At 67.6% G+C, this 54,905-nt stretch carries 54 protein-coding genes and 4 pseudogenes (2 of these 58 running past the window's edge); 35 read left to right on the forward strand and 23 right to left on the reverse strand.

From position 1 onward, the window contains the following. The 4 genes in view from kdpB to LY44_RS18300 are tightly spaced (at most 18 nt apart) and all read right to left on the reverse strand, a layout consistent with a single transcriptional unit that may run on beyond the window. Positions 1–1,048, reverse strand: partial view of a potassium-transporting ATPase subunit KdpB gene (kdpB, locus tag LY44_RS12560; protein ID WP_055212797.1) — the 5' portion only. 1,001 nt of this gene lie to the left of the window's left edge; only the first 1,048 of its 2,049 coding nucleotides appear in the window; it begins with the start codon at positions 1,046–1,048; the stop codon falls past the left edge of the window. Between the two features lie 9 nt (positions 1,049–1,057). Further along, positions 1,058–2,767 (reverse strand): potassium-transporting ATPase subunit KdpA, encoded by a 1,710-nt coding sequence (kdpA, locus tag LY44_RS12565; protein WP_055212798.1) that lies wholly within the window; start codon positions 2,765–2,767, stop codon positions 1,058–1,060. An 18-nt stretch (positions 2,768–2,785) separates the two neighbouring features. Beyond that, on the reverse strand, positions 2,786–2,872 hold the full coding sequence (locus tag LY44_RS18570) for a potassium-transporting ATPase subunit F (protein ID WP_074552628.1): 87 nt from the start codon (positions 2,870–2,872) through the stop codon (positions 2,786–2,788). Positions 2,873–2,874: 2 nt separating this feature from the next. Next, the gene (locus LY44_RS18300) at positions 2,875–3,012 is read right to left on the reverse strand and encodes a hypothetical protein (protein WP_223230769.1); all 138 of its coding nucleotides are present in this window, start codon (positions 3,010–3,012) and stop codon (positions 2,875–2,877) included. Positions 3,013–3,113: 101 nt separating this feature from the next. Between LY44_RS18300 and LY44_RS12575 the strand changes: the two genes are divergently transcribed. The 8 genes and pseudogenes from LY44_RS12575 to LY44_RS18310 form a co-directional block, all read left to right on the forward strand. Beyond that, positions 3,114–3,479 carry a YigZ family protein gene (locus LY44_RS12575; protein WP_055212799.1) on the forward strand — a complete coding sequence of 122 codons (366 nt, stop codon included), beginning with the start codon at positions 3,114–3,116 and terminating at the stop codon, positions 3,477–3,479. Positions 3,480–3,649: 170 nt separating this feature from the next. Next, positions 3,650–4,684 (forward strand): aldo/keto reductase, encoded by a 1,035-nt coding sequence (locus LY44_RS12580; protein ID WP_055212800.1) that lies wholly within the window; start codon positions 3,650–3,652, stop codon positions 4,682–4,684. A 241-nt stretch (positions 4,685–4,925) separates the two neighbouring features. Further along, a pseudogene (locus LY44_RS12585) lies at positions 4,926–5,750 on the forward strand (hypothetical protein); the annotation flags it as partial. A gap of 173 nt (positions 5,751–5,923) precedes the next feature. Next, a complete protein-coding gene (gene epsC, locus LY44_RS12590; RefSeq protein WP_055212802.1) occupies positions 5,924–6,886 on the forward strand; it encodes a serine O-acetyltransferase EpsC in 963 nt (320 codons plus the stop codon). 148 nt (positions 6,887–7,034) lie between these two features. After that, positions 7,035–7,148 (forward strand): annotated as a pseudogene (locus tag LY44_RS18455) (hypothetical protein); the annotation flags it as partial. Positions 7,149–7,306: 158 nt separating this feature from the next. Continuing rightward, positions 7,307–8,686, forward strand: coding sequence for an aminotransferase family protein (locus LY44_RS12595; protein ID WP_055212803.1), 1,380 nt, complete (start codon positions 7,307–7,309; stop codon positions 8,684–8,686). A 51-nt stretch (positions 8,687–8,737) separates the two neighbouring features. Continuing rightward, entirely contained in the window at positions 8,738–10,192 is a 1,455-nt protein-coding gene (gene tauR / locus LY44_RS12600; RefSeq protein ID WP_055212804.1) for a MocR-like taurine utilization transcriptional activator TauR, read from the forward strand. 84 nt (positions 10,193–10,276) lie between these two features. Further along, positions 10,277–10,482: pseudogene (locus tag LY44_RS18310) on the forward strand (thiamine pyrophosphate-binding protein); the annotation flags it as partial. Here the strand turns inward: LY44_RS18310 and LY44_RS18610 are convergent. From LY44_RS18610 to LY44_RS12620, 3 genes and pseudogenes are all read right to left on the reverse strand, one after another. After that, positions 10,454–10,777, reverse strand: a pseudogene (locus tag LY44_RS18610) (PLP-dependent transferase); the annotation flags it as partial. The pseudogenes LY44_RS18310 and LY44_RS18610 overlap by 29 nt on opposite strands. Before the next feature lie 15 nt (positions 10,778–10,792). Beyond that, positions 10,793–11,446 carry a hypothetical protein gene (locus tag LY44_RS12615; protein ID WP_146707239.1) on the reverse strand — a complete coding sequence of 218 codons (654 nt, stop codon included), beginning with the start codon at positions 11,444–11,446 and terminating at the stop codon, positions 10,793–10,795. A gap of 193 nt (positions 11,447–11,639) precedes the next feature. Further along, positions 11,640–12,119, reverse strand: coding sequence for an RBBP9/YdeN family alpha/beta hydrolase (locus tag LY44_RS12620; RefSeq protein ID WP_223230666.1), 480 nt, complete (start codon positions 12,117–12,119; stop codon positions 11,640–11,642). Between the two features lie 426 nt (positions 12,120–12,545). Here LY44_RS12620 and LY44_RS12625 point away from each other — a divergent pair, with 426 nt between their 5' ends. The 3 genes from LY44_RS12625 (at position 12,546) to LY44_RS12635 (ending at position 13,369) form a co-directional block, all read left to right on the forward strand. Continuing rightward, on the forward strand, positions 12,546–12,788 hold the full coding sequence (locus LY44_RS12625) for a hypothetical protein (protein WP_146707240.1): 243 nt from the start codon (positions 12,546–12,548) through the stop codon (positions 12,786–12,788). Continuing rightward, a complete protein-coding gene (locus LY44_RS12630) occupies positions 12,785–12,973 on the forward strand; it encodes a hypothetical protein (protein WP_055212808.1) in 189 nt (62 codons plus the stop codon). The genes LY44_RS12625 and LY44_RS12630 overlap by 4 nt, the downstream gene beginning before the upstream one ends. 72 nt (positions 12,974–13,045) lie before the next feature. Continuing rightward, positions 13,046–13,369 (forward strand): hypothetical protein, encoded by a 324-nt coding sequence (locus LY44_RS12635; protein WP_055212809.1) that lies wholly within the window; start codon positions 13,046–13,048, stop codon positions 13,367–13,369. A gap of 229 nt (positions 13,370–13,598) precedes the next feature. Here LY44_RS12635 and LY44_RS12640 read toward each other — a convergent pair whose 3' ends face one another. Together LY44_RS12640 and LY44_RS12645 are read right to left on the reverse strand one after the other, a co-directional pair. Beyond that, positions 13,599–14,315: a type 1 glutamine amidotransferase gene (locus LY44_RS12640; protein ID WP_055212810.1), complete on the reverse strand. Its 717-nt coding sequence runs from the start codon at positions 14,313–14,315 to the stop codon at positions 13,599–13,601. A gap of 16 nt (positions 14,316–14,331) precedes the next feature. Then, the gene (locus LY44_RS12645) at positions 14,332–15,039 is read right to left on the reverse strand and encodes an ABC transporter ATP-binding protein (protein ID WP_055212811.1); all 708 of its coding nucleotides are present in this window, start codon (positions 15,037–15,039) and stop codon (positions 14,332–14,334) included. A 108-nt stretch (positions 15,040–15,147) separates the two neighbouring features. Between LY44_RS12645 and modA the strand changes: the two genes are divergently transcribed. The 4 genes from modA (at position 15,148) to LY44_RS12665 (ending at position 18,427) form a co-directional block, all read left to right on the forward strand. Then, complete coding sequence (gene modA, locus LY44_RS12650) at positions 15,148–15,855, forward strand: molybdate ABC transporter substrate-binding protein (RefSeq protein WP_055212812.1); 708 nt, start codon at positions 15,148–15,150, stop codon at positions 15,853–15,855. A 3-nt stretch (positions 15,856–15,858) separates the two neighbouring features. Continuing rightward, the gene (modB, locus tag LY44_RS12655) at positions 15,859–16,542 is read left to right on the forward strand and encodes a molybdate ABC transporter permease subunit (protein ID WP_055212813.1); all 684 of its coding nucleotides are present in this window, start codon (positions 15,859–15,861) and stop codon (positions 16,540–16,542) included. A 107-nt stretch (positions 16,543–16,649) separates the two neighbouring features. Beyond that, positions 16,650–17,570: a glycosyltransferase gene (locus tag LY44_RS12660; protein WP_055212814.1), complete on the forward strand. Its 921-nt coding sequence runs from the start codon at positions 16,650–16,652 to the stop codon at positions 17,568–17,570. After that, entirely contained in the window at positions 17,567–18,427 is an 861-nt protein-coding gene (locus tag LY44_RS12665; protein WP_055212815.1) for a sulfotransferase, read from the forward strand. The genes LY44_RS12660 and LY44_RS12665 overlap by 4 nt, the downstream gene beginning before the upstream one ends. On the opposite strand, the gene LY44_RS12670 is transcribed toward LY44_RS12665, so the two are convergent. The 3 genes from LY44_RS12670 to LY44_RS12680 form a co-directional block, all read right to left on the reverse strand. Further along, complete coding sequence (locus tag LY44_RS12670) at positions 18,403–19,209, reverse strand: sulfotransferase family protein (protein ID WP_055212816.1); 807 nt, start codon at positions 19,207–19,209, stop codon at positions 18,403–18,405. The genes LY44_RS12665 and LY44_RS12670 overlap by 25 nt on opposite strands. Before the next feature lie 226 nt (positions 19,210–19,435). Then, on the reverse strand, positions 19,436–20,680 hold the full coding sequence (locus LY44_RS12675; protein ID WP_055212817.1) for an acetate/propionate family kinase: 1,245 nt from the start codon (positions 20,678–20,680) through the stop codon (positions 19,436–19,438). A gap of 112 nt (positions 20,681–20,792) precedes the next feature. Next, the gene (locus LY44_RS12680) at positions 20,793–21,704 is read right to left on the reverse strand and encodes a hypothetical protein (protein WP_055212818.1); all 912 of its coding nucleotides are present in this window, start codon (positions 21,702–21,704) and stop codon (positions 20,793–20,795) included. A gap of 631 nt (positions 21,705–22,335) precedes the next feature. On the opposite strand from LY44_RS12680, the gene LY44_RS12685 reads away from it, so the two are divergent. The 16 genes from LY44_RS12685 (at position 22,336) to LY44_RS12760 (ending at position 37,058) form a co-directional block, all read left to right on the forward strand. Beyond that, positions 22,336–22,926: a DJ-1/PfpI family protein gene (locus LY44_RS12685; RefSeq protein WP_055212819.1), complete on the forward strand. Its 591-nt coding sequence runs from the start codon at positions 22,336–22,338 to the stop codon at positions 22,924–22,926. A 57-nt stretch (positions 22,927–22,983) separates the two neighbouring features. Beyond that, positions 22,984–25,506, forward strand: coding sequence for a glycyl radical protein (locus tag LY44_RS12690; RefSeq protein WP_055212820.1), 2,523 nt, complete (start codon positions 22,984–22,986; stop codon positions 25,504–25,506). Between the two features lie 112 nt (positions 25,507–25,618). Continuing rightward, entirely contained in the window at positions 25,619–26,758 is a 1,140-nt protein-coding gene (locus LY44_RS12695; protein ID WP_055212821.1) for a 1-propanol dehydrogenase PduQ, read from the forward strand. An 89-nt stretch (positions 26,759–26,847) separates the two neighbouring features. Then, positions 26,848–27,132, forward strand: coding sequence for a propanediol utilization microcompartment protein PduA (pduA, locus tag LY44_RS12700; RefSeq protein WP_055212822.1), 285 nt, complete (start codon positions 26,848–26,850; stop codon positions 27,130–27,132). 28 nt (positions 27,133–27,160) lie between these two features. Then, a complete protein-coding gene (gene pduB, locus LY44_RS12705; protein WP_055212823.1) occupies positions 27,161–27,985 on the forward strand; it encodes a propanediol utilization microcompartment protein PduB in 825 nt (274 codons plus the stop codon). Between the two features lie 18 nt (positions 27,986–28,003). Next, complete coding sequence (locus tag LY44_RS18575; protein ID WP_055212824.1) at positions 28,004–28,543, forward strand: BMC domain-containing protein; 540 nt, start codon at positions 28,004–28,006, stop codon at positions 28,541–28,543. A gap of 18 nt (positions 28,544–28,561) precedes the next feature. After that, positions 28,562–29,209, forward strand: a complete 648-nt coding sequence (locus LY44_RS12715; protein WP_055212825.1) for a phosphate propanoyltransferase — start codon at positions 28,562–28,564, stop codon at positions 29,207–29,209. A 9-nt stretch (positions 29,210–29,218) separates the two neighbouring features. After that, a complete protein-coding gene (gene eutJ, locus LY44_RS12720; protein WP_055212826.1) occupies positions 29,219–30,055 on the forward strand; it encodes an ethanolamine utilization protein EutJ in 837 nt (278 codons plus the stop codon). Then, the gene (locus LY44_RS12725; RefSeq protein ID WP_055212827.1) at positions 30,055–30,756 is read left to right on the forward strand and encodes a hypothetical protein; all 702 of its coding nucleotides are present in this window, start codon (positions 30,055–30,057) and stop codon (positions 30,754–30,756) included. Before eutJ ends, LY44_RS12725 begins: the two co-directional genes overlap by 1 nt. A gap of 8 nt (positions 30,757–30,764) precedes the next feature. Next, positions 30,765–31,046: a EutN/CcmL family microcompartment protein gene (locus LY44_RS12730; RefSeq protein WP_055212828.1), complete on the forward strand. Its 282-nt coding sequence runs from the start codon at positions 30,765–30,767 to the stop codon at positions 31,044–31,046. Between the two features lie 3 nt (positions 31,047–31,049). Next, positions 31,050–31,523: a GlcG/HbpS family heme-binding protein gene (locus tag LY44_RS12735; RefSeq protein ID WP_055212829.1), complete on the forward strand. Its 474-nt coding sequence runs from the start codon at positions 31,050–31,052 to the stop codon at positions 31,521–31,523. Next, positions 31,520–33,121 (forward strand): aldehyde dehydrogenase family protein, encoded by a 1,602-nt coding sequence (locus LY44_RS12740; protein ID WP_055212830.1) that lies wholly within the window; start codon positions 31,520–31,522, stop codon positions 33,119–33,121. The genes LY44_RS12735 and LY44_RS12740 overlap by 4 nt, the downstream gene beginning before the upstream one ends. A gap of 22 nt (positions 33,122–33,143) precedes the next feature. Continuing rightward, a complete protein-coding gene (locus LY44_RS12745; protein WP_055212831.1) occupies positions 33,144–33,443 on the forward strand; it encodes a BMC domain-containing protein in 300 nt (99 codons plus the stop codon). Between the two features lie 26 nt (positions 33,444–33,469). Then, positions 33,470–34,387, forward strand: coding sequence for a glycyl-radical enzyme activating protein (locus LY44_RS12750; protein WP_055212832.1), 918 nt, complete (start codon positions 33,470–33,472; stop codon positions 34,385–34,387). Positions 34,388–34,656: 269 nt separating this feature from the next. Beyond that, a complete protein-coding gene (locus tag LY44_RS12755; protein ID WP_111396026.1) occupies positions 34,657–35,997 on the forward strand; it encodes a sensor histidine kinase in 1,341 nt (446 codons plus the stop codon). 8 nt (positions 35,998–36,005) lie between these two features. Beyond that, entirely contained in the window at positions 36,006–37,058 is a 1,053-nt protein-coding gene (locus tag LY44_RS12760; RefSeq protein WP_055212833.1) for a response regulator, read from the forward strand. 78 nt (positions 37,059–37,136) lie between these two features. Here the strand turns inward: LY44_RS12760 and LY44_RS12765 are convergent, their stop codons facing one another. From LY44_RS12765 to LY44_RS12775, 3 genes are all read right to left on the reverse strand, one after another. After that, positions 37,137–37,595: an HNH endonuclease gene (locus LY44_RS12765; protein WP_223230665.1), complete on the reverse strand. Its 459-nt coding sequence runs from the start codon at positions 37,593–37,595 to the stop codon at positions 37,137–37,139. 510 nt (positions 37,596–38,105) lie between these two features. Continuing rightward, positions 38,106–38,768 (reverse strand): alpha/beta hydrolase, encoded by a 663-nt coding sequence (locus LY44_RS12770; protein WP_055212834.1) that lies wholly within the window; start codon positions 38,766–38,768, stop codon positions 38,106–38,108. After that, the gene (locus LY44_RS12775; RefSeq protein ID WP_055212893.1) at positions 38,765–39,397 is read right to left on the reverse strand and encodes a DNA-3-methyladenine glycosylase family protein; all 633 of its coding nucleotides are present in this window, start codon (positions 39,395–39,397) and stop codon (positions 38,765–38,767) included. Before LY44_RS12775 ends, LY44_RS12770 begins: the two co-directional genes overlap by 4 nt. Before the next feature lie 81 nt (positions 39,398–39,478). Between LY44_RS12775 and LY44_RS12780 the strand changes: the two genes are divergently transcribed. Beyond that, positions 39,479–40,708, forward strand: a complete 1,230-nt coding sequence (locus LY44_RS12780) for an MFS transporter (RefSeq protein WP_055212835.1) — start codon at positions 39,479–39,481, stop codon at positions 40,706–40,708. Between the two features lie 5 nt (positions 40,709–40,713). Here LY44_RS12780 and LY44_RS12785 read toward each other — a convergent pair whose 3' ends face one another. Beyond that, positions 40,714–41,160, reverse strand: a complete 447-nt coding sequence (locus LY44_RS12785; protein ID WP_055212836.1) for a MerR family transcriptional regulator — start codon at positions 41,158–41,160, stop codon at positions 40,714–40,716. A 90-nt stretch (positions 41,161–41,250) separates the two neighbouring features. Between LY44_RS12785 and LY44_RS12790 the strand changes: the two genes are divergently transcribed. Further along, the gene (locus LY44_RS12790) at positions 41,251–43,500 is read left to right on the forward strand and encodes a heavy metal translocating P-type ATPase (protein WP_055212837.1); all 2,250 of its coding nucleotides are present in this window, start codon (positions 41,251–41,253) and stop codon (positions 43,498–43,500) included. An 85-nt stretch (positions 43,501–43,585) separates the two neighbouring features. Then, complete coding sequence (locus tag LY44_RS12795) at positions 43,586–44,335, forward strand: NYN domain-containing protein (RefSeq protein WP_055212838.1); 750 nt, start codon at positions 43,586–43,588, stop codon at positions 44,333–44,335. A 6-nt stretch (positions 44,336–44,341) separates the two neighbouring features. On the opposite strand, the gene LY44_RS12800 is transcribed toward LY44_RS12795, so the two are convergent. The 6 genes from LY44_RS12800 to LY44_RS12825 all read right to left on the reverse strand — a co-directional run bounded on the left by LY44_RS12800 (position 44,342) and on the right by LY44_RS12825 (position 52,536). Beyond that, positions 44,342–46,837, reverse strand: coding sequence for a putative bifunctional diguanylate cyclase/phosphodiesterase (locus tag LY44_RS12800; protein ID WP_055212839.1), 2,496 nt, complete (start codon positions 46,835–46,837; stop codon positions 44,342–44,344). 125 nt (positions 46,838–46,962) lie between these two features. Continuing rightward, complete coding sequence (locus LY44_RS12805) at positions 46,963–48,636, reverse strand: amidohydrolase (RefSeq protein ID WP_223230664.1); 1,674 nt, start codon at positions 48,634–48,636, stop codon at positions 46,963–46,965. A 72-nt stretch (positions 48,637–48,708) separates the two neighbouring features. Then, on the reverse strand, positions 48,709–49,734 hold the full coding sequence (locus LY44_RS12810) for an extracellular solute-binding protein (RefSeq protein ID WP_055212841.1): 1,026 nt from the start codon (positions 49,732–49,734) through the stop codon (positions 48,709–48,711). Positions 49,735–49,765: 31 nt separating this feature from the next. Further along, positions 49,766–50,572 carry an ABC transporter permease gene (locus LY44_RS12815; protein WP_055212842.1) on the reverse strand — a complete coding sequence of 269 codons (807 nt, stop codon included), beginning with the start codon at positions 50,570–50,572 and terminating at the stop codon, positions 49,766–49,768. Continuing rightward, the gene (locus tag LY44_RS12820) at positions 50,565–51,473 is read right to left on the reverse strand and encodes an ABC transporter permease (protein WP_055212843.1); all 909 of its coding nucleotides are present in this window, start codon (positions 51,471–51,473) and stop codon (positions 50,565–50,567) included. Before LY44_RS12820 ends, LY44_RS12815 begins: the two co-directional genes overlap by 8 nt. A 1-nt stretch (position 51,474) precedes the next feature. Beyond that, the gene (locus LY44_RS12825; protein ID WP_055212844.1) at positions 51,475–52,536 is read right to left on the reverse strand and encodes an ABC transporter ATP-binding protein; all 1,062 of its coding nucleotides are present in this window, start codon (positions 52,534–52,536) and stop codon (positions 51,475–51,477) included. Between the two features lie 313 nt (positions 52,537–52,849). On the opposite strand from LY44_RS12825, the gene LY44_RS12830 reads away from it, so the two are divergent. Continuing rightward, the gene (locus tag LY44_RS12830; protein WP_055212845.1) at positions 52,850–54,241 is read left to right on the forward strand and encodes an aspartate aminotransferase family protein; all 1,392 of its coding nucleotides are present in this window, start codon (positions 52,850–52,852) and stop codon (positions 54,239–54,241) included. A gap of 24 nt (positions 54,242–54,265) precedes the next feature. Here LY44_RS12830 and LY44_RS12835 read toward each other — a convergent pair whose 3' ends face one another. Beyond that, a protein-coding gene (locus LY44_RS12835; RefSeq protein WP_055212894.1) for a GntR family transcriptional regulator crosses the window boundary here: on the reverse strand, positions 54,266–54,905 show its 3' portion. Its footprint extends 23 nt past the window's final position; 640 of the gene's 663 nt are visible here — the last part of the coding sequence; its start codon lies beyond the right edge, outside the window — the gene reads right to left on this strand; the stop codon is at positions 54,266–54,268.

Consider the following 54,905-nt stretch of genomic DNA (forward strand, 5'->3'; position numbering starts at 1 on the left):
CCTCGGGCGTCTCGTCGCCACGGCTGGCCAGCAGCGCCGCCTCGGCCAGTGTCCGTTCGGTCACCCCCGGCATCGGCACGAATTCCGAGGCCATCCGGTTGCCAAAGGTGATCGTGCCGGTCTTGTCGAGCAAAAGCGTGTCGACATCGCCCGCCGCCTCGACCGCGCGGCCCGAGGTGGCGATGACGTTGAAGCGGATCAGCCGATCCATCCCGGCGATGCCGATGGCCGACAAAAGCCCGCCGATCGTGGTGGGGATCAGCGTCACCAGAAGCGCCACCAGCACCACCACCGAAACGGCCGTGCCCGAATAGCCCGCCAGCCCCCAAAGCGTCACCACCGCGATGAGGAAAATCAAGGTCATGCCCGACAGCAGCACCGAGAGCGCCAGCTCGTTCGGCGTGCGTTGCCGCTTTGCCCCCTCGACCAGCGCAATCATCCGGTCGATGAAGGTCTCGCCCGGGGCGGCGGTGATGCGGATGCGGATTTCATCCGAAAGCACCGTCGTGCCCCCGGTGACGGCGGAGCGGTCGCCGCCCGCCTCGCGGATCACCGGGGCGCTTTCGCCGGTGATCGCCGCCTCGTTGATCGCGGCCACCCCGGCGACGATCTCGCCATCGAGCGGGATGATCTCGCCCGCGGCGACAAGGACGACATCGCCCGGTTCCAGATCGAGCGCCGAGACGTTTTCCCAGATCGGCTCGGCACTGTCGGGCAGCACCAACCGCCTTGCGCGGACATCGCAGCGCGACTGGCGCAGACTGGCGGCCTGCGCCTTGCCGCGGCCCTCGGCGATGGCCTCGGCGAAGGTTGCAAACAGCACGGTGAACCAGAGCCAGGCCGCGATCTGGCCGGAAAACCACGGCTGCCCGGTGCCCTGTCCCAGCTCGCGCAGCCACAGGCCGGTGACCAGAACGGCGCCGATTTCGGTGACGAAGATCACCGGGTTGCGCATCAGTTTGCGCGGATCGAGCTTGCGGACCGCCTCGATCAGGGCCTCGGCCAGCAACGCGCGGTCAAAGGCGGCGGGTTTGGAGGATTGCGACATGTCAGCCTCTCAGAAGGTCACGAGATCGCGCATCAGCACTTGCTCGACGATCGGGCCAAGCGCGAGCGCGGGGAAGAATTGCAGCCCGCCGAGGATCACGATCACCCCCACCAGCAGCCCGACAAACAGGGCCGAGGTGGTGGGGAACGTCCCCGGCGAGGCGGCGATGCGCGGTTTCGACGCCAGCGCCCCGGCCATCGCCAAGACCGGCAGCACATAGGCGAAGCGGCCCAGCATCATGGCGATGCCAAGGGTGGTGTTGAACCAGGGCGTGTTGGCATTGAGCCCGGCGAAAGCCGAACCGTTGTTGCCCGCCGCCGAGGAATAGGCGTAAAGCAGCTCGCTCAGCCCGTGCGGCCCGGCATTGTTCAGGCTGGCCAGCGCCGAGGGCAGCAGCGCCGAGGCCGAGGTGAAGCCCAGGATCACCAGCGGCAGGATCAGCACCGCCAGCACTGCCAGCCGGATTTCCCGCGCCTCGATCTTCTTGCCCAGAAACTCGGGGCTGCGCCCGACCATCAGACCGGCGACAAAGACCGAGAGCACGCAAAACACCACCATGCCGTAAAGCCCGGATCCGACACCGCCCGGCAGCACCTCGCCCAGCTGCATCAGCAGCATCGGCACCAGACCACCCAGCGGCGTCAGGCTGTCATGCATCGTGTTCACCGCACCGCAGGAGAGCCCCGTGGTCACCGCGACGAAGAGGGCCGACATCGCCTGGCCGAAGCGGAGCTCCTTGCCCTCCATGTTGCCCGCCAGCGGATCAAGCCCCAGCGCGGTCAGATGCGGGGTGCCCGAGGTTTCGGCCCAATAGACGGTGGCCGTCGCCGCGACCAGCAACAGCCCCATCGCCGAGAGGATCGCCCAGCCCTGCCGTTCCGATCCGGTCATCCGGCCGAAGGTGATCGGCAGCGCCGCCGAGATCGCCAGCATCGCCCAGATCACCAGCCCGTTCGAGAGCCCCGAGGGGTTTTCCAGCGGATGCGCCGAATTGGCGTTGAAAAAGCCGCCGCCATTGGTGCCAAGCTGCTTGATCGCCTCCTGGCTGGCGACCGGCCCCAGCGCGATCGTCTGTTGCGCCCCTTCGAGCGTCACCGCCCCGACCGAGCCGGTCAGCGTCTGCGGCACACCGAGCACCACCAGCGCCAGCGCCACAAGGATCGCCAGCGGCAAAAGCACGTAAAGCGTCGCCCGGGTCATGTCGACCCAGAAATTGCCCAGCTGATCGGTGCCCGCCCGCGCGAAAGCCCGCGTCACCGCCATGGCCAGCGCGATCCCGGTGGCGGCCGAGAGGAAATTCTGCACCGCAAGCCCGGCCATCTGGCTGAAGGGGCTCATCGTGGTTTCGCCCGCATAGGCCTGCCAGTTGGTGTTGGTCAGGAAGCTGACGGCGGTGTTGAAGGCCAGATCGGCGGGCAGGCCGGGCAGCTGGCCCGGGTTGAAGGGCATCAGCCCCTGCGCCCGCAAGATCAGGTAGAGCGCGGCAAACCCCGCCGCGCTGAAGGCGAGCATCGCAAAGGCATAGTTCAGCCAACCCTGGTCGCGGTCGGGGGCGACGCCTGCGAGGCGGTAGAACCCGCGCTCGACCGGGTGCAAGAGCGGGTGCAGGAAGGTGCGCTCGCCGCTGAACAGGCGCGCCATGTAGCGGCCGAGCGGCACCGCCGTCGCCAGCGTGCACAGCAATACGGCCGCGATCTGCAGCCATCCGATAACTGTCATGGGGATCTCCTGGCCCGGTCAGAATTTCTCGGGCGCGATCAGGGTGAGGATCAGATAGGCGCCCACGGCAAGCGCCACGGCCAGGCCGATGATGGCTTCGGCCATGATCAGGTCCGCGCCAGCAGCACGGCGTAAAGCGCGAACAGCGCGATCAGCCCGAGGCCGAGGCCGGCAAAAAGGATATCGGACATCGAGGGTCTCCTTGGTGCATCGAAAAGATGCCCCAGGATCGCGCCGGAGCGCATCAGGGATCGATAGCGAAAGCACCCGCGCGGCATAAGGAAGGTGCAAGGAAACCGGGGGGCTGCGCCTTGCCGCCGCGGCCTGCGCGCCCTAAGCCTGTTTCATGCGCATCCTCGACAACATCATCAGCGACCGCGGCTCGAAATATGCGGTGTCGGGCGGGCCCTGCGCGACCGAGGCGGAGGCGAAAGCCTTTGTCAAGGCGCTCTGCCGCGACAAGAAATTCGCCAGGGCGACGCACAACAGCTGGGCGCTGCTGAGCGCGGGGGGCGCGCTGAAGACCGACGATGGCGAGGCGGGGGCGGGTCTGGTGATCCTGCGCATGCTGGAGCGCGCGGGCCTGCGCGATCACATCATCGTCGTGACGCGCTGGTTTGGCGGCAAGCCTCTGGGCGGCGACCGCTTCCGCCATGTGCAGGAGGCGGTGCGGATCTATCTTGAGGCGGGGCAAGGCGGTCCGTGTCGATGACCGGCGGGCTGTCCGCCTTCGCGTGATCGCGCCGCCCGCGATCGGCGCGAATGCGAGGATCGTGCAAGATTTCGCGAGGATCGGCGTCGCGCCCCGCGGCCTTGCGGGCCTATCTTGGCGGCTACCGGGCGGCCTGTTGCCCCCGGTCTTCCCGATCGAAAGGACAGATCATGCGCTATCGCCCCCTTGGCCCGAGCGGCCTTCTGGTGTCCGAACTCTGCCTTGGCACGATGACCTTTGGCGGCTCGGAGGGGATCTGGGGCCAGATCGGCCAGCTGCGCCAGCCCGAGGCCGATGCGCTGGTGCAGACCGCTTTTGACGCCGGGATCAATTTCATCGACACGGCGAATGTCTATGCGGGCGGCGAGAGCGAGCGGATCCTGGGCCAGTCGATCCGCAACCTCGGCCTTGCCCGCGACGATCTGGTGATCGCGACCAAGGTGATGGGGCCGATGGGTGCGGGGCCGAACGGCTGCGGCGCCTCGCGGGCGCATATCCTGGCGCAGGCCAAGGCCAGCCTTGCCCGGCTGCAGATGGAGCATATCGATCTTTACCAGATCCACGGCTTCGACCCGGTGACGCCGATCGCGGAAACGCTTGAAGCGCTCGATACGCTGGTGCGGCAGGGGCATGTGCGTTACATCGGCCTTTCGAACTGGGCGGCCTGGCAGATCGTCAAGGCGGTGGGCATCACCGAGGCGCGGCAGCTGGCGCCGATCCTGTCGCTGCAGGCCTATTACACGCTCGTCGGCCGGGATCTGGAACGCGAGATCGTGCCGATGCTGCAAAGCGAAGGCCTCGGGTTGCTGGTCTGGAGCCCGCTGGCGGGCGGGTTCCTCTCGGGCAAATACAGCGCTGGCACGGCCGCCGAGGGGCGGCGGGCGGCATTCGATTTCCCGCCCGTCGATCTGGCGCGGGGCGATGCCGCGGTTGTGGTTCTGCGCGAGATCGCCTTGGCCCGGGGCTGCTCGGTGGCGCAGGTGGCGCTGGCCTGGCTCTTGCATCAGCCGGTGGTGACCTCGGTGATCGTCGGCGCGAAGCGGGTCGATCAGCTGGCCGACAACATCGGCGCGACCGGGCTGCGGCTTTCGGCCGAGGATCTGGCGGCTCTGGCGGCGGTGACGGCGCTTGCCCCGGAATATCCGGGCTGGATGCTGGAACGTCAGGCGCAATACCGCGCCCCCTTCGCCGCGCCGAAGCGCTGAGCGCCCGCCCCGACCGTTCGGAGCTTAGGCCGGGACGTCGGTCAGTCTTCGAGGGATTTGACCGAGCTGTCGGCCTGCCCCTGCACCCAATAGCCTGCCGCCCAGCACCACCCGGATCATCGCGGGGCAGGGGGGGCGTCCCCCGGGCAGAGAATTTCCTTCTGAAAAACCCCCGTCTTTGGAATTCAATTCGGCTGTCGAATGTGCGAAAAATCTACTAATTAAGTCGTGATAATGGGCCATGACCGCGCAACCGCCTTCCGACACCGACGAGAGTCGCAAGACCACCTGTTACAGGTGTGCCTGCCGCTGCGGCATCGACGTGCATCTGCGCGCGGGCAAGCTGCGCACCATCGAGGGCAACCAGGATCATCCGGTCAACCGCGGCGTGATCTGCGCCAAGGGCGCGGCGGGGATCCAGCAGGTGACCGCGCCCGCCCGGCTGCGCGCGCCGCTCAAACGGGTGGGGCCGCGCGGCGCCCGCATCGTTTCGGTCAATCCGGTCCGCACCGGCTGCAATGCCGTCGCCGATGACTGGCTGGGCCTGACGCCCGGCACCGACGGGCTGCTGATCCTGGCGCTGGTGCACGAACTTCTGGTCGCCGGGCGGATCGATCTGGACGATCTGGCCCGCTTCACCGATGCGCCCTGCCTTCTGATCCCGGGCGAGGGGCCCGAAAGCGGGCTTTACCTGCGCGACGATACCGGCCGGGCGCTGGTGATCGACCGCTGCAGCGAGGCGCTTGCACCTTTTGACGGCGACGGCGTCGAGCCCGATCTGCGCGGGCCTTGGCCCGGCCATCGCCATGACCGGATGATCGGCCGTCCGGTCGGTTTTCACGCCATGCGCGGGATCGCCGCGCATGCGAACGGCTTTCAGACCGCCCGCGCGCTGCATCTTTTGCAGATGCTGCTGGGCGCGATCGAGACCCCGGGGGGGCTGCGCTTCAAACCGCCCTATCCGAAGCCGCTCTCCGCCCATCCGGTGCCGCATTTTGTTGCCGAACCGGGAAAGCCGCTTGACGGCCCGCATCTGGGCTTTCCGCGGTCCCCGGCCGAGGTGGCGCGGTGGCTCACCGACCGCGACGTGTCGCGCTTGCAGGCCTGCTTCCGGCGGCGCTTTTGCTGGCGGGCGCGGCTTTCGTCGCGCCGCGGACGCGCGAGGCGCCGAAGGCGCAAAAGAAACCTTCTGTCCGAACGCCCGGAGAGACCGCAGATGATTTCCGCCAAGGAGGCAGCATGACGCTTGATACACAACGCACCGACATCCCTGAGGAGAAAGGGTTTTCCCTGGTTCCGGTGCTGGCGGCGCTGACCCGGGCGCGGGCCGAGTGGCGGGCGGCGCATCACCGCGCCACCACCGCCTCGGGCGGGCGGGCATTGCCCGCGCCCGAGGCGGTGGAGCGGATCGTCGCCGGGCTGCGCGGGGCGCTGTTTCCGATGCGGCTCGGGCCGTCGGATCTGCGGCAGGAAAGCGAACAGCTTTACGTCGGCCATACGCTCGACGTCGTTCTGCGCGATCTGGTGGAACAGGTGGTTCTGGAACTGGGCGGACGGCCGAACACCGCCGATCCGGCGCAGCGGGCGGAAATCCGGGCGCGGGCGCATGCGCTTGTGCGCGCCTTCGCGCAATATCTGCCGACGATCCGCATCCAGCTTGACCGGGACGTTCTGGCCGCTCACGGCGCCGATCCGGCGGCGCGCAGCGTCGACGAGGTGCTGCTCTGCTACCCGGGTCTGGCCGCGATGATCCACCATCGCATCGCCCATCAGCTTTATCGTCTGGGCGCGCCGCTGATCGCGCGGATGATCTCGGAGGCGGCGCATCGGGCGACGGGGATCGACATCCACCCCGGCGCGACGATCGGCGAGGGCTTCTTCATCGATCACGGCACCGGCGTGGTGATCGGCGAAACCACGGTGATCGGCAATGGCGTGCGGCTGTTTCAGGCGGTCACGCTGGGGGCGAATAGCTTTCCCGCCGATGCGCCGGGCCGCGCGCTCAGGGGGCAGCCGCGCCATCCGATCGTCGAGGATGACGTGGTGATCCATGCCGGCGCGACCGTGCTGGGCCGGGTCACGCTGGGTCGGGGCGCCGTCATCGGCGGCAATGTCTGGCTGACCGAAAGCGTGGCCCCGGGCGCGTATGTGACCCAGGCGCAGCTGACGCAAGGAACCCGGCCGGGCCCCGCAACCGACTGACACGGAACCATTTCCAACCTGCCCGCCCGGCGGTCCGGCCGCGGGACGGCCTTCCGCACCCGGGAAGGCGAGAGAGAATGACCGAACCGCGTCAACTGGCGCCGGGCGACAGGGCCGCCCGCCAGCTTGCCAATGCCGCGACGCGGCCGTGCTGCCCACGACCTTCGTCGATTATCACGCGGCGACGCGGGACTATGTCCTCAACGCGGCTTCGACCGTGCGCGGTGTCCGCACGCGGGTTTCCGGCCTTTATGCCTCGCCCGTCGATCAGGTGGCCTGTTCGAAGGGCCGCGGGGGAAGAAAATCGCGCCACGGCGGCAAATCCGCGTTCTGGACTCAAGGCTTTGGCGAAACTGGACCTAATCGGGCCGGGCTGCCGCTGGCATGGTCGGGCCATCCCACTTTCAGCCAGAGGCCCAAATGCACGCCGCCCCGATTCCGCAAGATGCCGCCCCGATCATCGCCGCTGATCGCGCCCATGTCTGGCACCACCTCAGCCAGCACAAAGCCTATGAAACCACCGACCCTCGGGTGTTTGTCGAGGGCCGCGGGATGCGGCTGTGGGATGCGACCGGGCGCGAGTTTCTGGACGCCACCTCGGGCGGGGTCTGGACGGTGAACCTCGGCTATGGCCGCAAGGATGTGGTCGAGGCGGTCGCGGCGCAGCTTCTGGCGCTGCCCTATTATGCGGGGGCGGCGGGCACCGTGCCCGGGGCGCGCTATGCCGAGGCGCTGATCGCGAAGATGCCGGGGCTGAGCCGCGTCTATTATTCCAACTCGGGCTCCGAGGCGAACGAGAAGGTCTACAAGATGGTGCGGCAGATCTCGCATCGCCATCACCGCGGCCGGAAGGGGAAAATCCTTTTCCGCGAAAGGGATTACCACGGCACCACCATTGCCGCGCTCGCCACTTCGGGGCAGGCGCAGCGGGCCGCGCACTACGGGCCTTTCCCGGAGGGTTTCGTGAGCGTGCCGCATTGCCTGGAATACCGGGCGCAATGGGATGTCGCCAATTATGGCGAGCGCGCCGCCGATGCGATCGAGGAGGTGATCCTGCGCGAGGGGCCCGACAGCATCGGTTGCCTCGTGCTCGAGCCGATCACCGCGGGCGGGGGTGTGATCGTGCCGCCCGCGGGCTATTGGGAAAAGGTGAGCCACATCTGCCGCAAATACGACATCTTGCTGCATCTTGACGAGGTCGTTTGCGGCCTCGGCCGCACCGGGGCCTGGTTCGGCTATCAGCACTATGGCATTCAGCCCGATTTCGTCACCATGGCGAAGGGCGTGGCGGCCGGTTACGCGGCGATTTCCTGCACCGTGACGACCGAGGCGGTCTTTGATCTGTTCAAGGACGACCCCGCCGATCCGCTGTGCCATTTCCGCGACATTTCCACCTTTGGCGGCTGCACGGCGGGGCCTGCGGCGGCGCTCGAAACCCTGCGGATCATCGAGGAGGAGGGGCTTTTGGAGAACACCGCCCGGATGGGCGCGCGGCTGCTTGCGAACCTGCAAGACCTTGCCGAACGGCATGCGGTGATTGGCGACGTGCGCGGCAAGGGCTTGTTTTGCGGGGCCGAACTGGTGGCGGACCGGCGCACGAAAGAGCCGCTCTCCGAGGCGAAGGTGCAGGCGGTCGTGGCCGATTGCGCCGCGCAGGGCGTGCTGATCGGCGCCACCAACCGCTCGGTGCCGGGGCTGAACACCACGCTTTGCCTTGCCCCCGCGCTGATCGCCTCGGAACCCGAGATCGACCGCATCACCGAGACGATCGACGCCGCCCTGAGCCGTCTCGCCGCTTGACAGCGGCGCTGGACCTATCCCTGATGGGTCCAGAACAGCGGTGGGGCGCAGATGGCCATTGCGGTCGAAAGCTTCTTTCTGGCGCCGGGCGGGCAGGGATCGCTGCAACACCGCCTGCGCCAGATGGTGACGGAAGGGATCCTCTCCGGCCGGTTTCGTCCGGGCGACCGGATGCCCTCGACCCGGGCGCTGGCGGCGCATCTGGGCGTCGCGCGGATCACCGTGACGCTGGCCTATGCCGATCTCGTGGCCTCGGATTACCTGCTGGCACGGGGGCGCTCGGGGACGTTCGTGTCGTCTGCGGCCCCCGATGCGCGCCGTGCCGAGCCCTTGATCCAGCACGGGCCGAGCGCCGACTGGGCGCGGCTTTTGCATCCGCGCGCACAGGGCCTGCCGCGCCCGGACCGGCCGCGCGACTGGTCGGTCTATCGCTATCCCTTCATCTACGGGCAGACCGATCCCGCGCTTTTCGACCATCAGAACTGGCGCGCCTGTGCGCTGCAAGCCCTTGGCCGGCGTGAGTTTCACAGGCTTTCGGCGGATTGCTACGACGAAGACGATCCGCTGCTTGTCGAATACATCCTGCGCCACATCCTGCCCCGTCGCGGCATCGCCGCCGTGCCCTCCGAGGTGCTGATCACCATGGGGGCGCAAAACGGGCTTTGGCTCGCGGCGCAGGTTTTGCTCGGGCCGGGCGAACGCGCAGTGATGGAAAACCCGGGCTATCCGGGCACGCGCGCGGTGCTGGGCACGACCGGGGCCGAGGTGCTCTCGGTCGATGTCGATGACCGGGGGCTGGCGCCCGAGCATCTGCCCGCGCGGCTCAAGCTGGTGGTCACCACCGCCAGCCATCATTGCCCGACCAATGCCACTCTGCCGGTCGAGCGGCGACTGGCGCTGCTGGCGGCGGCCGAGACGGGGGATTTCCTGATCCTCGAGGATGATTACGAATTCGAGATGTCCTTTCTGCACTCGGCCGCGCCCTCGCTGAAATCGCTCGATGCGGGCGGGCGCGTCGTGCATCTGGGCTCATTCTCGAAATCGCTGTTTCCGGGGCTGCGGCTGGGCTATCTCGTCGCGCCCGCGCCTTTCGTTGCGGCGGTGCGGGCGCTGCGCGCCACCGTGCTGCGCCATCCGCCGGGGCAACTGCAACGCACGCTGGCGCTTTTCCTGTCGCTTGGCCATTACGATACGCTGGTGGCGCGGATGAAAGCGTCGTTCCGCACCCGCCGCGAGGTGATGGCGAAAGCCATCGAAGACAACGGGTTGCAGGTGGCGGGGCAGGGCGGGTTCGGGGGCTCCTCGTTCTGGATGCAGGCGCCCGGGACGGTCGATACCGAGGATCTGGCGCTGCGCCTGCGCGCCGAGGGGGTGCTGATCGAACCGGGCCGGGTGTTCTTCGATCCGGCGCGCGCGCAGCGCAATTTCTATCGCCTCGCCTATTCCTCGATCGGCCCCGCCGCGATCCCCGAGGGCATCGCCCGCATTGCAAGGGCGCTGCGCTGATCTGGCCCCATCCGAACGCGCGAACTGGACCCAAGACTTCGCGCCGTTCCGGGGGGCACGGGCCGAAAAGCTCAGGAGAGACCGATGCGGATGACCACGCAAGAGGGCTTCGTCACGGTATTGCAGCGCCACGGGATCGACACCGCCTTTGGATCATCGGCTTGGACTTCATGCCGATCCCGGATCTGTTTGCGCGCGCGGGCATCCGGTTTTGCGACTGCGCCCATGAGGGCTCGGGGGGGGGCATGATCGCCGATGGTTTCACCCGCGCCTCGGGGCCGATGGCGCTGGCCGAGCGTCTCGCCGCCCCGGTCTGCGCCGTCTTCGCGGGCGGCCCTTGTCCTGCCGCGCCTGTTCCAGATCGGCAAGGATGTCGTCGATGTTTTCAAGCCCGCCGTGGCCGCCCTTCAGCGCCGCGCCGCCCTCGAGCGCCGCGACCCGCTTTTCCAGCACATCCGTCGTCGGATTCATGATCCGGGTGTAGATGTTGCCCGGCTCGGAGAGCGAGAACAGCGCCGCCGCATGGTCGGTGTCGCGGAACTGATAGCTCGTCGTCTGATAGATCGGCACGGCGACGGCGCCGGTTTCTGGATCGGGGGATCAGTGCAGCCGGGTCCGGCCCGGGGCCATGCGGGTGCTGGCAGATCGGGCGCGGCCGTGCCGCTCTGCCAGCCTGCGGGTCTGATGGGCGACGGCGCCGATCTGCTCGGCCAGCGCGCCGATCCCCTCGGGGCTCCAGCCGCCGGTGGTCAGGGCAAGCAGGCTCTCGCGGCGCAGATCGCCCGGTTGCATCACCAGCAGATAGGCGAATTCAAGCGCCACCGAGAGCCGCTCGCCCACCCGCGCGCAAAGCGCGGGCGGGATCCGCCAGGGCGGGCCGTCAAGATCCTCGGCGCAGGCCGGACCCCGCGGGAAGCGGCCATAGGGGCCGGGCCGCGCCGCCGAGGCCGCCTCGGCGCCGATCAGCGCCGCCAGAGCGGCATTGGTCTGGCGCAGCAGGGTGAAGAAGGGGGCGGGCTGGCCCTCGGCAAGCAGCAGCCGTTCGACGAAGGCAAGCACCGTGCGACGTTCCAGTTTCGACAGCGCTGGAGGCGCGTCCGTGCGCAGATCGGGCAGATGCAGCTCGGGGGGCAGGATTTCCTGACGGGACATGGCGAACCTTTCCTGGATTGTCGTGGCACTTGATCGGGGCAGACTGGCAGAACGCGGCGCCAGAAGACGGATCAGCTCGGGATCGAGACGTCCATCGAGCATGTCGGTCTCCGTCAGGGTCAGCAAAGGAAGATGGCGGCGATCAGCCCCGCCCAGCCTGCCAGAAGCAGGCCGAGCAGCAGCCGGTCGCGCAGGCTGGGCGGGTGCCAGCACAGCTGTCTCATGCGCGTTTCTCCACCGCCCGGGGCCGGGGCAGGCGGCCGAGCAGCCGGTCGCGCAGCGCCTTGCCCGCGGGCTAGGGGCCGAAACCGGCGGCGACATTGATGTGACCGGCCGCGCCCAGATCGATCAGCTCCGAGCCCCAGGCCGCGGCCAGTTCCGAGGCGCGGGCAAAGCTCATCCAGGGGTCGTTGCGCGAGGCGACGAGCAGGCTGGGCACCGGCAGCGCCCGGCGCGAGGGCGAGCCGAAATGGCCGATCCGGCGCGCGCCGCGGGTGTCGGCGGGGGCGACGAACATCGCCGCCCGGACCTCGATCTGCGGCCATTTCGCCAACAGGCGCGCCACCAGAACCGCGCCAAGGCTGTGGCCGACCAGCACCGCATTCGGGTGCTGCAGCACCATCCCCGCCAGTTCCGCCTCCCACAGATCGGGCATCGGCCGGTCGGGGCAGGGCAGGTCGACCATCAGCGCGGTCGGATCGGTGGCGGCCCACCAGTCCTGCCAGTGCGGCGCGGGCGAGCCATCCAGGCCCGGAACGAGCAGCGTCTTGATCATGGGAACCTCTGCGGTCGGGTTGCGTTGTGAAATGTCTATCACGGATGTCGTGATTTATGGTTCCAAAGACCGGCGGGGAAAGAGAAGATCCTGCCCTTTTGCAGCCCCCGGGCAGGACGCTGTTCCCGGCCGCGTCGCTGTGGCCTGTGGCGGCCCGGGGGGCAGCGCTGCCGGGGCGTCTTGCCGCCGGATTGGCCGGGGCGTCCCGCGTTCCGGTGCCCCGGATCGCGGATCGGGTCGCGAATGCGTAATATAAAACAGGGCTTTGCGGTTCGATCCTTGCTGAATCGGACGGGGCGTTCCGGCTGTCTCGGGGAACAAACTGCTAAATAACGACCAAATTAGACGAGATTATTTCCTTGTAAAGACGACTTGTCCGGTGGAGTATTTTCGATGTTCCGACGCCTGATCAAGAAAGGATCCGTCATGACACATGCCCTGCCGATCCCCTCGCCTCCGCGGCCGGTCAGGTTGCTGCCGATGCAGTTCGCCGCGCCCCTGCGCACGGCCGAATCCTACGGGATCGAGCCCTTCGACGAGGCCGGACCGATCGGCCGGGCCGCGCGTTCGGACCGGGTGTCGGGCCGCGCGCATCCGGTTGGCTGGGGGCTGGCGGTTGCGGGCGCGCTTCTGGCCTGGGGCGGCCTTGTGCTGTGGTCCGCCGCATGAACGCCGCCGCGCCGCTTTACGCCGTGACGATGGTGGACACCCGCACCGATCAGCCGCATCGCGTCGGCGGTCGGGTGCAGACCCGGTTCACCCACGATCCCGAAGAGGCCCGCCGACATTTCCTGCAAGACCGCGATCCGCGGCTGTGGCGGATCGTGGTGAGGCCGCTGACGCTGCAAGGCTGAGCGGTCGCGGGGGCGATCGTTTCGACCCGGCACGCCGCGTGCGACATCACCCTGATCATCCTGGGGGAGCCCATGATTGCCAAAGTGCTGTTGTCTCTGACAACCCGCCGCCCACGGTCTTGGGAACTGGCCGAGACCGGTCTTGACGTCCTTGCCGCCGATCTTGCCCGCGAGGGCTGGCGCGTCCGTTTTGCCGGGCCGCGATGGGATCTGGTCTGGATGCGGGAATGGCAGGTGCCGCATGCCTGCAATGTTCTGGTCCTGCCCGATCCGGGGCAGGGCGGCTGGGGCGACAGCCGCTGGGCGAACCATGGCCTGCCGCCGCTGCGCGCCGGGTGGCAATGGCACACGCTTGTTGCGCAGCGGCGGCGGCATCGGTCCTTTGCCGCGATCTGAGCCCTGATCTGCGCCCCCGCAGGTCTCGCCCGCGGTGAAAGGTTCGTCGCGCCGTCCGAGGGCTGGTCGGGCAGGAAGGCGCCAAGGCGCAGCTTGCGGTGCGGGCGGTCGGGCGTGGTCACGGGGATCTCCTGCGGACAAGAAAACGGCCCGTCGCTTGCGGCGACGAGGGGGCATCGGGAAGGGGCGGGGCGGAAGCTCCTTCCTGACGGCGCCCGAATGCGGCGGCTCAGCCCGCCATCGCGGCCGCAAGGGCGGCGTTCATCCGCGCGGCGGTGGCGCGAAAGGTGCCCAGATGCGGCGCGACCTCGGCGGCAAGCCCCGCGGCGCGGGCCTCGCCCAAGGCGGCGCGCAGGCTTTCGGCATAGGCGGGGATCTGCTGCCAGTCGGCCACCGTCGTTTCGGTGATCTCGATGTGGAACTGCATCCCCCAGGCGTGGCGCCCCCAGCGGATCGCCTGCGCGCCACAGGCCGCGTTTTCCGCCAGCACCACCGCCCCTTCGGGCAGGATCGTGATCTCGGCGCCATGCCATTGAAAGCTCTGCAGCCGCGCGGGCAACTGGCCGAAGATCGGGTCCGCCGCCCCGGCCGCGGTGCGGCGGACCTCGCACAGGCCGACCTCGGGCGCGGCCATCGGCCCGACCCGGCCGCCCAGAGCCTCGGCGAGCAGCTGATGACCCAGACAGATCCCCAGATAGGGCCGCCCGAGATCCGCCACCCAGGTCCGGATCGCCGCCAGTTCGGCGCGCATCCACGGCAGTTCATCCTTTTGCCACAGATCCTGCGGCCCGCCCATCGCCACCATCAGATCGAAGCCCGAAAGCGGCGGGATCGGCTCGCCCGCGTCCAGCTCGACGGTGGTCAGACGATGGCCCGCCGCCGCCCAAAGATCGCGCAGGGTTCCGGGGTGTTCAACGGCAAGGTGTTGGAAAACAAGGATGTTCATCGGGTCTCCGGGGCTTTCAGACACGCACGAGGCGCAGGGATGGCGGCGGCGGCGGCGCGGCGCTCAGCCGCCCGGCATCGAGCCGCAGCACGCGGTCGGCCAGGCGCCGCGCCTCGGCGGGGTCGTGGCTTGTCATCAGCGTGGTGGCGCCGAACCGGTCGTGCAGGCGGCGCAGGTGATCTTGCAGCCGGGCGCGGGTGTCGGGATCAAGCGCCGAGAGCGGCTCGTCGAGCAAGAGCAGCTTCGGGCGCCGCGCCAGCGCCCGCACCAGCGCAAGCCGCTGTTTCTGCCCGCCCGAAAGCTGCGCCGGAAAGGCTGCGGCAAGCCCCGTCAGCCCCGCCAGCTCGAGCATCTCGGCCACCCGCGCCCCCCGCGCGCGTCGGGGCAGATCGTGCAGCGCAAAGCCGATCTGCCCCGCCACCGTCATGTTCGGAAACAGCGCGTAATCCTGAAAGACAAAGCCCAGCGGCCGGGCCCGGACCGGCAGATCGATCCCGCGCGCCGTGTCGCACCAGACATGCCCGGCCATCGCAACCCGCCCGCGCCAGGGCCGCGCCAGCCCCGCGATCAGCCGCAACAGCGTCGTCTTGCCCGCCCCCGAAGGCCCCGTCAGCACCAAAAATTCCCCCACCGCCGCCGTCAGCCCGACATCAAGCGTGAACGGACCCTCGGGCCCCGAAAGCCGGGTGGCAAGCGTGACGTCAAGCGGGGCGGCAGTTGGCACGGTGTTTGTCCTGCATTGGCGCGGGGGAGTTGACCTTGTCGCTATAAGGGTTGACTACATATCGATAAGCGGCGCTTGTCCAGCCCGCAAGACCGACAGGAGTTTCCCATGCGCAAAAGCCTTGCCATCCTTTCCGTTCTCGTCCTTTCCGCCTCTGCCAGCCTGGCCGAAGATCTGGTGATCGGCGCGGGGGCGGGCTATCGCCGTCCGATGGCCGAGGCGGTGGCGGCCTGGAAGGCGCAAAGCGGTGACAGCGTCGGCGAGGTCTATGGCAACATGGGGCAGGTGCTGGGCCAGGCGCGCGAAAGCGGCAAGATGGCGATGGTCTGCGGCGACAAGGCGGTGCTGGCCAAGGCCGAGGGGCTGCGCTTCGAGCGTTTCCTGCCGCTGGGCACGGGCAAGCTGGTCGTGGCTTTTCGCAAGGGGGTGAGCCTGGCCGACCCCGCCGAACTGGCCGGGGAGCGCATCGTGAAAGTGGGGATCCCCGACGAGAAATCGGCGATTTACGGCAAGGCGGGGCGGCAGTATCTGGACCGTTCCGGGCTGGCGGCCAAGGTCGATCCGAAGCTGGTCGCGGTGGCGACGGTGCCGCAGGTGACGGCCTATCTGATCTCGGGCGATGTCGATGCGGGCTTTCTCAACATCACCGATGCGATCGGCGCCGGGGCCGATCTGGGCGGCTGGGTCGCGGTTGATCCGGGCCTTTATCCGCCGATCGAGATCAGCTGCGGGGTGCTTGACGCCTCGGCCGAGGGGTTTGCCGCCTTCCTGACCACGCCCGCGGCGCAAAAGATCCTGCAGCACTACGGGCTGTGACGGGTGGAGGCGCTGGCCGCGGTTCTGGGCGATCCGGCGCTGGCCTTTCCGCTTGGGCTGAGCCTGCGGATCATGGCGGCGACGCTTTGCGTACATGCGACGCTGGGGGTGGCGCTGGGCTGGGCGCTGTCGAAGCGGCGCTGGCCCGGGCGCAGCCTGCTGGATATCGCGGTGACGCTGCCGATGGTGTTTCCGCCGATCGTGCTGGGCTTCGGCCTGCTGATGCTTCTGGGCCGCCGCGGCCTTGGCGGCTGGATCGAGACCGGCTTCGGCGCCGGGCTGATCTTTTCCGAGGCCGGGGTGCTGCTCGCCTCGGTCCTTGTCGGGCTGCCGCTCGTCGTCAAGCCGGTCGAGGCGGCGATTGCCGCCTTGCCTGCCAATCTGGCCGAGGCGGCGCGCACGCTTGGCCATGGCGAGATCTCGATCTTCGCGCGGGTGATCCTGCCCAATGTCGCGGGGGCGCTGGGGGCGGGGCTTTTGATGGCCACGGCGCGGTCCTTGGGCGAGGTCGGCGTGACCTTGATGCTGGGCGGCAACATCCTGGGCCGCACCAACACGATCTCGCTGGAGATCTACAATGCGGTGACGGTGGGGGAATTCCGCCGCGCGCTCGTGCTCTCGGCGGCGCTGGGGCTCTTTTCGACGCTGGTGCTGATCGTGCTGCGCCGCCGCGCCCCCGCGCCGTGACCGCCGCCCGATCCCCGCACCCCGATCCCGGGCGCGATTGACGCTGTCCGCCGTCCATGCGAAGAGGGCAAGGCCCCGGAAGCCTTTCCTCCGCCAAGGTCGTCTTCATGCCGCTGCGTGTGCTTTTTTATCGTGATTACAGCGCCTTCTCGGGGGGGCATCTGAAAGTCTGGGACTATTTCCAGCACGTCCGGTCCTCGGATCGCCATCGCGCCGAGATCTTTCTGGACCCGGCTTCGGCGCCCGCCTCGCCCTGGCAGGGCGATCCGGGCCTTGTCGATCGCTACGATCCCGAAGGCGCGGACATCCTTTTTCTGGCCGGAACCGACTGGACGGCGCTGGCCGCGCATCCGGGCATCGAGGAGCGGATCCCGGTGGTCAATCTGGTGCAGGGGCTGCGCCACGCCCGGCCGGAAACGCCGCATTTCGGCTTTCTGTCCCGCCCCGCCACCCGCATCTGCGTCAGCCCCGCGGTGGCCGAGGCGCTGCGGGCGACGGGGATCTGCAACGGTCCGATCCATGTCATCCCGAACGGCATCGATTTCGATCTGCTGCCCGAGGGCACCGCGGCCGCCAGCGCCGACCTCTTCCTTGGCGGCGCGAAACAGCCGCAGCTGGCAAGGGCGCTGGCGGCGCGGCTGCAGGCCGAGGGCTACCGGGTCGATCTGCAGATCGAGCCGCTGCCGCGGCAGGACTATCTGGCCCGGATGGCCGGGGCGCCGATCGCGCTGCTGCTGCCCTTTGCCGAGGAGGGGTTCTATCTGCCCGCGCTGGAAGCCATGGCGCTGGGCCGGGTGGTGATCTGCCCCGATTGCGGCGGCAACCGGTCGTTCTGCATCGACGGGGAGACGGCGCTGATGCCGCCCGCCGCGCTTGCGCCGCTGGCGCAGGCGGTGGCAGAGGCCAGCCGCAGTCCGGGGCTTGCGCAAGCCCTGCGCCAGAGGGCAAGAGAGATCAGCAAGATGCATGATATCCGCACCGAACGGGCGGCCTTCCTCGACCTTCTTCGACATATCGGACCACAATGACGACCGACCCTGCAGGGGACATCCTGATCACCGGGCTGCCGCGCTCGGGCACGACCCTGACCTGCCATCTGCTGAACAAGCTGGCGAACTGCGTGGCGCTGCACGAGCCGATCGACCCCGCGACGCTGGTCGGGCTGGAGCCCGAGGCGCTGGGGGCCGCGCTGCGGCAGTTCTGCGCCGCGCAGCGCGGGCAGATCCTGACCAGCGGCACCGCGACCAGCAAGGCCTGGCACGGGACGGTGCCCAGCAATCCGATGGCCGATGCCGATGCCCAGGGTCGCCGCAAGCGCGTGCTGAACGGCATGGAAATCATCGTCAGGAATGTCGATCGCGCCGATTTCCGCCTTTTCGTCAAACAGAACGCCTTTTTCACCGCGGCGCTGCCGGAGCTGACGCCGCAGTTTCGCTGCTTTGGCATCATCCGCAATCCGCTGGCGGTTCTGCTGTCCTGGCGCACGGCGCAGATGCCGGTGACCGAGGGGCGCATGCCCGCCGCCGAGCGGGTCGATGCAAGGCTTGCGGCGGCGATCGCGGCGGAACCGGACCTGTTGCAACGGCAATTCCTGCTGCTTGATTTCTGTTTTGCGCAGTATCGCCGGTTCCTGCCCGGGCGGACGATCCGCTACGAGGAGATCATCCGCTCCGGCGGCGCGGCGCTTGCGGCGCTGGCGCCCGCGGCGGCGGGGCTGTGCGAGCCGCTGCAGTCGCGCAACCGGCTGGGCCTGCGCAGCGATCCCGCGGCGCAAGAAATCGCCGCACGGCTGCTGGAGCGGGACTCGCCCTGCTGGTCCCTTTATGACCGCGCCGAGGTCGAGGCGCTGGCGCGGGCCGATCAGCCGCCCATCGGCTCGGCGTAGCCGGGGTCAAGCCAATCCTCGAGGTCAAGCCCGGTGATCTGGCTGGTCGCGCGGATATCGCCCTCGTAAAGGCGGCAGAGATAGGCATGATCCGCCGCCGCCATCGGCGTCGCTTCGGTCGAGACGACGGGCACGATGTAATCTGCCAGCGCGATCCGCGCCTGTGGCAGCTGCAGGAAATCAAGCAGCCGCGCCAGCTCGGTTTCGGTCTGCGACCAAAGCCGGTCGGTGCGCAGGAACAGCAGCTGCCGGCGGGGAAAATGCGTCAGCAGCCGGGCGATCTGCGCCGCATAAAAGCCGCGTTCGACATAGGAAAAGAGGCGCCGATCGTCCTCCGGCCCCTGTGCGACCCGGGCACGGCCCTCGCGGATCGCCCGGCAGAACGGCAGGTCTTCCTTTTGCCACGTGGTCACCATCCGCCAGTGCGAATGGGCGCGAAAGGCGGGATGGCGCAGGCAGATCACCAGCCGGGCGTGCGGATTGTAGGCGGCCAGCCGCTCGATCGCCTGCGGCCAATAGATGTAGATCGGCGTCGCCTCGCCGCGCCGGACCGTCCTGGCCGACCAGTCGAACAGATCATGCAGGCCCGCGGGATCCGGTCGGCTCCAGTCAAGGCGCTCGTCGTCGAAGAAATGCGCCTCCTTGCGGCGGGCCATCTGCACGGCCGGGTGGCGCCGCAACATGCTGTCAAGCGCCGTCGTGCCGCCCTTTTGCACGCCGACGATGAAGAAATCGACACGCCGCGCCGCGCCCGGAAGCGGTTCGCCGAGCGGCGCCAACATGCGATCTTGCGGGTCTTCTTGTTCAGTCAATCCGAGAGGGCCTTTCCGGATCCGTCGTGGCAGCGGGGTCGAAAGACGGACAGGCCCGGCCCTTGACCCGCCGAGATTGACCGAGGCCCGCGCAAAACTCAAGCCCTCCGATCCGCTGCCGCCCGCGCGCCCCCGGGGTGGCAAGGGCGCCTCCGGGCCAGAGGAGCGCTTCCCGCAGGCCCCTCTGGCCTTCGCCTCATTGTGCGGCCAGCGCGAAGGGCAGGCCTTGCCCCGGCTGCGCCGCCGACAGGCCCGCCGTCAAGGCTGCGGTGTCGAGCGCGATCATCCGTTCCTCGTCCGTCGGCACGACCAGCGTCGCCACCCGTGCCCCCGCCGCGCTGATGTTCGGATGGCCGTCGCGCGCGATCGCATTCGCCCGCGCATCGATCGAGACGCCGAGAAACCCCAGATCCTCGCAGATCATCGCGCGCACCCGGGCGCTGTTCTCGCCGATGCCCGCGGTGAAGACGAGCGCGTCGATCCCGCCCATCGCCGCCGCATAGGCGCCGATCATCTTGCGGATCTGATAGACGAAGACCTCGATCGCCAGCTGGCAGCGCGCATTGCCCGCATCGGCCGCCGCCATCACCTCGCGCATGTCGTTCGACAGCCCCGACAGGCCAAGCAGGCCGCTTTTGGTGTAGCAGATGTCCTCGACCTCGGTCAGGCTCAGCCCGGCCTCGCGCAGCAGATGAAAGATGATCGCCGGGTCGAAATCGCCGCTGCGGGTGCCCATCGGCACGCCGCCGAAGGTGCCAAACCCGATCGAGGTGTCGATCGACTGCCCGCCCTTGACCGCATCGAGCGTGACACCGTTGCCCAGATGGCAGACCACCATCGACAGGCTGTCAAGCGGACGGTTCAGCAGCTCGGCGGCGCTGCGCGAGACATAGCGGCAGGAGGTGCCGTGAAAGCCGTAGCGGCGGATGCCGTGCTTTCGCGTCAGCTCATAGGGCAGGGCGTAAAGATGGGCGCGTTCGGGAATGGTCTGGTGAAAGGCGGTGTCGAAAACGACGACATTCGGCACGCCGGGGAACATCCGCTGCGCCTCCTCGATGCCGATGATGTTGCAGGGATTGTGCAGCGGCGCAAAGGTCGCGCAAGCGCGCAGCGCCGCCATCACCGCGTCATCGACCAGCACCGAGCCGAAGAAGATCGCCCCGCCATGCACGGCGCGGTGCCCGATGGCGGTGATCGCGCCGGGGCATTCGATCACCTCATATTCGGGGTTCGTGAGGTTCTCCATCATCAGCGCGAAGGCGGCGCGGTGATCGGGAATGGCGCGGCGGTGATGCTCGCCGCGGTGGCCGACCCAGTGATCGGTCGTGCCCTCGGGCTCGCCGATGCGGGCGATCAGCCCCGAGGCGATCACATGGCTCAGATCGGGGGCATGGAGTTGGTATTTCAGGCTGGAGCTGCCGCAGTTGATGGTCAGGATCATGGTCGGTTGTCCTTGGGTGCAGGGCAGCCCCGGGGGGCCGCCGGGAAATCGGCGGTGCGACGGGGGATGTCGCACCGCCGTTGCGGGGGCGGGGGAAGGGTCCGCCCCCGGATCAGACCGGCAGGGGGGCAAGCGTCCAGAAGCCCACCGCGGTCAGAAGGTTGATGGCAAAGGTCATCACGGCGATGGCGCAGGCGGGCGGATCGACATGGGTGTCGCCGTGGCACAGGAAGGCGCGGGCAAAGAACTCGCCCAGGAAGGCCGAGAGGATGCCGATGACCGCGCCCCAGATCACCGAGCCCGAGGCCACGCCCGCAAGGGCGGCGGGCAGCATGATGTGGTGGGTGACCGGGATCAGCACGCCAAGCGTCAGGAAAAACAGCGACGAGGCGGCGATGCCGAAGGCCAGCAGCGCGCCCGGCACGCCATGGGTGACGCCCAGCCAGGCGCCCAGCAAGCCGCCGCCAAGGCCGATCACCGCGATCTGCGCCGGGCTTGACTGGAACACCAGCCATTTCGTCGCGTCGGTCGGCTGGAAGAAGCCGCGGCCCGGATCGGCCTTGCCGCAAAAGCCGCAAGTCCCCCACAGAAACCGCGCGAGGAAAGCCGAGATCACCACGCCGACGGCGGGCAGGTCGGAAAAGGCAAGGCCGGGGCCAAAGGAGGGCACGAATTGCAGCGCCCAGAAGATCACATAGCCGATCAGCCCGAAGATGCCGCCCACCAAAAGCACGTCGGGCGCGTTCAGCCCCATCCCCGCGGTGACGATGTTGCGCCCGCTGTCAAGCTTGCCCTTTTTCGCCGCATAGGCCGCCGCCGCGACGCCTGCCGCAAAGCCGCCGGTATGCGGGCCGAAGGCGCCAAAGGGGATGCCGAAGAAATCGGTCGTGCCCGCGCCGATGGCGAGCTGGATCGCGACGCCGATCATCGTCAGGAAGCCGACGAAGGCGAAGGCGGGCAGGGCGCCGATCGCGGCGCCGAATATTCCGCCGCCGAAAGCGACGAGCAAACCAAGCAGTGTCATTCTGGTCTCCTTGTATATTCCGGGCGGATCCGACTGGAGTATGTCCGGGGTCTTGATGCGGTTTTATAGGGCGCGGCCGGAGGACCGCGAAAACGACCGGTCGCGGAAAATGCGCGTATAGAAACAGGGCATCGGAAAATCGCTTTCCGATGCGCGAATTCCTGTCGGAGTGGCGCGAGTTTCTTTCCGACGCGGGCGGTCGATTGGCGCTGAAATTACCGCCGCGGGGGCTTGCGGGTCAACGCGAGCGGCTTGGCCTTCGCGGGTAGTTTCTTGCAATTTCCGCTTTGCCCGAGTCGCTTCGACGTTCAGTGCCTTGTAATGTAATGTAAATTTGCCAAAGGCGCGGGCGGTTTCCCGCGATTTCGCCCCGCCGGGGCTGCGCTGGAAGCAGTCGGGACTTGTCCGGGGCAGGACAAGAAAACACCCGGTCTCTGTCTTTTCTTGTCCCGCGCGGCTGTGCGCGATCCGGCGGCGGCGACAAAATCCCCGTATTTTCAGGGGAAAGCCGCAGCGCAAAAGGGCAGGGCAAGATATTCCCCTTTGTGGTCAAGGTGCTCGCGTTGACCCTTTTGGCTTTCCGGGACTATTCATTTCCCAGACGCCGAAAACGGCAGCCCAGGAAAAGCAGATGAAACGCCCCCGCCAAAACAAAATCCTGATGATCGTCGGAGATTACTCTGAAGATTATGAAGTGATGGTGCCGTTTCAGGCGCTGAGCATGCTGGGCTTCACCGTCGAGGCCGTCTGCCCCGGCAAGCGCAAGGGCGAGACGATCCGCACCGCGATCCATGAGTTCGAGGGCGATCAGACCTATTCGGAAAAACCCGGCCATCGTTTCGCGCTGACGGCAAGCTTCGCCACTGTCAGCCCCGAGGACCATGCCGGTCTCTATCTCGCCGGTGGCCGTGCCTGCGAATACCTGCGACTGGATGCGCAGGTTCTGGCCATCGTGCGGGCCTTCATGACGGAGAACCGGCCGGTGGCCGCGATCTGCCATGGCGCGCAGCTCCTGACCGCCGCCGACGTGGTGCGCGGACGTCGGTTGACGGCCTGTCCGGCCGTCGAACCGGAAGTGACGGCGGCAGGGGCCCACTTCGTCGCAACCGCGCCGGAGCACACCGTGATCGACGGCAATCTTGCGACCGCACCGGCCTGGCCCGGGCATCCGACACTGATGCGCGCGTTCGTTTCGCTCATCGACCCCGACATCCTGAACTGACCGGCGTCCCGGCGGGACCAGACCCCGCCGAGACGCCTCCACCGCCTGGAGGATAGAATGATTGAGAAGGGCTTCACCAAACCGACCGACCGCATCACGCGGCTGAAGAACCAGATCCTGAATGCCCGGCCCCATGTCGAGGCCGAGCGCGCCGTGCTGGCCACCGAAGCCTACAAGGCGACCGAGGGCCTGTCGCCGATCCTGCGCCGCGCCAGGGTGGTGGAAAAGATCTTCGCCGAACTGCCGATCACCATCCGCGACGATGAACTCGTGGTCGGCTCGATCACCGTCAACCCGCGCTCGACCGAGATCTGCCCCGAATTCAGCTTCGACTGGGTGGAAAAGGAATTCGACACCATGGCGACCCGCGTCGCCGACCCGTTCGAAATCCCCAAGGAAACCGCCGCCGCTCTGCATGAGGCGTTCAAATACTGGCCCGGCCGCACCACCGCCGATCTTGCCGCCTCCTACATGTCGAAAAAGGCGAAGGATTGCATCGCCAACGGCGTCTTCACGGTGGGCAACTATTTCTACGGCGGCGTCGGCCATGTCTGCGTCGACTATGGCAAGATCCTGAAAACCGGCTTCCGCGGCGTCATCATCGAGGCGATCAAACGCCGCGAAGTGCTGGACGAACGCGACCCCGACACGATCAAGAAACAGCAGTTCTACACCGCCGTCATCATCGCCTACACCGCCGCGATCGGTTTTGCCAACCGCTATGCCGACAAGGCCGAGGAACTGGCGCGGGCCTGCTCCAACCCGACCCGCAAGGCCGAGCTGGAACAGATCGCCAAGAACTGCCGCCGCGTGCCGGAACATGGCGCCACGAGCTTCTGGGAAGCCTGCCAGACGATGTGGTTCGTGCAATGCATGCTGCAGATCGAATCCTCGGGCCATTCGATTTCGCCCGGCCGCTTCGACCAATACATGTATCCGTTCCTGAAGGCCGATACCGCGATCAGCCGCGACTTTGCCCAGGAACTGATCGACTGCATCTGGATCAAGCTCAACGACGTCAACAAGACCCGCGACGAGGTCTCGGCGCAAGCCTTTGCCGGCTATGCGGTGTTCCAGAACCTCTGCGTCGGCGGCCAGACCGAAGACGGGCTCGATGCGACGAACGACGTGTCCTACATGTGCATGGAAGCCGTGGCCCATGTGCGTCTGCCCGCGCCGTCCTTCTCGATCCGGGTCTGGCAGGGCACGCCGGATGACTTCCTGCACCGTGCCGCCGAGGTCGTGCGTCTGGGGCTTGGCGTTCCCGCCGTCTACAACGACGAGGTGATCATCCCCTCGCTGCAAAACCGCGGTGTTTCGCTGTCTGACGCCCGCGATTACGGCATCGTCGGCTGCGTCGAACCGCAGGCGATTCACCGGACCGAGGGCTGGCACGACGCCGCCTTCTTCAACGTGGCGAAGGTGCTGGAAATCACCCTCGACAACGGCAAGGTCGGCGACATCCAGCTGGGCCCGATCACCGGCGATCCGCGCGACTGGAAATCGATCGACGATTTCTACACCGCCTTCACCGGGCAGATGTCGTTCTTTGTCAAATACCTGGCCGAGGCCGACAATTGTGTCGACATCGCCCATGCCGAACGGGCGCCGCTGCCGTTCCTCTCGGCGATGGTCGATGACTGCATGGGCCGCGGCAAGTCGGTGCAGGAAGGCGGCGCGATCTACAACTTCACCGGCCCGCAGGCCTTCGGCGTCGCCGACACCGGCGACTCGGTCTATGCGATGAAGAAATTCGTCTGGGACGACAAGAAGCTGACGATGGCCGAGCTGAAGGAAGCGCTCGACGCGAACTTCGGTCTGGGCACCGGGGCCAATGCGCCCGCCGAGATGAGTGAAAGCCAGATCTACGAAGCGGTGAAGAAAGTGCTGGCCGCGAATGCCAGCCTTGATGTCGCCGCGCTCAAGGACGAGTTCTATCGCACGCTTTCGACCGGCGCGGCGCCTGCGGCTTCGTCGAAATATGACGGCATCCGCCGCCTGCTCGACAGTGCTGATGCCTTCGGTAACGACAATGACGATGTCGACCTGATCGCCCGGAAATGCGCGCAGATCTACTGCAAGGAAGTGGAAAAATACACCAACCCGCGCGGGGGCCAGTTCCAGGCGGGGATCTATCCGGTCTCGGCGAACGTGCTGTTCGGCAAGGACGTGGGCGCGCTGCCCGACGGCCGCCCGGCGAAACTGCCGCTCGCCGATGGCGTCTCGCCGCGGCAGGGCAAGGACCGGCTCGGCCCGACCGCGGCGGCGAATTCGGTGGCGAAACTCGACCACTTCATCGCCTCGAACGGCACGCTCTACAACCAGAAATTCCTGCCCTCCGCTCTGGCAGGGGACGCCGGGTTGCAGAACTTCGCCGCGCTGGTGCGGTCTTACTTCGATCACAAGGGCATGCATGTGCAGTTCAACGTGATCGACCGCGAAACCCTTCTGAAAGCACAGAAAAACCCCGAGGACTATCGTGACCTCGTGGTCCGGGTGGCGGGCTATTCGGCGCAGTTCGTCGTCCTCGCGAAAGAGGTGCAGGACGACATCATCAGCCGCACCGAACAGGCCTTCTGACACCGCCGGTCCCGCGGCAACGCGGGGCCAGCCTCCCGGTCGGGCGGGCCGTCTCCTCCCGCCTCGCGTCAGCCCGACCGGGCCCTTTCACCCCTCACCGACAGGTGTTCCGATGACCCGCTATCAAAGTTTCTCTCCGCGGACCGAAATCGTCTTCGGCGACGGGCTGCTGGAGCGCCTGCAGGCCTATCGCGGCCAGCGCGTCGGCATTGTGACCGATGACTTCATGGCCCGCTCGGGTCCGCTTGATCGCGTTCTGGCGCATCTCGACGGCTGCACGGTTGAGATCTTCGCCGAAGCCATCCCCGAGCCACCCCTGGCCACCGTTTCCGCAGGTGCCCGCCTGTTCGCCGAATTCCGCCCCGATGTCGTGCTGGCGCTGGGCGGCGGCTCGCCCATCGACGCGGCGAAAGCCATCCTGGCGGTGGTGCGCGGCATCGACCCCAGCCATCCGATCCGTCTGGTCGCGATCCCGACGACCAGCGGCACCGGCTCCGAGGTCACCGCCTTCGCGGTGATCTCGGACCCCGCCAACAACCGGAAATTCCCGCTGATTTCCAAGGACCTGATCCCCGATGTGGCGATCCTTGACCCGGAATTCGTGCGCACCGCGCCGCCGAAAGTGACCGCCGATACCGGCATGGATGTGATCACCCATGCGATCGAGGCGGTGGTGGCGCGCGGCGCCTCGAACTTCACCGACGCTTTTGCCGAAAAGGCGCTCGAACTGGCTTTTGCAGCGCTGCCCAAGGCTTATGAGAACGGCAACGATCTGGCCGCCCGCGATGCGATGCATCAGGCCTCGTGCCTTGCGGGCATGGCCTTCACCGAGGCGGGGCTGGGCCTCAACCACGGGCTGGCCCATGCGATCGGCGGCCGACTGCATCTGGTGCATGGCCGCATCAACGCGGTGCTGCTGCCCCATGTCATCGCCTGGAACGCCGGTCTGTCGGACGACGCGCCCGGCTGCCGCGAGACCGCGGGCCGCTATGCCCGCATCGCCGCCCGGGTGGGGCTTGACGTGCCGGGCACGCGGGCGGGCGTCGTCGCGCTGATCCGGGCGATCGAGGCGCTGAATGCGCGCTTCGGCATCCCTTCCTCGCTGCGCGGCCTTGGCGTCGCGATCGAGGACTATCGTCGGGCGATCCCCGACCTTGCGGCAGCCGCCTTTGCGGATGCCTGCACCGCGGGAAACCCGCGCCGTCCCGCGCTGGCAGATCTGGAAATGCTGCTGGACCGGGCCGGGGGCTGAGCAGGGGGGCAGACTGGCAAAGCAGCACGAAGATACCCGTTTCCCCAATCGAACCAACATCTTGAACGCCGGAAGGCAAGGAGAAAGTCATGCAACAGGAAGCTCTCGGAATGGTCGAGACCAAAGGTCTGGTCGCCGCGATCGAAGCCGCCGATGCGATGGTCAAATCGGCCAATGTCACCATGGTCGGCTATGAAAAGATCGGCTCGGGTCTGGTCACCGTGATGGTGCGCGGCGACGTCGGCGCGGTCAAGGCCGCCACCGATGCCGGGGCCGTGGCCGCCGAAAAGGTCGGCTCGGTCGTCTCGGTCCATGTGATCCCGCGCCCGCACACCGAAGTCGAAAAAATCCTGCCGGCGCCGAAAGCCGTCTGAGCCCTGATCGCGAAAAGGAGGATCGACGATGAAAGACGATCTTGTCGAAAAACTGATGGACGAGGTGATGCGGAAGATGGGCTCTGCCCCCGCCGCCGAAGCCCCCGCCGCCGCCGAAAAGCCTGCCGAAAAGCCCGCCGCGAAAGCCGCGCCGAAGGCCTGCAACCTGACCGAATTCGTCGGCACGGCGATCGGCCACACCGTGGGCCTTGTGATCGCGAACGTCGATCCGCTGCTGCATGAAAAGATGAACATCGACCGGAAATACCGTTCGATCGGCATCGTCGGCGCGCGCACCGGGGCCGGGCCGCATATCTTCGCCGCCGACGAGGCGGTGAAGGCGACCAACAGCGAAGTGGTGCTGATCGAACTGCCGCGCGACACCGAGGGCGGCGGCGGGCACGGCTCGCTGATCCTGTTCGGCGCCGAGGACGTGTCCGACGCCCGCCGCGCCGTCGAGGTGACGCTCTCGGAGCTCAACCGCACCTTCGGCGATGTCTATGGCACGCCCGCGGGGCATCTGGAGTTCCAATATACCGCCCGCGCCAGCCACGCGCTGCACAAGGCCTTCGGGGCGCCGCTGGGCCAGGCCTTCGGCATCACCGTCGGCAGCCCCGCCGCCATCGGCGTGCTGATGGCCGATACCGCCGCCAAGGCCGCGACGGTTGTGCCGGTGGGCTATGCCTCGCCCGGCAACGGCGGGACCAGCCACTCGAACGAGGTGATCTTCATGTTCACCGGCGACTCGGGCGCGGTGCGGCAGTCGATCATCGCGGCGCGGGAGGTGGGCAAGCAGCTGCTCTCCACCCTTGATGGCGCGGAAATCGTCTCCTCGACGAAACCCTACATCTGAGACTGAAAGGACATCGTCATGTCGGAACAAAGCCTTGGGCTGATCGAGACGCTCGGTCTGGCGGCGGCGGTCACGGCCGCGGATGCCGCGGTGAAATCGGCCAATGTCACGCTGGTGGGCTACGAATTTGCCAAGGGCGACGGCATGACGGTGGTCAAGCTTCGCGGCGACGTGGGGGCCGTCAAGGCCGCCGTCGCCGCCGCGGAGATGGCGGCGGGGCGCGTCGGACGGGTCGTTGCGACCCGGGTCATCGCACGTCCCGCCGCCGGACTGATCCGGCTGATCGACAGCGCCGAGACGGTCGGCTGCGGACGGGCCGGGGCGCAGGATCCCGTCCCCGTGCCGCCGCAGGAGGAGGCGCCCGCCGAGCCGGTGCCGACCCCGCCGGACGCTTCCCCCTCCGAGGCGTCCGGCGCCGAACCGGCCCCCGAGACCGTGCCCGAGACCGTGCCCGAGACCGTTCCTGAACCTGTGCCCGAACCGGCGCCCGATCCCACCCCCGAACCGCCGCCCGTGCCCTATCGGCTGACCCGTCCCAAAGGGCCGAAGGGCCGCTAAGAGCGAAAGACCCCGATCATGTTCCTGCATTCGCTGATCGACCGCATCCTCGCCGAGCTTCTGGCCCAAGGCGCCGCCGCAGCCGAGACTGACCCCGCGCTTGTCCCCGTCGGCGTCTCGAACCGGCATGTTCACCTGTCGCGGCCCGACATGGATGCGCTTTTCGGCCCCGGATCGAGCCTGACCCGGATGAAGGCGATGAAACAGCCTGGCCAATATGCCGCCACCGAAACCGTCACCCTGCGCGGCCCGAAAGGCGAGATCGGCAAGGTCCGGGTGCTGGGGCCCTTGCGCAAGGAAACGCAGATCGAGATCTCGGTCGCCGACGGCTTCACTTTGGGCATCAAGCCGCCGATGCGGATGTCGGGCAAGCTTGACGGCTCGGCCGGGCTGACCGTCATCGGCCCCGCCGGATCGGTGACGAAAGACAGCGGCGTCATCGTCGCGCTGCGCCACATCCACATGCGCCCCGAAGATGCCGTGCGGCTGGGGGTGAAGACCGGCGACAGCGTCGATGTCGTCGTTTCCGGCCCGCGCGGCGGCGTCATGCATCATGTCGCGATCCGCTCTGACGAAGTGTCCGCGACCGAGATGCACATCGACGTCGAGGAGGCCAATGCCTTCGGGTTGACGAATGACGCGCTCGTGCGGCTGCGGAAGGTCTGAGGGGTCATCATGTCCGGCATCGACGCCATCCTGCACGACTTCGCCGCCCTGGTGCGGCAAGGCGATTGCCTGCCGCCCGAGGCGCGGGCGCAGGGCCCGCTGCGCGTCGGCGTCGATCTGGGCACGGCGAATCTGGTGCTGGCCGTCGTCGATGCGGCGGGCCGTCCGGTGGCGGGGCTGTCGCAACGCTCGGGCGGGATCCGCGACGGGATCGTCGTTGATTACCCGGCGACGGTGCGGATGGTGCGGGCGATGAAGGCCGCGCTGGAAACCCGGCTGGGCCAGCGCCTGACCCGGGCCGCGACGGCCATCCCCCCCGGCATCCTGCCCGGCAATGCCAAGGCCATCGGCAATGTGATCGAGGCGGCCGAGTTCGAGCTGGTCGAGATCCTAGACGAGCCGCTGGCCGCCGCGCGGCTGCTGGGCGTGACCGAGGGCGCCGTGGTCGATGTCGGCGGCGGCACCACCGGGATTTCGGTGCTGAAGGGCGGCAAGGTGCTGGCCTCGGTCGACGAGGCGACGGGGGGCACCCATATGACGCTGGTTCTGGCCGGGGCGCTGCGGCTCTCGCTGGCCGATGCCGAGGCGATGAAACTTGATCCCGCGCAGGCGCGCGAGGTGTTTTCGCTGGTCCGTCCGGTGGTGGACAAGATGGCGTCCATCGTCGCGGCCGTGCTGACCCGTTTTCCCGAGGTCGAAACGGTGCATGTCGTCGGCGGGGCCTGTTCCTTTGCCGATTTCGCCCCGGTCTTTGCCGCGCATCTGGGGCGGCGGGTGCTGAAACCGGCCGAGCCGCTTCTGGTGACGCCGCTTGGCATCGCGCTTTATCCGCAGGGGGGGCTGTGATGGACCTTGACCGCATCCTGATCGACCTGCTGTCCGACCGGATCGTGGCCGAGCTGAGGGCGCGCCGCCGCCGCGGGCTCTTGGTCTTTGGGGCAACCGATCTGGGGCTCGAGGCGGCTCTGCGCAGCCTCTCCACCCTGGCCAAGGCGGGCTGGAGTTTCGAATGGACCGCCGAGGCCGCGCTGCGCGAGGATCTGGCCGCGCGGCTCGACTGGCCCGAGGCTGCGGCGCCGGTGAGCCTTGCGCGATCCGCGCTGGTGCTGGTGCCTGCGCTCAGCCTTTCGCTGGCGGCGAAACTGGCGCAGGGGATTGCCGATGATCCGCTCTCGCAGATCTTGACCGAGGCGCTGGAGCGTGGCCGTCGCATCGTCGCCGCCCGCGATGGCGTCTGCCCCGCGGCGCGGGATCGTCTGGCCCGCGGCCTTGTGCCCGCGACCGAGGCGCGGCGCGCGCTGATGCGCGACCATCTTGCGGCGCTTGCCGCGCAGGGGGTGGAGCTGGGCTGGGCCGCGAACTTGGCGGCGTCCGTCGAGGGCGCAGGGGCCGCAAAGCCCCCCGCCACGCGGGACAGCGGCATCTTCGGCGCCCGGGACGCCCGGGCCGTGACCGGCGCCACCCTCCGGCTGGGCCGGGCCGTCCTGCTGACGCCCGCTGCGCAAGACATTCTTGCCGCCCGCGGCATCGCGATTTCAAGAGGTTAGGAGCGATCATGTATCTGGCAAAAGTCATCGGCCGTGTCGTCGCCACCACCAAGGATCAAAGCCTGTCGGGGGCGAAACTGCTGATCGTCATCCGCCTTGACGCCCGGCTGCGGACCGAGGGCGAGACGCAGATCGCCGTCGATACCGTCGGCGCGGGCGATGGCGAGACGGTGATCGTCACCACCGGCAGCGCCGGGCGGCTGGCGGGGATGCTGGGCCAATCGGTGGTCGACGCCAGTATCGTCGGCATCGTCGATACCGTCGAATGCCACGACCGGGCGGGGGGCTGAGCCATGGCGCTGATCGACACGATCCTTTGGACCGAATTGGCCGCCCGCCGCCCGCTGCGGCTGTGCGACGTCACCCGGATGGCGGCGGTGGCCGAGCTTGAGGCGCGGCGGCTCGGCGTTCCGGTTTGCATCGCCTTTTGCGACGGCGCGGGCACGGCGCTGCTCTTTCACCGGATGGAGGGGGCGCTGCCCGCCGCGGTCACGCTGGCCCCGGCCAAGGCCTGGACGGCGGCGGCCTATCGGATGGGCACCGACGCGCTGGGGGCCCTGACCGCCGCGGGCGGCATGCTGGCGGGGCTTGGCCCCGCGGGCGGGCCGATCGTCCCCTTTGGCGGCGGCCTGCCGATCCGGGCGGGGGCGGCGGTGCTGGGCGCCATCGGCATCAGCGGCGGCAGCGTCGAAGAAGACATGCAGATCGCGCGAAAGGCGATTGCGGCACATTGGGGCGCGGCCCCGAACGAAGGACAAGGACAATGAAAGACAGCGATATCGAAGACGCCGTGGCCCGCGTTTTGAGCGGCTACACCGCCCCGAAAGACGTGCAAGCGACGGTGGCCAAGGCCCTGACGGATCTGGCAAAACCCGGCACGCAGGGCTGTGTCTGGGAGGCCCCGAAGCCCGCCGATCCGATCGACGACATCATCGGCGGCATCCTGACGCGCGCGCTGGGCGAAAAAAACTGCTCCTGCTGCAAGGCGGGCAGCTGCACCGCGCCGGCAAACTGCCTCTCGATCCCCGACGATCAGTCCGAAACCCTGGGCGACGGCATCTTCGCCACGATGGATGCGGCCATCGAGGCCGCGGCCGAGGCGCAGCGGCAATATCTGTTCTGCACCATGTCGGCGCGCAAGCGCTTCATCGACGGCATCCGCGAGGTCTTTCTGAACCCCGCGCTGCTGGAGCGGATCTCGCGTCTCGCGGTCGAGCAGACCGGCATGGGCAATGTCGCGCACAAGATCATCAAGAACCGGCTGGCGGCGGAAAAGACCCCCGGCATCGAAGACCTGACCACCGAGGCGCAAAGCGGCGATGACGGGCTGACGCTGGTCGAGCTTTCCGCCTATGGCGTCATCGGGGCGATCACGCCGACGACGAACCCGACCGAGACGATCATCTGCAACGCGATCGGCATGCTGGCCGCGGGCAATGCGGTGGTCTTCAGCCCCCATCCGCGCGCGCGCGGCGTCAGCCTGCTGGCGATCAAGCTGATCAACCGCAAGCTGGCGGCGCTCGGCGCGCCTGCGAACCTTGTCGTGACCGTGCAGGCCCCCTCGATCGAGAACACCACTGCGATGATGGCGCATCCGAAGGTGCGGATGCTGGTGGCGACGGGCGGCCCGGCGATCGTGAAGACGGTGCTGTCCTCGGGCAAGAAGGCGATCGGGGCGGGGGCGGGCAACCCGCCGGTGGTGGTTGACGAAACCGCCGACATTCCGAAAGCGGCGCAGGACATCGTCAACGGCTGTTCCTTTGACAACAACATGCCCTGCGTGGCGGAAAAGGAACTGATCGCAGTGGCGGAAATCGCCGATTTCCTGACCGCCGAGCTGGTCCGCAACGGCGCGCATCGGCTGACCGACCCGGTGCAGATCGCCGCGCTGGAGAAGCTCGTGCTGACCGACAAGGGCGGGCCGCAAACGGGCTGCGTCGGCAAATCGGCGGTCTGGCTGCTCGACAAGATCGGCATCACCGCCGCGCCGGAAACCCGGATCATCCTGATCGAGACCGGCAAGGATCACCCCTTCGTTCAGGAAGAGCTGATGATGCCGATCCTGCCGCTGGTGCGGGTGGCATGCGTCGACGAAGCCATTGATCTGGCAGTCGAATTGGAACACGGCAACCGCCATACCGCGATCATGCATTCGACCAATGTGCGCAAGCTGACGAAGATGGCGAAGCTGATCCAGACCACGATCTTCGTGAAGAACGGGCCCTCTTATGCCGGGCTTGGTGTCGGCGGCGAGGGCTATGCCACCTTCACCATTGCCGGGCCGACGGGCGAGGGGCTGACCTCTCCCCGCTCCTTCGCCCGCCGCCGCAAATGCGTGATGGTCGAAGCGCTGAACGTGCGCTGAGACCCCGAAAAGGACACTTGCCATGCAAATCCGCATCATCAACGCCCCCGCCCCCGATCTTCTGGAGATGCTCGCCCGCCGCGTCGCGCCGGGGGTGCGCAAATGGATCGAGGAAAACCGGGTCTCGGCGATCGGCTTCGTGCAGGCAAGTGTCCCCGACCTTTTCTATTTCGCTGATATCGCGGGCAAATCCGCCCATGTGATGACGGTCGAGCTGTCCGGCACCTGCCCGCAGACGACGACGACGCTGGCCGTGCTGGGCGAGACTGCCTCGGTCCGCGCCGCGATGGATGCGATTGCCGCGCAGGGCTCCGGCTTCTAGGCCCGCTGCCACGAAAGGAATACCCCATGTCCGACATCGATTTCACCGCCGAAGGCACGGTCTTCGACATCCAGCGCTATTCGATCCATGACGGGCCCGGGGTGCGGACCATCGTCTTCCTCAAGGGCTGCCCGCTGTCGTGCCGCTGGTGTTCGAACCCGGAATCGCAATCGACCGAACCGGATCTGTTCTTCCGCGCCTCGGCCTGCATCGGCTGCGGCAAATGCGTGCCGGTCTGTCCGGTGGGGGCGCTGTCGCGTGACAATCCGGGCTTTGTCGACCGGGCGAAATGCATCCGCTGCGGCGACTGCACCAAGGTCTGCCCGACCGAGGCGCTCAAGCGCGCGGGCCGCAGGATGCGCGTGGCCGAGGTGATGCAGGAGCTGCGCAAGGATGCGATCCACTACCGCCGCTCGGGCGGGGGGGTGACGCTGTCGGGGGGGGAACCGCTGTTGCAGGCGGCTTTCGCGAAACAGCTGCTGATGGCCTGCCACGAACAGGGCTGGAACACCGCGATGGAAACCACGGGCTGCGCCCCGCGCGAGGTGATCCGCGAGGTGATCCCGCATGTCGATCACCTGCTGATGGATCTGAAATCGATCGATCCGGCGGTGCATCAGGCGCATACCGGCGTCGACAACCGGCTGATCCTGGAAAATGCGCTGATCGCGGCTTCGCTGACGCGGGCGGTGGTGCGGGTGCCGGTGGTGCCCGGGGTGAACGACAGCCCCGCCGCGATCACCGCGATTGCCCGCTTTGCCAAGCTGATGCCGGGCGTCGATACGGTGCATCTGCTGCCCTATCACAGCTTTGGCGAGAACAAGTATCGCCTGCTCGGCCGGACCTGTCCGATGGGGGCGCTGCCCGATCTGAAGCCCGAGGCGGTGATGCCCTTGAAAACGCTGGTCGAGGCCGAGGGGCTGCGCTGCGTGATCGGCGGCTGAGGCGCAACCGAAAGGCGAAAAAATCCTTATGGTGCGGTAACTTGTCACGAGGCCGGGAAGGGCGGGGGGATTTGCGCCAGATCAGGTTTTCCCCCGTCCGACTGCGTTAAGGCTCGGCAGGAGCGACGAGCGAGTCGGCATTTCCCTGCACGCCGGGGGCCTTGGGCAATTTCCGCCCGACCCCCGGGCAGAGACCAGCGTCGGGCTGGGCTCTCGTTGGCGCCGGGGATGTCCACCCGTCTTGTCGCGCGCGATGCAGAGGGGTTGGCATGGGAAGCAAGACGCCTTTCGGGCAGTCCGTCGAGGTTCTGATCGGCCCGGGCCAGCGCCCGGTGCCGGAGACGACGGAATTCAAGGCCGCGCGGCGGCGCAAGCTTGTCGATCTGATGAGCACCGAGATGCTGCAGAAGGTGCAGGACAATTTCAGCGCCGCCGTCGGCGTGGCGATGGTCATCGTCGATCCCGAGGGGGCGCCGGTGACGAAACCCTCGGGGTTTTCGCCCTTCTGCGAGGCGGTGCGAAGCCGCCCCGACTGGCGCGAGCGCTGCTTTCACTGCGATGCGGTGGGCGGGCGCACGGCGCTGTCGACGGGCGAACCCGCGATCTACAAATGTCACTGCCAGCTGGTCGATTTCGCCGCGCCGATCAATCTGCGCGGCGAATATCTGGGCGCGGTGATCTGCGGTCAGGTGAAGCTGGCGCCGGGCGGGCATCCGCGCATCGTCGATCTGTCGAACATCTTCCCCGCCGAGGGCTCCTGGAGCGAGGATCCCGCGCTTTTGTCCCTGCATGCGCAGATCGGCGAGATCAGCTTCGACCGGCTGCGCTCGGCGGCGTTTTCGCTCTTCACCATCGCCTCGCATATCGTCGAGGAAAGCTATTCGCAGGGCGTGACGCAGGAGCTTTACGCGAAAAACCTGCGTCTGGCCGCGGAATCGCAACGCCGCGCCGAACTCGAACGGCTGTTGCGCGAAGCCGAGTTGCAGGCGCTCTCCTATCAGGTGAACCCGCATTTCCTGTTCAACGTGCTCAACACCATCGGCCGTCTGGCGCTGGTCGAGGGCGCGCCCGAGACGGAAACCACGGTGCATGCCTTTGCCGACATGATGCGCTATCTGCTCAAGCGGTCGGGCTCGCAATTCGTGCCGCTGCGCACCGAGGTCGATCACGTGCGCAACTATCTTTACCTGCTCAAGCTGCGGATGGGCGACCGGTTCGATTTCACGCTCGATGCGCCCGAGGCATTCGACCGCGTCCTGTGCCCCTTCATGGTGCTGCATCCGCTGGTGGAAAACTGCATCAACTATGCAGTCGAGCCGATGGAAAGCGGCGGTCTGATCGAGATTTCGCTCTATCGCGACGGCGGTGACGTGATTTTGGACGTGCTCGACAACGGCCCGGGCATCAGCGCCGAACGCCGTCACGATGTCCTGCGCGGCGAGGCCGATCATGGCGGGCGCAAAAGCATCGGGCTGCACAACATCCACAGCCGGATGCGGCAATATTTCGGCGACAGCCACGGGCTTGAAATCGTCAGCCCGTTCCGGCAGGGCCGCGGCACGCTTGTGCGGCTGCGGCTGCCGATCGATTTCGACCCCTGCGCGTTCTGAGGTTGCCGATGTTCGATATTGCCATCGTCGAGGATGAAGAACTGGAACGCCGGGCGCTGCGCACGATCCTGGAGCGCAACCTGCCCGGGGTCAATGTGGTGGGCGAGGCGAAGAACGGCGCCGAGGCTTTGCGTCTGATCGACAGCCGCAAGATCGACCTGATGCTGCTCGACATCCGGATTCCGCGCCCGGACGGGCTTGAAATCCTTGAACTTCTGCGCAACCGCGCGGCGCCGACCAAGGTCCTGATCATCACCGCCTATGATCATTTCGAGATCATGCAGGCGGCGATCCAGCTGCGCGCCGACGGCTTCCTGCTCAAGCCGGTGCGGACCGAGGCGCTGCTGAAATCCGTCACCGACTGTCTGCGGACGGCCGCGCCCGTCGCTGTCCCGCCCGCGCCGGAACCCGCCCCGGATCTGCGCACCGAGCTGGGCCGGATGGTCGCCGCCCATGCCTATCGCGACGGTCTGGCGCTGGTGCGGCGGCAGATCGAGGCGCTGCATGGCCATCGCGACAAGCCCGCCCGGCAGGCGGTGCTCGATCTGGCGCAGCTGCTGGCCGATCTGATCGACGGCAGAGGCCGCAGCCTGCCCGCGCCGCTTGCCCGCCGGATCGAGGCGCTGGCGACGCAACGGCTCGATCCGCGCGACAGCTACAAGCTGCAGGAACTCTTCGGCGACATCACCGATCTGCTTTTCGATCCGGGCGAGGAGACCGGCGCGGGCGCGGCGGCGCGGATCGAAACGGTGCGCAACTATATCGAGCGCAACCTGCACAAGTCGGTGACGCTTGAAGACGCGGCCGAGCAGGCCCATGTCAGCGCCTGCTATCTCAGCCGGTTGTTCCATCGGCAGATGGACCGGACCTTCATCGCCTATGTGAAGGAGCGCCGGATCGCGCGGGCCAAGGAATTGCTGTCGGGATCAAGCCTGCCGATCCTGAATGTGGCGCTGGATCTGGCCTATCAGGACGCGAATTACTTCTGCAAGGCGTTCAAGAAAGAGGTCGGCGTCTCGCCCTCGGAATTCCGCCGCGCCAGCCGTCCGGGCGGGATCTGAGCGCCCCCCGTCCGCGCCCCGGACAGATCGCCGTGGACGCAACCGCAGTTTTCACAGCCGGGTCGCCACCGGCGGCGATCATTCCTCCAGCTCGCTGTCCCAGTAAAGGAAGTCGAGCCAGGTCTGGTGCAGCCCCTCCTTGGCCATCGGCAGCCGTCGCGCGATGTCGTCCAGCTGGCGCGGGCTGGGCTCGAAAGGGGCCCGCAACAGCCGCATCCCGGCCTCTTTCGGGGTCCGGCAGCCCTTGCGCAGATTGTCCGGGCCGCAGGCGGTGACGATGTTGGTCCAGCGGCTGCCGCCCGACCGCGCCCGCGGAATCACGTGATCGAAGGTCAGCTCCGAGGCCGAAAACCGCTTGCCGCAATACTGGCAGCGGAATTCGTCGCGCAAGAACACGTTGAACCGCGTGTAGGGCACTTTCTTGCGTCGCCGATAGGTCTTGAGCGCCACCACCGCCGGGATCTCGAAGCTCTGGTTGGCCGAGGAGACCCGCAGCCCCTCGTAGGTCTTCACCTGGATGACGCGTTCCTGCAGCACCGCGACCAGCCCCTGCTGCCAGCTCCAGGCGGACAGCGGCGCCTAGGACAAGGGCTGCATGTCGGCGTTCAACACCAGCGTGCGCAGATTTCCGATCGCCGCATTCATCCCCGCCTCCTTTCGGCAAGGCCCTGCAGGCAAAGAAAAAAGCGCGTGGGATACACGCGCTTTCGCAAGGGCCGACAGGAAGAGACAAGCGTCACGGGGGTGATACTGCCCGGATGCGGCGGGCAGGCAAAGCCACCGTCGGCCGACACCCGGTTGCGCCGGTCCCTGCAGGCCCGCAGCCTTTTACCCCCTCGATCCGATCCGCACATCGTCCTTCCCCGCCTGTTCCGAGCGGGCAGCGCGGCGGAGAAGCCCCCGCCTCTGCCACAGCTCTACTATATCTCGCGTCAGCCGCAGGACAAGGCCCGCGATCTGCGCAACCTGCCCGTGGGCCTTGGCATTGCATGCGTTTGCAACGGCGATATGACGGGCTGCCCGGAAATCGGGCAGCAGAAAGGCGACTCAGCCGGGCAGATGCGCCCGCAGGAAAGCCAGCGCCTGACCCAGCCCGTCGGGCGAGATGCCATGCCCGGTGCCGCGCATCACATGGGTGCGCAGATCGAACCCGGCGGCGCTCAGCGCATCGGCGGCCTGTTTCAGATCGCCGAAGGGCACGATCTGATCGACATCGCCGTGAAGCAGCAGCATCGGCGGTTTCGTCACCGTCTCGGCGGCCAGCGCATCGGCGCGCAAAAGCCGCCCGGAAAAGCCGACGACCCCGGCCAAGGCCTGCGCGCGGCGCGGCGCCACCTGCAGCGCCATCATCGTGCCCTGCGAAAAGCCGAGAAGCGCGATCTGCGACGCTGCCAGCGCCTCGGAGGTCATCACCTGATCAAGGAAGGCGTTCAGATCTTCGGACGACCGCGCCAGCCCCGCCGCGGCCTCCTCGGGGGCGGAGCCGTCAAGCCAGGGGATCGGGAACCATTGCCGCCCAAAGGGATTGGTCACGCAGGTCTCGGGCGCGTCGGGGGCGAGGAACAGCGTGTTCGGCAGATGCGGCGCCAAGGGCTCGGCCAGACCCAGCAGGTCGTCGCCATCCGCCCCGTAGCCGTGCAGGAAGATCACCGCCGAGGTCGCCTTGCCCGAAAGGGCCTCGACCCGTCCCACCTTGTTGATCCGCGTCATGGCGCCACTCCTTCGCGATCCTTCATCGCCGCGTAATAGGCCCAAAGCCCGCGCGCGGCAACCGCCCGCCAGGGCGACCAGGGCGCAGAGAGCGTGCCAAAGGCGCGCGGCTTCGGCCGTTCGGGCAGGTCAAACAGCATCCGCGCCGCCTCGGCGAGCGCCAGATCGTCGACGGCAAAGACATCGGCGCGGCCCAGCGCGAAGATCAGATACATCTCGACCGTCCAGCGGCCGATGCCGGGCAGGGGCAGCAGCGTCTCGAACACCTGCGCATCGGGAAGCTGGCGCAGCGCGTCGAAATCGATCCCCGAACGGGCGAGCGCCTGCAGATAGCGCACCTTTTGCCGCGACAGGCCACAGGAACGCAGATCGTCCTCGCCCGCCTCGGCCAAAGCGGGGGCGGCGCCGAACCCGGCCTCGATCAGCCTGCCGCGGATCGAGCGTGCCGCGGCGGTGGAAACCTGCTGACCGAGGATGGCATCGCGCAGGGCGTCGAACCCGTCCTCGCGGCGGCGCAGCGGCCAGGGGCCGGTCCGCTCCAGCGCCCGGGCAAAGCGCGGCTCGGTCGCGGCCAGCCAGGCCGCGCCCTCGGCGATATCCTCTTCGGTGGTGATGATGCGTCCGACCATGCGCCCAGCCTGCCCGGTTTTCGCGCCCGCCGCCAGCCCCGAAAGCTTGCCAGCCCGCACGGCGCGCGCTAGGCCTTGGGCATGACACAGACTGCCGCCTCTGCCCCGCCGCTGCCGCTTCGCAACCTGATCGTGCTGGTCGCGGCGCAGGCATTTCTGGGCGCGCAGATGTCGATGATCTTCACCGTCGGCGGGCTGGCGGGCCAGTCGCTGGCCACGAACCCCTGTCTGGCGACGCTGCCCTTGTCGCTGATCGTGCTGGGATCGGTGCTGACGGCGCAGCCGATGTCGAGCTTCATGGCCGTGCACGGCCGCCGCGCGGGGTTCATTCTGGCCACGGCCGCGGGCGGCATCGGTGCGGCGATTTCCGCCCATGCGCTGGCGATCGGCTCTTTCCCGCTTTTCTGCCTGGGCTCGCTTCTGGCCGGTATCTACATGTCGGCGCAGGGATTTTACCGCTTCGCCGCGACCGACGGGATCGCGCCCGAGCATCAAAGCAAGGCGATTTCCTGGGTGCTGGCCGGGGGGCTGATCGCGGCGGTGCTGGGGCCGCAGCTGGTGAAAGTGACGGCGCAGGCGCTGGTGGTGCCGTTTCAGGCCACCTACCTTGCGATCATCGCGATCAATCTGGCCGGGCCGCTGCTCTTTGCCTTCCTGCGCATCCCCGCGCCCGGACGCCGGGTGAAGGGACAGTCCGGGGGGCAGGTTGCGGGGCGGACGCGGGCCCAGCTGTTGCGCGATCCGGTGATCCTGGTGGCGATGATCTGCGGCATGGTCTCCTATGCGCTGATGAACCTCGTGATGACCTCGACGCCGCTGGCGGTGGTGGGCTGTGGGCACACCACGACGAATGCCGCCGACATCGTCTCGGCGCATGTGCTGGCGATGTATCTGCCCTCCTTCTTCACCGGCCATCTGATCGCCCGCTTCGGTCGCGAAGTGATTGTGGGCATTGGTCTTTTCATTCTGGCCGTGGCGGGGGCGGTGGCCCTGACCGGGGTTGATCTCGAGCAATTCTTCCTGGCGCTGGTGCTGTTGGGCCTGGGCTGGAACTTCGGTTTCATCGGCTCGACCGCGATGCTCGCCGCCGCCCATGCCCCCGAGGAACGCGGCACGGTGCAGGGGATGAACGATTTCGTCGTCTTCGGCGGGGTGTTTCTGGCCTCGCTCTCCTCGGGCGGGCTGATGACCTGCGCCTCGGCCGATGCGGTGGCGGGCTGGCAGGCGGTGAACCTCGCCATGCTGCCCTTCCTGACGCTGGCGGGCGCGGCGCTGATCTGGCTGGTGCTGCGGCCGAAGGACACCCGCTGAGGGGGCTACCGCCCCGGACCCGCGTCGTCAAACGTGCCGTGGTGGTCATGTGCGCATTGGCCGTGATCGCCCAGCACCTCGATCACCCGGCACTCGGCGATCTTGCCATGCGCACATTGCCCGATCATCCGCATCAGCTCGTCCTCCAGCGCCTGCAGCCGCGCGATGCGCGAGCGGATCGTCGCCAGCTGCGCCCGCGCGATCGCATCGACGGCGGTGCAGGGCTGGTCGGGCTGGTCGGACAGGCCCAGCAGATCGCGGATCGCCTCGAGCGGAAAACCCAGATCGCGGGCATGGCGGATGAAGGACAGCCGCCGCCGCGCCGCCGCGCCGTAAAGCCGCTGATTGCCGCTGCTGCGCTCGGCCGCGGGCATCAGGCCGATCTGCTCGTAATAACGGATCGTCGGCACCTTGACCCCGGTTTCCTGCGACAGACGCCCGATGCTGAGCATGATCCCCCCTTGCAGCTCTAGTCGCTAGAGAGATTAGGGTTTTCTGCAGATCGCGGCAAGCGTCTGAAGATCGTGAGGCAAGAGGTTGATATGACGAATATTTCCCAGCTCGAATCGTGCGAGTGGCAGGTCGGCGGCATGGATTGTGCCGCCTGTGCGGGCAAGGTCCGCACCGCGGTGGAACGGCTGCCGGGCGTCGAGGCGGTGGAGATCGCGCTGATGAGCGAGCGGCTGCGGGCGCGGCTGACCCCGGGCGCGACCAGCGCCCCCGAGCTGGAGCGGGTGGTGACGCGGCTGGGCTACACGATCACCCGTATCGGCGCCGCGCCGCCGGTGCCGGTGCTGCGGCGCTCGCAGGAGCACGATCACGGGCACGATCACGGCGGCGCCCCGGAATGCGGCTGTGGCGGTTGCGGCTGCGGCGCGGCGTCCCCCGCGCCCGAGGCGGCCCCCGAAGCGACCCCCGAAGCGACCGGCGCCCAGCCCGTACCGCCCGCCGCGCTCTGGATGCGCGGGCCAAAGGCGGCGCGGCTGTTCTGGTCGGCGGGCGGGCTGGCCTTCGCCTGGGGCGTCGCGCTCGCACTGCCCGCGCTGGCGGCGCCTGCTTTCGCGCTGGCCTGTCTGGGGGCGCTTTTCCCGGTGGCGCGGCAGGCCTTGGCTCTGGCGCGGACGGGGCAGCCCTTCACCATCGAGATGCTGATGACCGTGGCCGCCATCGGCGCGCTGATGATCGGTGCCGCGGCCGAGGCGGTGATGGTGGTGGTGCTCTTCGCCTTGGGCGAGCTGCTGGAATCGATTGCCGCCGCCCGCGCGCGCGACGGGCTGCGGGCGCTGGCCCGGCAGATGCCGGAAACCGCGCTTTTGGAGCTGGACGGACAGCTGCGCGAGGTGGCGGCGGCGAGCTTGCTGCCGGGGCAGATCCTGCGGCTGCGTCCGGGCGATCGTGCCCCGGTCGATGCCGAGATCGTCGAGGGGGTCTCGGGGCTCGATGAAAGCGCGGTGACCGGGGAAAGCGTGCCGGTGACGCGCGGCCCGGGCGAGCGGGTTCTGGCGGGCTCGATCAACACCGAGGCGCTGTTGCGGCTGCGGGTGACCCGCGCGGCTGCGGACAGCACGCTGGCGCGGATCGCGCGGATGGTCGCCGAGGCCGAGGCGGCCAAGGCCCCGGTCGAGCGATTCATCGACCGCTTCAGCCGCTGGTACATGCCGCTGATCGTCGGTCTGGCGACGCTGGTGGCGGTGCTGCCGCCGCTCTTGACCGGGGCCGATTGGGGCGTCTGGATCTATCGCGCGCTGGCGCTGTTGCTGATCGGCTGCCCCTGCGCGCTGGTGATTTCGGTGCCCGCGGCGATGGCGGCGGCGCTCTCGACCGGGGCGCGGCGGGGGCTTCTGGTCAAGGGCGGCGCGGTGATCGAGGCGCTGGCGCGGCTGCGCGTTGTGGCGCTGGACAAGACCGGCACGCTGACGCCGGGGCGGCCGCTGGTGACCGATCTTCTGCCCGCTGCCGGGGTTTCGGCCACGGATCTGCTGGCCCATGCGGCGGCGGTCGAGGCGGGCTCCTCGCATCCGCTGGCGCGGGCGATCCTGGCGCGCGCCGCCGCCGAGGGGGTGACGGCCCCCGCCGCCACCGCCGCCCGGGTGATCCCGGGGGTGGGCGCCGAGGCGCGGATTGCCGGGGCGCTGTGGCGCATTGCGGCGCCTGCCGCGGGCAACCCGCAGGCGGCGGCGCTTCAGGCCGAGGCGAAGACCGTGGTCGAGCTTTGCCGCGACGGCGTTCCGCAAGGCCTGATTGCCCTGCGCGACGAGCCCCGGCCCGAGGCGGGCGCGGCGCTGGCGGCGCTGCGGGGGCTTGGGCTGGACAGCGTGATGCTGACCGGCGATGCCGAAGCCCCGGCGCGGGCGCTGGCGGCGCCTTTCGGGCTTGCGGTCAAGGCGGGGCTTCTGCCCGAGGACAAATGCGCCGAGGTGACGCGGCTTTCGGCGCAGGGGGGCGTGCTGATGCTGGGCGACGGCATCAACGACGCCCCGGCGCTGCGGGCGGCCGATGTGGGCGTGGCGATCGGGGCGGGGACCGATGTGGCGATCGAGACCGCCGATGCGGTGCTGATGCGCAACGACCTGACCGATCTGCCCGCGCTGATCCGGCTGTCGCGGCAGACCCTGCGCAACATCCGCCAGAATGTCGCGATCGCGCTGGGGCTGAAGGCGGTGTTTCTGGTCACCTCGGTTTTCGGGATCACCGGGCTCTGGATCGCGGTTCTGGCCGATACCGGGGCGACGGTGCTGGTGACGGCGAATGCGCTGCGTCTGCTGCGCTATGATCCGCGCCGCGCGGCGTGACGCAACGCCGCGCCGAAGCGCCTGAATTTTGTCGCATTTTCTGCGCAGCCTGCGGTTGCGCGCGGTGCAGAGGTGACGAGGGCTTATGGAAACGGTGGCGGTTCTGGTCGATGGCGACAATCTTTCGGCCAAATATGCCGGGCAGATCGCGCTTTGGTCGCGGGACTTGGGCACGGTGACGGTGCGGCGGGTCTATCTGGATGCGCAAAAGACATCGGATTGGCAGGGCGGTCCGCAGGGGTTCCGGCTGATGCATGCGGGCACGGGCAAGAATGCCTCGGACCTGCTTTTGGCGCTCGATGCGATGGAGCTGGCGCTGCGCGAGGGGGTGAAGCGCTTCGTGATCGCCAGTTCGGACCGCGATTTCAGCCATCTGGCGCTGCGCCTGCGCGAATACGGGCGGCAGGTGACCGGGATCGGCGAGACGAAGACGCCGCAGATCTTTCGCGACGCCTGCGAGACCTTCCTGACGCTGTCGCCGCCCGCCGAGGCGAAAGACGTGCCGCAACCGCCCCCGAAGCCGGTGCAACCGCCGGTGAAGAAAGCCGCCTCGCCGCCCGCGCGAAAAGCGGCCGCCGCGCCGAAACCCGAGCTTGATCGGAAGATCATGGAGATCATCGCCGAGTATCAGGAGCCCGGGCTTGGTCTGGGGATCGTGAGGCTGAACGAACTGGTCTCAACTGTCCACAAGGTGAAGATCAGCGACGAGCCCGAAGGCAACTGGCGGGCCTATCTGACAGCACGGCCGAAGCTTTACGATCTTGACCCCCGCGGTCCGGAGGCGCGGGTGCGCGCCCTTCAAGGTTCCGCGCCCGCGCGGCTCAAGGCCGTCTGAGCCCGTTCAGCCGACCTTGAGCCCGTCGAGCCGGGTCAGCAGCGCCGCCACCTGCGCCGCCGGAACGGGCTTGCTGAACAGATAGCCCTGCACCTCGGTGCAGCCCTCGCGCGCCAGCGCGGCCAGCTGCGTCTCGGTCTCCACTCCCTCGGCGGTGGAAACCATGCCAAGGCTCTCGCACATCCCCGTCACCGCCCGCACGATCGCCGCGCTTTGCCGCGACGTGCCCAGACCCGCGGTGAAGGCGCGGTCGATCTTCACCTTGTCAAAGGGAAACCGCTGCAGGTTGCGCAACGAGGAATAGCCGGCCCCGAAATCATCCATCGCGATGCGCAGCCCGATCCCCTTGAGCCGCTCCAGCGTCGCCAGCGTCGCCGGGGTCTCCTTCATCATCACCGTCTCGGTGATCTCCAGCTCCAGCCGGTTCGCCGCCAGCCCGGTGCGCCGCAGCGCCGCCGCGATCGCCTCGGGCAGGCCGATATGCGCCAGCTGCATCGGCGAGAGGTTGACCGCCACCCGCAGGCTGCCCGGCCAGCGTGCCGCCGCCGCGCAGGCCTCGGTCAGCACCCATTCGCCGATCGGCACGATCAGCCCCATTTCCTCGGCCAGCGGAATGAAGGTCTCGGGCGAGACCCAGCCGCGCTCGGGGTGGTGCCAGCGCAACAGCGCTTCAAGACAGGACACCCGGCGTGTCTTCATCTCGAGGATCGGCTGGAAGAAGAGCTGGAAATCATGCGCGGCCCAGGCCCGGCGCAGATCGCTTTCCAGCGCCCGGCGCCGCTGCATCCGGCTGTCGCTTTCGGGCGCGAAAAACCGCAGACAGCCCGAGCCGTCGGCCTTGGCCCGGCACAGCGCCACATCGGCCGCCTTGACCAGCGCCTTCGGGCCCAGCCCGTCCGAGGGCGCCATCGCAATGCCAAGGCTCGCGCCGATGTTGATGCGCCGCCCGTCCAGCTCGAACTCCGCCTCGATCGCGGCGATCAGCCGCTCGGCCAGCGCGCCCACGGTCTGCGGCGCCTCGGTCTCGGTCAGAAGCACGGCGAATTCGTCGCCGCCCAGCCGCGCCAGCGTGTCGGCCGCGCTGACCTCGGCGCGCAGCCGCGCCGCCACCGCGCACAAAAGCCTGTCCCCCGCCGCATGGCCCAGCGTCTCGTTCACCTCCTTGAAGCGGTCGAGATCGATCAGCAGCACCGCGCAGCCCCGCGTCTGCCGCACCCGCCCCAGGGCCGCCTCGAGCCGGTCAAGGAACAGCGCCCGGTTCGGCAGGCCGGTCAGCCCGTCGTGATGCGCCAGATAGGCGATGCGTTCGACCGCCTCGAAGCGGTCGGTGACATCAAAGGAAATGCCGCTGACCTTCAGCGCCCGCCCCCCGGCGTCACGTTCGAACCGCCCGAAGGTCTCGATCCAGCGCGGCCCGCGCCCGTCCGGCAGCGCGACGCGATATTGCAGCGCCAGATCGCGCACGCCCGATTCCAGCGCCCCCAGCACCAGCGCCCGCACCCCCGCGCGGTCTTCGGGATGCAGGCAGGCCAGCCACCCGGCCAGCGTGACCGGACCCGCCGCGGGGTCAAGCCCGTGCTGCTGCAAGAAGCGTTCCGAACAGCTCGCGCGATCTTCAAGGCAGTGCCATTGCCACGATCCCGCCCGCGCCGATTCCAGCGCGAAGCGCAGCTTTTCCTCGCTTTGGCGCAGCGCGTCGAAGATCTGCATGTTTTCGGTGATGTCGCGCAGGATCGTCGAGATGCCGACGATCGCGCCCGAGGGATCGCGGATCGGCGACAGCGTGATCGAGACATCGATCCGCCGGCCATCGCGGGTGCGCATCCGGGTTTCGAAATGCTCGACCGCCTCGCCGGCGCGGACCCGGGCGAAGATCTCGGCGCTCTGGTCGACCTCGGCGCCGCACAGATCGTTCACCGGCCGGCCGATCCTTTCGTGCGCCAGATAGCCCAGCATCACCGTCGCCGCCGGGTTCCAGGTGGTGACGACGCCGTCCAGCGTATGGGTCAGGATCGCGTCATTCGAATATTCGATCACCGCCGCGTTCAGCCGCTCGACGCGGTCGGCGCGGCGGCTTTCAAGCAGGGCAACCCTTTGCGCGCGCACGAAAAGTTCCGCCAGAACCACGGTGAACCCGGCCGCGCCAAGATAGATCAGCTGGGCGATGTCATGGCCCGGACCGGCCTCGGGCAGGAAGAGGAAATGGATCTGCAGCCCGCTCAGCACGATCACGCAAAGCCCGATCTCGGCGCGCAGGAAGGCGGCGGCCAGCGTGACCGTGGGCAAAAGCGGCAGATAGTTCAGCTCGGCGCCCAGCGCATGCAAAAGCTCGCGCAGCCCGGTTCCAAGCGCGATCATCCCCAGCCCGACCAGGAACTGCCGCCGCGCCGGTGCCTGCTCGCGCCAGATCATCGTGCGCCGCCAGGCCCCGTACAGACCTTTTTGCAACGCGGTCCGGGTGTCCGCGGTGTCGGTCGAAAACGGCGGGGGCGGTGCGGACATGGGGTCTCCGACGCGCGATGCAGGGCAGGGACCGCCCCGGTGAAAGAGCGGTTCCGAAAGGATACAGGGATTTCGGAAAATGCAAAGCGGCCGTTCGCCCGGTCAAGGCCGCCCGGACCCGCCGCTTACGGCGTTCCCGCCAGATCTTCCCACAGGATGCGCCCGCCGCAGACGGTCAGCGCGATGCCGAGATCGGGAATCGCTTCCGGCGCGCAGGTCTCGATGTCGCCGCCGAGCATCACCAGATCGGCCGCAAGACCCGGGCGCAGCCTGCCCGTCACATGGTCGCGATGCGCCGCCCAGGCGCCGCCCGCGGTATAGGCGCGCAGGGTCTCCATCAGGCTCAGCCGTTCGTCGCTGCCCCCCTCGAAGGGCGTGCGCGTCACCCCGGCATGGATGCCGCGCAGAACCGAGACATCGGTCACCGGCCAGTCGCTGGAATAGGCGATCTGCGCGCCGCCCTTTGTCGCCAGCGTCTTCCACAGATAGGCGTCGGGCCAGCGGGCGCGGCCGATCCGGCTCAGCGTCGGCTCGAGCGGAAAGTCCATCGCCCCGGGCGGATGGGGCGGCTGCAGGCTGGCCGTGATGCCCAGCGCGCCAAGGCGCGGAATGTCGGTGGGGTCGATCAGCTCGATATGTTCGATGCGGTGGCGGGCGTCGCGGGCGCCGTTCGCAGCCTGCGCGGCTTCGATGCCGTCGATGGTCGTGCGCACCGCCCCGTCGCCGATCGCATGCACGGCGATCTGCAACCCGCGCCGGTCGATCTCGGTGGCGATGGCGTTGAAGGTTTCCGGCGCGAAAAGCGGTTCCGAGCGGTGCCCGGGCGCATCGATGTAATCGTTCAGCATATGGGCGGTGCGGCTGTCGACGACGCCATCCATGAACATCTTCACGAAGCCCGAGCTGATCCAGGCGCTGTCGAAATCCCGCATCATGTCGGACGCGCGGTCAAGCGCGCTCAGATCCATATGCGGCTTGAAATGGAAGGGCACCTTGACGCGCAGCAAAAGCCTGCCCTCGGCCTGCATTTCGGAGAGAAGCTCAAGCGTGTAGCGGTTGCCGTCCATGTTGACGAGGCTGGTCACCCCGTGTTTGGCGCAGTGCCGCATCCCCGCCAGCAGCATCGCCTTGTCGGCGGCGCGTTCGGCCGCCGTGGGGGGCGTGGCGGGCTCTTCGCCGGTGGCGATGCCCAGATTGATCCGCGCCTCGCCGCCCAGCGCGACGATCGGCCCGAAGGCCTCGAATTCGCGCAGCTCGCCCGTCGCCAGACCGCTTTCGTCCAGCACCACCTCGTGCCCGTGCGGCATCGGCGCGCCGCGCATCAGCCCGGTGGCCTGCAGCGCCGCGGTATTGGCCCAGACCGTATGGTGGTCATGCGACATCATCGCGATCGGGCGGTCGGCAATCATCGCATCCAGATCATGACGGCTGATCGGATGGCCAAGCATGCCGTAATCCGCGCCCTGCGCCATCAGAAGCGGCCGGTCGGGGTGGGAGGCGGCAAAGGCGCGAAAGGCCTGCGCGACCGCCTCGGCGCCGTGCAGATGGTCGATGTGCAGATGCGCCAGTTCCGCCCCGCCGAGGCCCAGATGCACATGGCCCTCGAAAAAGCCGGGCAGGACGGTGCGGCCCTGCGCGTCGATCACCCGCGTTGCGGGACCGGCCAGCGCCAGAATTTCGGGCGTGGCGCCAAGGGCCAGGATGGTCTCGCCCGAAAGCGCGATGGCTTCGGCGGTGGGGCGCGCGTCATCCATGGTCAGGAGGCGGGCGTTCGTCACGATCAGATCGGCGGTCGGCATGAAGGGCGCTTTCATGGGGAAGGGGCCACGCCCCGGGCTTCGGGGCGTGGTCGGGCAGGCAAGGGCAGAGGCTTACTTCTGCAGCTCGGTCCAGATCGCGTTCTGATAGTCGAGCGCCTTGCCGGTGCAGATCGTCACGAACTGCCCCTTGTCGGCGAATTCCGCGGGCGGCGTCAGCTCGGGCGCGGTCTTCATGTCCTCGGGCAGGAAGGCCTCGGAGCCCGCGATCCCGTTCGCATAACGCGCAAAGGCCGAGAGCATCGCGGCGTTTTCAGGCTCCATGATGAAGTTCAGGAACAGATAGGCATTCTCGACGTTCTTCGCGTCCTTGAGCAGCACGACATTGTCCATCCAGAGGCCATAGCCTTCCTTCGGATAGCCGTAAGCCACGTCCGGATTGCCCAGCCGCGCCCGCATCGCCGAGCCGTTCCAGTCGACGGTCGCGGCATAGTCATTGTTCGTCATCTTCTCGACGGTCGAATAATCCATCGAGAGCCATTTCGGCTTCGCCGCCAGCAGTGTGTCGCGGACCTTTTTCATCACGGCGGGATCATCCGAACAGACGCTTCCGCCCGCATACATCGTGGCGATCGCCATCACGTCGCCCATTTCGGGAATGACGTTGATCTTGCCTTCCAGCTCCGGCGGCGGGTCCATGAAGATGGCCGAGGTGTTGATGTCGCCCGTGTAAACCTTGGTGTTGACCGACACCCCGGTCGAGCCCCATTGCCACGGGATCGACCATTCCCGGCCCTTGTCCCAATCCACATCCCTCCATTGCGGCGCGATGTTCTTGTGGTTGGGCAGGCGCGACAGGTCGAGCTTCTCGATCAGCCCCTTTTCGGCATAGATGCCGACGAAACCGGCCGAGGGCACGACCAGATCAAAGCCCGAGGCCCCGGCCTCGACCTTGGCCAAGGCCGTGTCGTTGCTGTCGAAATCGGTGATCGTGACCTTGACCTTGTAGGTGTCCTCGAATTTCTTGACCATTTCGGGGCTGGTGTAATTGCCCCAGTTGTAAAGGAACAGCTCCCCTTCGGCGGCGGCAAGCGTCGCGCTGGACAGCAGGATGGCGGTGGCGCCAAGCAGTCTTTTCATTGGTCTCTCCCGGTTGGTTCGTCGTTTCATCTCAGCTCTTGCGGCGGCTGAGCAGGAAAAATCCCGACAGAAGCACCAGCGTCAGCCCCAGCAGGGCGGCCGAAAGCGCGTTGATGTCGGGGGTCATGGCGCGGCGCAATTGGCCGAGCATGTAGGTGGGCAGGGTGTCTTGGCCCGGCGATTTGATGAATTCGGTGATGACGACATCATCAAGCGAGGTGACAAAGGCCAGCATCCCCCCGGCCAGAATGCCCGGCGCCAGCTGGGGCAGGGTGACGAAACGGAAGCTTTGCCAGGGGCTGGCGTAAAGATCGGCGGCGGCGGTTTCCAAAGTCAGATCCATCCCCTCCAGCCGGGCGCGGATCGGCAGATAGGCGAAGGGGATGCAAAAGGCCGTATGCGCGACGACCAGATAGCCGAGCCCCGCGTAACCTGTGGCGGCCTTGATCGCGGCGACGACGATTAGCAGGGCGACGGCGGTGACGATCTCGGGCACCATCAAGGGCTGGTTGATCGCCGCATAGACCGCGGTGATGCCGAAAAACGCCGGGCGGCGGGTGGTGCCAAGGGCTGCGAGCGTCGCCAGCGCCGTTGACAGCACGGCCGCCAGCGTCGCGACGATCAGCGAATTCGCCGCCGCATTCATCACCGCGGCATTGCCCCAGGCCTTCAGATACCAGTCAAAGGTGAAGCCGTCCCAGGTCGCGACCGAAGGCGAGGCGTTGAAGGAATAGACGACCAGTGTCAGGATCGGCGCATAAAGCCCGGCAAAGACCAAAAGCGCGGTCGGCCCGACGCCCGGCAGATCGGCGACATGGAAGGGCTTGGGCTCAGCCATGGCGTTTCTCTCCGTTGATCGCGCGGACATAGACCAGCAGCGCCGCCATCACGATCACCAGAAGCACGATCGAGAGCGCCGCGCCCAAGGGCCAGTTCCGGCCCTGCCCGAATTGCAGCTCGATGAAATTGCCCAGCATCATCAGCTTGCCGCCGCCCAGCAGCCGCGGCGTCACATAGGCGCCAAGGCAGGGCACGAAAACCAGGATCGAGCCCGCGACGATGCCCGGCCGCGCGATCGGCAGCACGACGCGCGTCAGCACCTGCCAGCGCGTCGCGTAAAGATCGTAAGCGGCCTCCAAAAGCCGCAGATCGAAGCGTTCCAGTGCCGCGTAAAGCGGCAGCACCATCAGCGGCAGATAGACATAGACCATGCCGACAAGCAGCGCCCCCTCGGTATAGGTCATCTGCAAGGGCGTTGAAATCACGCCCAGATTCAGCAAAAGCGTGTTCAAAAGCCCTTCGTTGCGGATGATCTGGTTGATCGCGAAGGTGCGGATCAGAAGGTTCGTCCAGAATGGCAGGGTGATCAGAAAAAGCCAGATCGCGCGCTGGTTCGCAGGCCTTGTGGCGATGAACCAGGCGGTCGGAAACCCGGCGAAGAAGGACAGGACGGTGGTGACAAGCGACAGGCTGACCGAGCGCCAGAAGATCGTCAGATGCGCCTCGGCCAGATGCAGGGTCTCGTCAAAGATGTCGCGCTCGACCACCACCTTTTGCCAGCCGTTGAGCGAAAAGCTCCAGACGACATTGCCGTAATCGCCCGGCGTCAGGAAGGAATAGACCAGAACCAGAGCCAGCGGGGCGATGGCGGCGGCGCTCAGCACCACGAGCGCGGGCGTGACCAGCAGCCATGCGTTGCGGGTGGTGCGGGCGCGCAGGGCGGCTTCGGCGGCGCTCATCTCACGTCCTCAACATCTGCGCGGCGCCGGGCATCGGCAGCACGCCGACCCGGTCGCCGACGGAAAGACCGATATCGCCGCTGGCCGGGCTTTGCAGCCGCGCCGTCAGCGCCGTGCCATCCGACAGCGCCATGTGGCAATGCGTGTCGGTGCCGAAATAGACCAGATCGCGCACCGTGGCGGCCAGCGCCCCCGCGGTCTCGGGCGCGACCAGCCGCAGCTGCTCGGGCCGGATCGCCACGGTGACGGGGCCGTGCAGCACGCCCTCGACCGCGATCAGATCGCCCGTCGTAAGCCGCGCGCCGCCGGCCTCGCCCACGGCATCGAGAAAATTCGTCTCGCCGATGAAGGCGGCGACGAAGCGGTTGACCGGATGGGTGTAAATCTCCTTCGGGGTGCCGACCTGCTGCACCTTTCCCGCGCTCATCACCGCGATGCGGTCGGACATCGTCAGCGCCTCTTCCTGATCATGCGTGACGAAGATGAAGGTGATCCCGGTTTCATGCTGCAACCGCTTCAGTTCGATCTGCATTTCCTTGCGCAGCTTGAGATCGAGCGCGGACAGCGGCTCGTCGAGCAACAGCACCTTGGGATGCGGGGCCAGCGCCCGGGCCAGTGCGACGCGCTGTTGCTGGCCGCCCGAAAGCTGGGTGATCTTGCGCCCGGCCATCGCCTCAAGCCGCACAAGGGCCAGCATCCTGCCCACCGTCTCGGCGATCTCGGCGCGCGGCTTGCCCTGCATCTTCAGCGCGAAGCCGACGTTTTCCGCCACGCTCAGATGCGGAAACAGCGCATAGCTTTGAAACACCGTGTTGATCGGGCGCCGGTTCGGCGGCAGCACGGTGACATCCTCGCCATCCAGCAGGATCGTCCCGGCGCTGGGCATCTCGAACCCCGCGAAGAGCCGCAAAAGCGTGGTCTTGCCGCAGCCCGACGGGCCCAGAAGCGTGAAGAATTCACCGGGGCGAATGTCGATCGACACCGTGTCGAGCGCGCGCACCGCAAAGTCGCCCGAGCCGAAAGCCTTCACCAGATTGCGCGCCGAGATGATATTGGCTGCCACGCCGGATCCTTTCGGATTTGATCATATTGGGCCGAGTATTGGGGCGATCCGGCGCGCTGGCAAGGGTTTCTTGCGAGGGGCGCGAAATCCCTGATCGAACGCACAGATTTTCATCACCTGTTGCCGCGCCGGGCAGCGGGGCGCTCGCGCCTGGGTTGCGGGGGCGGGGCGGTCTCGAATCGATCCGGTGCTGGCGCGGCCTTCGCCCCCGGCGCAGAGAGCGGATTGACGCTGACGGGTAATTTGATCATATTTTGAAAAAGCCCGCCTTTGCCCCCTGGCATCGGCAGATCCTGACCCGAAAGGACAGAGCGTGTTCGAAAATCACCTTCCCACCGCCGAACTTCAGGCGCTGGACGCCGCCCATCACATGCACCCGTTCACCGATGGCGACGGGCTGGCGAAAAAGGGCGCGCGGATCATCACCAAGGCGAAAGGCGTCTGGGTGACCGACAGCGAAGGCGCGGAAATCCTTGATGGAATGGCCGGGCTCTGGTGTGTCAACGTCGGCTATGGCCGCGAAGAGCTGGTCGAGGCGGCGGCGCGGCAGATGCGCCAGCTGCCGTTTTACAACACCTTCTTTCAGACCTCGCATATCCCGGCGATCCAGCTGGCCAAGCGTCTGGCAGAGCTTGCGCCGGGCGATCTGAACCATGTCTTCTTCAACGGCTCGGGCTCGGATTCGAACGACACCAACATCCGCATGGTGCGGCGCTACTGGCAGGCGTTGGAAAAGCCGGAAAAGAATGTGATCATTTCGCGCTGGAACGGCTATCACGGCTCGACCATGGGCGCGGCGAGCCTGGGCGGGATGAAGGGGATGCATGCGCAGGGCGGGCTGCCGATCCCGGGGATCGTGCATATCGACCAGCCCGACTGGTGGTCCGAGGGTGGCGAGATGACCCCCGAAGAGTTCGGTCTGGCCCGCGCCCGTCAGCTGGAAGAAAAGATCCTTGAAATCGGCGCCGAAAACGTCGCCGCCTTCATCGGCGAGCCGGTGCAGGGGGCGGGCGGCGTGATCGTTCCGCCTGCGACCTATTGGCCGGAAATCCAGCGCATCTGCCGCCAATACGACATCCTTCTGATCGCCGACGAGGTCATCACCGGCTTTGGCCGCACCGGGAACTGGTTCGGCTGCCAGACCTTCGGGATCACGCCGGACATCATGACCGTCGCCAAGGGTCTGACCTCGGGCTATATCCCGATGGGGGCCTCGATCGTCTCGGACAAGGTCGCGGCGGTGATCAACGGCGCGGATGAATTCGCGCATGGCTACACCTATTCGGGTCATCCGGTCGCGGCGGCGGTGGCTTTGGAAAACCTGCGCCTGCTGGACGAGGACGGGATCGTCGCCCGCGTGGCGACCGAGACCGCGCCCTATCTGAAGGCGAAATGGGAAGCTCTGGCGGCGCATCCCCTGGTGGGCGAGGCGAAGATCGTCGGCATGATGGGCTCGATCGCGCTGACGCCGAACAAGGCGACGCGCGCCAAATTCGCCGCGAAATCCGGCACTGTGGGCTATATCTGCCGCGAGCGCTGCTTTGCCAACAACCTGGTCATGCGCCATGTCGGCGACCGGATGATCATCTCGCCGCCGCTGGTCATCACCCCCGCCGAAATCGACATCCTGATCGAACGGGCGTTGAAATCGCTCGATGAAACGCTGGTGCGGATCAATGCCGAAGGGCTGAACCAAAGCGCCTGACGCGATCTTGCGCGGCCCGGCATCTCAGTCGGGCTGCGCCTCCACCAGAAGCTCGCGGACGTTTTCCATCCCCTGCAGGATATCCAGCCGGATCGCCTCGGCCACGCTCGCGGGGTCGCCCGCCCGCATCGCCGCAAGCGCCGCCTGATGCATGTCGGGCAGGTTCGAGGTGCCAAAGCGCCCGCACATCACCCGCAAAGCCGGGGCAGACCGCAGCCAAAGCGCCTCGACCACGGGCAGGATCACCTCGGTCCCGGCCAGCGCATAAAGCGTCATGTGAAAGCGGTGGTTCTGCACCATGTAGTGCCGCGTGTTGCCCGTGGCGATCGCGGCGGTATGGGCGGCGTCGATCGCCGCCAGCGTCTCGATGTCTTGCGCCGTGGCGCGTTCGGCGCCCAGCCGCGCCAGTTCCGGTTCCAGCGCATTGCGGGCAAAGATCAGCTCGTCGACCTGCGCCACGCTGAGCACCGGCACGGTGACGCGGCGGTTGTCGTGAAACTGCAACGCCCCTTCCGAGGTCAGCCGCCGGATCGCCTCGCGCACCGGGGTCACGCCCGCATCGAGCCGCGCCACCAGCCCCTGAATGGTGACCGGATGGCCCGGCGCCAGATCGCCCGACAGGATCAGATCGCGGATGCCGCGATAGACGCTCAGATGCGCGGGT

The organism is Rhodobacter capsulatus (assembly GCF_003254295.1).
Lineage (GTDB): Bacteria > Pseudomonadota > Alphaproteobacteria > Rhodobacterales > Rhodobacteraceae > Rhodobacter > Rhodobacter capsulatus.

What these genes read in the sequence shown, in the direction of transcription:
- LY44_RS12785 (WP_055212836.1), bottom strand. Translation starts at nt 41,160, where the DNA reads ATGCTCAGCATCGGGCGTCTGTCGCAGGAAACCGGGGTCAAGGTGCCG.
- LY44_RS12665 (WP_055212815.1), top strand. Translation starts at nt 17,567, where the DNA reads ATGACGACCGACCCTGCAGGGGACATCCTGATCACCGGGCTGCCGCGC.
- modA (WP_055212812.1), top strand. Translation starts at nt 15,148, where the DNA reads ATGCGCAAAAGCCTTGCCATCCTTTCCGTTCTCGTCCTTTCCGCCTCT.
- LY44_RS18575 (WP_055212824.1), top strand. Translation starts at nt 28,004, where the DNA reads ATGTCGGAACAAAGCCTTGGGCTGATCGAGACGCTCGGTCTGGCGGCG.
- eutJ (WP_055212826.1), top strand. Translation starts at nt 29,219, where the DNA reads ATGTCCGGCATCGACGCCATCCTGCACGACTTCGCCGCCCTGGTGCGG.
- kdpA (WP_055212798.1), bottom strand. Translation starts at nt 2,767, where the DNA reads ATGACAGTTATCGGATGGCTGCAGATCGCGGCCGTATTGCTGTGCACG.
- LY44_RS12680 (WP_055212818.1), bottom strand. Translation starts at nt 21,704, where the DNA reads ATGACACTGCTTGGTTTGCTCGTCGCTTTCGGCGGCGGAATATTCGGC.
- LY44_RS12820 (WP_055212843.1), bottom strand. Translation starts at nt 51,473, where the DNA reads ATGAGCGCCGCCGAAGCCGCCCTGCGCGCCCGCACCACCCGCAACGCA.
- LY44_RS12795 (WP_055212838.1), top strand. Translation starts at nt 43,586, where the DNA reads ATGGAAACGGTGGCGGTTCTGGTCGATGGCGACAATCTTTCGGCCAAA.
- LY44_RS12750 (WP_055212832.1), top strand. Translation starts at nt 33,470, where the DNA reads ATGTCCGACATCGATTTCACCGCCGAAGGCACGGTCTTCGACATCCAG.
- LY44_RS12810 (WP_055212841.1), bottom strand. Translation starts at nt 49,734, where the DNA reads ATGAAAAGACTGCTTGGCGCCACCGCCATCCTGCTGTCCAGCGCGACG.
- LY44_RS12760 (WP_055212833.1), top strand. Translation starts at nt 36,006, where the DNA reads ATGTTCGATATTGCCATCGTCGAGGATGAAGAACTGGAACGCCGGGCG.
- LY44_RS12815 (WP_055212842.1), bottom strand. Translation starts at nt 50,572, where the DNA reads ATGGCTGAGCCCAAGCCCTTCCATGTCGCCGATCTGCCGGGCGTCGGG.
- epsC (WP_055212802.1), top strand. Translation starts at nt 5,924, where the DNA reads ATGACGCTTGATACACAACGCACCGACATCCCTGAGGAGAAAGGGTTT.
- LY44_RS12770 (WP_055212834.1), bottom strand. Translation starts at nt 38,768, where the DNA reads ATGACGCGGATCAACAAGGTGGGACGGGTCGAGGCCCTTTCGGGCAAG.
- pduB (WP_055212823.1), top strand. Translation starts at nt 27,161, where the DNA reads ATGAAAGACGATCTTGTCGAAAAACTGATGGACGAGGTGATGCGGAAG.
- LY44_RS12780 (WP_055212835.1), top strand. Translation starts at nt 39,479, where the DNA reads ATGACACAGACTGCCGCCTCTGCCCCGCCGCTGCCGCTTCGCAACCTG.
- LY44_RS12660 (WP_055212814.1), top strand. Translation starts at nt 16,650, where the DNA reads ATGCCGCTGCGTGTGCTTTTTTATCGTGATTACAGCGCCTTCTCGGGG.
- LY44_RS12745 (WP_055212831.1), top strand. Translation starts at nt 33,144, where the DNA reads ATGCAAATCCGCATCATCAACGCCCCCGCCCCCGATCTTCTGGAGATG.
- LY44_RS12715 (WP_055212825.1), top strand. Translation starts at nt 28,562, where the DNA reads ATGTTCCTGCATTCGCTGATCGACCGCATCCTCGCCGAGCTTCTGGCC.
- LY44_RS12775 (WP_055212893.1), bottom strand. Translation starts at nt 39,397, where the DNA reads ATGGTCGGACGCATCATCACCACCGAAGAGGATATCGCCGAGGGCGCG.
- LY44_RS12690 (WP_055212820.1), top strand. Translation starts at nt 22,984, where the DNA reads ATGATTGAGAAGGGCTTCACCAAACCGACCGACCGCATCACGCGGCTG.
- LY44_RS12805 (WP_223230664.1), bottom strand. Translation starts at nt 48,636, where the DNA reads ATGCCGACCGCCGATCTGATCGTGACGAACGCCCGCCTCCTGACCATG.
- LY44_RS12730 (WP_055212828.1), top strand. Translation starts at nt 30,765, where the DNA reads ATGTATCTGGCAAAAGTCATCGGCCGTGTCGTCGCCACCACCAAGGAT.
- LY44_RS12740 (WP_055212830.1), top strand. Translation starts at nt 31,520, where the DNA reads ATGAAAGACAGCGATATCGAAGACGCCGTGGCCCGCGTTTTGAGCGGC.
- LY44_RS12615 (WP_146707239.1), bottom strand. Translation starts at nt 11,446, where the DNA reads ATGCTCGATGGACGTCTCGATCCCGAGCTGATCCGTCTTCTGGCGCCG.
- LY44_RS18570 (WP_074552628.1), bottom strand. Translation starts at nt 2,872, where the DNA reads ATGGCCGAAGCCATCATCGGCCTGGCCGTGGCGCTTGCCGTGGGCGCC.
- LY44_RS12670 (WP_055212816.1), bottom strand. Translation starts at nt 19,209, where the DNA reads ATGTTGGCGCCGCTCGGCGAACCGCTTCCGGGCGCGGCGCGGCGTGTC.
- LY44_RS12735 (WP_055212829.1), top strand. Translation starts at nt 31,050, where the DNA reads ATGGCGCTGATCGACACGATCCTTTGGACCGAATTGGCCGCCCGCCGC.
- LY44_RS12635 (WP_055212809.1), top strand. Translation starts at nt 13,046, where the DNA reads ATGATTGCCAAAGTGCTGTTGTCTCTGACAACCCGCCGCCCACGGTCT.
- LY44_RS12620 (WP_223230666.1), bottom strand. Translation starts at nt 12,119, where the DNA reads ATGATCAAGACGCTGCTCGTTCCGGGCCTGGATGGCTCGCCCGCGCCG.
- LY44_RS12580 (WP_055212800.1), top strand. Translation starts at nt 3,650, where the DNA reads ATGCGCTATCGCCCCCTTGGCCCGAGCGGCCTTCTGGTGTCCGAACTC.
- LY44_RS12625 (WP_146707240.1), top strand. Translation starts at nt 12,546, where the DNA reads ATGACACATGCCCTGCCGATCCCCTCGCCTCCGCGGCCGGTCAGGTTG.
- LY44_RS12790 (WP_055212837.1), top strand. Translation starts at nt 41,251, where the DNA reads ATGACGAATATTTCCCAGCTCGAATCGTGCGAGTGGCAGGTCGGCGGC.
- LY44_RS12755 (WP_111396026.1), top strand. Translation starts at nt 34,657, where the DNA reads ATGGGAAGCAAGACGCCTTTCGGGCAGTCCGTCGAGGTTCTGATCGGC.
- LY44_RS12685 (WP_055212819.1), top strand. Translation starts at nt 22,336, where the DNA reads ATGAAACGCCCCCGCCAAAACAAAATCCTGATGATCGTCGGAGATTAC.
- LY44_RS12675 (WP_055212817.1), bottom strand. Translation starts at nt 20,680, where the DNA reads ATGATCCTGACCATCAACTGCGGCAGCTCCAGCCTGAAATACCAACTC.
- LY44_RS12595 (WP_055212803.1), top strand. Translation starts at nt 7,307, where the DNA reads ATGCACGCCGCCCCGATTCCGCAAGATGCCGCCCCGATCATCGCCGCT.
- LY44_RS12575 (WP_055212799.1), top strand. Translation starts at nt 3,114, where the DNA reads ATGCGCATCCTCGACAACATCATCAGCGACCGCGGCTCGAAATATGCG.
- LY44_RS12630 (WP_055212808.1), top strand. Translation starts at nt 12,785, where the DNA reads ATGAACGCCGCCGCGCCGCTTTACGCCGTGACGATGGTGGACACCCGC.
- LY44_RS18300 (WP_223230769.1), bottom strand. Translation starts at nt 3,012, where the DNA reads ATGCGCTCCGGCGCGATCCTGGGGCATCTTTTCGATGCACCAAGGAGA.
- tauR (WP_055212804.1), top strand. Translation starts at nt 8,738, where the DNA reads ATGGCCATTGCGGTCGAAAGCTTCTTTCTGGCGCCGGGCGGGCAGGGA.
- LY44_RS12695 (WP_055212821.1), top strand. Translation starts at nt 25,619, where the DNA reads ATGACCCGCTATCAAAGTTTCTCTCCGCGGACCGAAATCGTCTTCGGC.
- LY44_RS12640 (WP_055212810.1), bottom strand. Translation starts at nt 14,315, where the DNA reads ATGAACATCCTTGTTTTCCAACACCTTGCCGTTGAACACCCCGGAACC.
- LY44_RS12800 (WP_055212839.1), bottom strand. Translation starts at nt 46,837, where the DNA reads ATGTCCGCACCGCCCCCGCCGTTTTCGACCGACACCGCGGACACCCGG.
- pduA (WP_055212822.1), top strand. Translation starts at nt 26,848, where the DNA reads ATGCAACAGGAAGCTCTCGGAATGGTCGAGACCAAAGGTCTGGTCGCC.
- LY44_RS12725 (WP_055212827.1), top strand. Translation starts at nt 30,055, where the DNA reads ATGGACCTTGACCGCATCCTGATCGACCTGCTGTCCGACCGGATCGTG.